Source organism: bacterium (assembly GCA_013360215.1).
Classification (GTDB): domain Bacteria; phylum CLD3; class CLD3; order SB21; family SB21; genus JABWCP01.
This window is the reverse complement of sequence record JABWCP010000021.1, coordinates 1-56117: the sequence shown is the minus strand read 5'-3', so window position 1 is coordinate 56117 and position 56117 is coordinate 1. Positions and strand designations below refer to the sequence as shown.

Below are 56117 nucleotides of genomic sequence, written 5' to 3'. Positions count from 1 at the left end.
CCCATCCCCGGCAAATACGGTCGTCCGGAGCAGCAACAAACAAACTATTAGAATTATTTTTCTCATCGTTTTTTAATATAACGTCTTGGAACCAACTATGCTATCGCAAAAAACTACATCCGGTTATCGCGTTGCACCGTACGATAAAGTAACTCAAGCTCGCGTTCGGTTTTCTCCATTTTCAGGCGTTTATTCAATAGATACACAAAAAGCAGAGTAAATGCGGCAAGGCAAAACATCAACACCAAACGCATTTCCGGTGCCAAACCCGAACCTTCGCTAAATTTGACATTGACGTGATCCGCCATGCACAAAAAAATTATAATCAAAAAAACGTATGTCCGACGGGTCCACATACGTCTCCGTTTTTTTAACAGCAATATTTAGTATTTTCGTTCAAATAATTCAGCCGATGATTCAATGGGTTTTTATTGCCATACTGATCACCGCTTCCGCCCTATTTGAGGCGCTCAATCGCAAAACAATAGGACACCGTTTTCCCGCTTGTCTGCGCAGACACGGTATTATTTAACAACAAAATCAAAGCTAGATCATGCGATAGTGCGCTTCCACAAATACGCCAGTGAACCCACTCCATTTTCGACATGCTATTCGGATCAACATGTATCATCCCCACAATGCCGGACATGATTTTATCTTGTAGTATTGATGTTTTTAAATTGTATCATTTTTGCCCATTAATCATCAAAAAATATCCCCATTTTTTGGATAATTTTTTTCTTAATGAAAAGGGCATCAATTTACCAAAAGGATGAAAGGGAAATTTTTCAAACTCAATGGGATTGCTAGTAACATCAATGTGCAGGTGTTTAAATTTTTCAAACAATTTGGCGCCTGTCGTTCGTGTATACGCTTTAGCCAGTGGTGAGCCGCCTCGATTTGAGTCATGGTTATCCGTATGATAATTCAACGCTTCTTGAATGCTACAAAATGTTTTTAATCCTTTTTGCCATCGAAAGAAGGAATGTTTAATGTGGTAGTCCCATCTTACTCGAATCGAATTCATATGATAAACCATAACAAGAAATTTACCGCCCGGCTTTAGCACTCTATAAATTTCATCACATACCTTTTCGGTCTGTGGCGTATGATGGATAACCCCATGTGAAAAAACAAAATCAAATTGATTATCCCCATAAGGCAAACTTTCTGCATTTCCTAATACAACATCGGCGTTAAGATTAAACATGGATTTTCGAAATTGAGCTGCAGCAAAATGAAAATCACTAAGATCAATTCCAAAATAATTAGCTCCATTTTCACAAAAACATTGCATCATAGTGCCCATTCCGTATCCAATTTCCAGAACACTCTTATTCTTGATCACCTCATTATAGTCAATATAATCGGAGTAGAGTTTTTTGCCATCACCATTATAACAATTGACAGCCTTTTTATAAAATTTTTGATCAATCTGCGCAAGCAAATCTTTCGAAAGGTTTTTAGTCGGAAAATTGTATGCCATTGGATGACTTGACCAAAATTGCTTTACGTCATTAACCAAGGTTTGTTCTTCCTTCATGAATCTATCCTTTTTTTGTTTTAATATAAGTAGTTTGAATTTTTTATTTTGAGTTAAAAAGATCAACTGAAAATTTCATCTTTGCTGATTGAGCAGTCGTAGCGCTCAATTTATACGCTGACAGTCGTTTGTATATCTGTAAATGTCAGATTGACCGTAACCGGGGCATTCCGCAGTTTATAATTTACGCCGGCTTGCAATGATAACGGCAGGCTTTCTTTATAGCTTGCTGCAAAAGTCCGCCCTTGTAGTGTTGCAAGGCCTGCCGGATTGTACATAAACGTTGTTGCGTCACCGGGTTGAGCGACAAACACATCGCCGAGTCCCGTCGCGCGGGCCGTCACGCCGACACGCAAAAATTGATACCCATCCCCGGCAAATACGGTCGTCCGGAGCAACAACAAACAAACTATTAGAATTATTTTTCTCATCGTTTTTTAATATAACGTCTTGGAACCAACTATGCTATCGCAAAAAACTACATCCGGTTGTCGCGTTGCACCGTACGATAAAGTAACTCAAGCTCTCGTTCGGTTTTCTCCATTTTCAGGCGTTTATTCAATAAATACACAAAAAGCAGAGTAAATGCGGCAAGGCAAAACATCAACACCAAACGCATTTCCGGTGCCAAACCCGAACCTTCGCCCCCCGCCATGACGGGTGCCGGATGCTGTGTGCGCCACCAGCGAATCGAAAAATAAACCAGCGGAACATCTACAAATCCCACGATGCCGACGACGGCTGAAAGGCGTCCCCGCTTGAGCGGATCGTCAATGTATGCCCGTAACATCGTGTATGCGAGGTATATAAGCCACAGTACCAACGTCAATGTCAGGCGCGCATCCCACGTCCACCAAATGCCCCACACCGGTTTAGCCCAAATCGGCCCGGTCACCAATACGATCGTACAAAAAAGCAAACCGATTTCTGCCGAACATACGGCCATGGCGTCCCATTTGTCATCCCGCTTGATCAGATACATGATGCTCGCGACAAAAACAAAACCAAACGCTAAAAATGAAACCCACGCGGCGGGCACATGAAAATAAAACACGCGTTGAATGATACCCATGGTCTTTTCATTGGGAACCCAAATAAATGTCAGATACAGCGCCGCCAGCATAACCACCAACATAGCCGCATCAAGAATTTTTTCACCGACACCATTTTTCATATTCTTCACCTTCTCAGTAACTTAAGGCATACATTACAATATTCGCCGCAAACCGAAGTGCCTCCGCTTGTTTTTCAGGATGGTCTTCGGGAAATACTTCCGGCCCTTCGAGGCCGTCGCTGATATCCGTATTTTTAGAATAAAAACAAATTAATCGCCCTTTCCAAAACAATCCGTAACCTTGCGGAGGGCCCCCATCGTGTTCGTGTATTTTCGGCATACCATTGGGGAACCGTGATCCGATCGAATAAATCGGATGTGAAAAAGGAATCAGTGTAAAATCAAGTTCCGGAAACACACGCTTCATCTCACGCCGAAAATACGGATCAATACCATAATCATCATCGCACCAAAGAAAGCCGCCGCCGGTCAGAAAACGACGCAATTGGCGAACATCATCATCGCTGAATTTGACGTTGCCGTGACCGGCCATATACAAAAAGGTATAATCAAAAAGCCGGATATCCGACGGATCCACGTAGGTTTCCGTTTTTTCAACGGCAATATTGGTATTATCACTCAAATAACGCAGCAGGTGATTCAATGCGTTTTTATTGCCATACCAATCCCCGCCACCGCCGTATTTGAGACGCGCGATCGTAAAACGAGATGACGCGATTTTCCCATTGGCCTGCGCCGATACGGTATCGTTTAACACTAAGATCAAAAATAAAACATAAACAAACCGTATCATGCCGTTGCACGCTTCCACAAATAAGCCAGCGAACCCGCACCGGCTGTAATCATCACCACACTGATCAATTGCGCGCCGCTCAGGCCAAACGCCACTTTAGGATTGAGACGCATAAATTCGATAAAAAAACGCTCCATACCGGCAAGCATGAGATAAAGCGAAATGATGGAACCCGCAGGCAATTTACGTTTACTCATATGCCACAGGATCAAAAAAATTCCCGTTGAAATCAACGTTTCATACAACGGCGTCGGGTGGCAAAGCGTATTATCCGGAACGATCCCGTTCGGATATTGACGAGCGATCTCCGAGCCGTGAAAGGCCTGAGAAGGCGGAACGACACCGCGCGAATAATTTGTAGCCCAAGGCCCGTCCCACGGCAAACCGTAATCGCCGTCGCCCGAAAGATGGCATCCGATACGGCCGATACCATAACCAAGCGGTAGCGGGATCGCTATAAGATCCACGCCGCGCAAGACGGGGATTTTATTTTTCTTTAACAAATAGATAATGCTTATCGTCGCTAAAACAAAACCGCCATACCAGGTAAGTCCCGCGCCGCTAAACAACATCTCCATCGGATATTTTTTAAAACGTTCAAACGCTTCAAAAAAAAGATAATACAATTTGGAACCGGCTAAACCGGCAATCGCCGCGACAAGAATGATTTTTTCCGACAATTCTTCGGAATATCCGGCATTTTTGAACAACCGCCGCAGCACAAAACTGGAAGTAAGGAAAGCCGCCGCCATCATAAGCCCGAAGCTGTGAATGGGAATGCCACCGAAGATCGGTATTTCAAATAATGTAGGAATCATGGGCTATAACTTTTTTTTATAAATTATTTTTTGATACAATCAATACTATACATCGCGCATCACAACGACGTATCGGCAAATCGTTTTTTACGTTCAGTCGCCGCCTCTTTGATGTGTTTGGCCAGTTCAAAATCGCGTTTTTCCTCATCCGTTTCCACGATCAACGGCGGTATCATCGTCGGCGCACCGTCTTCATCCAGCGCGACCATATTAAAATAGGCCGTCGTACAATGTTTACGTTTTCCGGATAACGGATTTTCGGCATAGGCGTCAATACGAACGACCATCGAAGTTTTACCGACATATACCACCCGCGCAATTGTTTCCAACCGGTCTCCGACTTTGACCGGATTGCGAAAATCCACGGCTTCGGTGGACGCCGTCACCACCATGCGATGGCAATATTGTGTCGCAACAATGCCGGCCTGAATATCCATGATCGCCATGACCTTACCGCCAAACATCGTTCCGTGCGGATTGGTATCATTGGGAAATACAATATGCCAACTGCTGAGCGGCAATGAACGTTGGGCTTGCAAACGGTTATCCTTCATTAGAATTTTTGACTTTGTTCGTTGAGTTTATCCAAATCACGCTTGAGGCGCTCAAGGAATTCGCCATACTTAGCCCAATCACCGCGTTTGAGCGCATCTTGTGCGTTATTATAATTTTGCATCGCCGAGCGTGAAAGTTCACGCAGAGCCCGCGATTGATCCGACGACAAGCTGCTTGATACGTTATCGGTCGTTGCTTTATTCTCAGACATCGGTGCCACGGTACTCGAAGTTCCGAAGTCGCCGTAATTGCCACCGAAAATTTTTTCCAATCCGATTTCCAGATTGTCTTCCATAAAAATACTGTTGCCGTAGGCCACGATGACTTTTTTCAGTTCCGGCAGACGGCTTTGATTGGACTGCAGATACAGCGGTTCGACGTAGAGCAGCGAATTATTGATCGGAACAACGAGCATATTGCCGCGCGTCACCCGTGAACCTTGCTGATTCCACAGCGTAAGTTTTTCTGAAATCTCAGGCGTTTGATCTATACGGCTTTCGACCTGCATAGGACCGTACACCAGTTCCGTTTTGGGAAAACGGTACACCAGAAGTTTTCCGTAATTGTCCCCGTCACTGCGTACACAAAACCAGGCGATCATATTGGATTTGTTATTGGGCGTAAAAGGCAACAACGTGATAAACTCTTCTTTAGTTTCGCCCGGCAGGCGCATGATCATGTAATAACTCTCCATGGTCTGCACATCATCGCCGTATTTTTCCTGAGCGACATGCCACACGTCTTCTTTATTAAAAAACACATTGGCATCCGACACGTGATACGATGCGAAATGGGACGCCTGAATGTCAAACAAATCCTGCGGATAACGCACGTGTTTTTTGAGTTCGTCCGGCATGGTAGCGTACTCTTTGAACACCCCTTTGAACATTTTTCCGTAAACACGGATCAGCGGATCGCTGTCGGGTTGAAATGCATACAGATCGGTTTTGCCGTTGTACGCATCAATCACGACTTTGACGGAATTGCGGATATAATTGAAATAGCGTTTGCGTGCAAAAGCCCCGGAACCCACTCTTTCTTCCGACATAGCTGAGTACGGGTATTGATCCGTGATCGTATATCCATCCATCATCCAGTAAAGTCGTCCGTTCTCCGCCACGAGGTACGGATCGCGATCCCACCGGATATACGGCGCGATTTTTTCGACGCGATCGCGGATATTACGATAGTATAATACTTTACTTTGCGCCTGAATATAGTCGTTCAGCAGGAGATTAAATTTGTTAAAACGAATCGCAAAAAGCATCTTACGGGCAAAGCTGCCGATACTTACACCGGATTCTTCCTTGTACATCGTATGCTGATTGGATTCGCCCAAAGGATAGTCAAATTCTTCTTTCGAAGTTTTGACGATCACGTAATCCGATTCGTTCATCAGTTCACCGAAATAAATTTCCGGGCGATCTATTTTGATATTCACCGCTAATTCCGGCGGAATATTTTTGATGAAAAACTCCGGCTGACCTTCTTGTGTAACGACGTTGACCGGACTCATGACGATACCGTGGCCGTGGGTGTAGATAAAGGTCTTATTGATCCAATTTTCACTGGAACCGATTTTGTCGAGATTCATTTCACGTCCGGCCAACATGACCTGACGGTATTCGCCGTTGATCATGTAGCGATCAATGTCCACGTCATAAAAATTGTAATACGGACGTATCTCCTGAAGCTGCGAATACGAATCTTTGATCGGACGATAATCCCACAACGTGATATTTTTGATCGTGGAGGAATTGGCTTTCAAATCGGACGCTTTGAGCGATAATTCGTAGTTAAAATCCTGTTCGGTAATTTTATCCAATTCGTAGGCGCGACGCGTTTGGCGAATATTTTCTTCGATATAAGGTTTTTCTTTTTCGAGCGCGTTGGGGGTGACCACAAAACGATGAATCAGCCCGGGATACACGTTGAGCATGACAAAGCCGACGGCAAATTGGGCAACGCCGCCGATCACCGCAAACCGCCACGTCGCTTTGACAGCGCCCCATAATGCGGCGATCGCACCAAGTATGGCGACGGCAATCATCACACGGTAACCAAGCAGAACGGCATGCACATCCGTATACGATGCGCCGACTACCGTTCCGTTATCTTTGTAAAGGATATTGTACGCCGAAAAATAATTATCCACGGCGTAGATCAAAAGCAACATGGCGCCCAGTATCATCAGATGGCGTTTCACGACATCCGCGAGGCGAATTCCTTGCGGTTCGATATAAATCGCTTTACGGTAAAGATACGTAGCCAGCACAGCGATCATCGCGACGATCACCACGCCATACAACCATGATACGATACTCTGATAAAATGGCAGTTGGTAAATATAATAACCGATGTCTTTTTGAAACACACTGTCCGCCGTACCGAAGCTTTCACTATGCATGTATTGCAAAATGCGCATCCACTTGGCGGCCGGCGCACTGGACATGATATAACTTACAAAGATCAAAATGCCGAAAAATATTGTTTTGGCAGGTTTCGCAACAAGATTGAAGGGTTGTTGATACACACCGCCGGTCGGTGAAACGTACACGGCCTCCATTCGGGAAGCGATCCATATATTGACGCCGATCACAAGCCAAAATATCGCGAAGTATACCGCACCGACAATATATTCAGTCATATACATTCGCCAAAAGGCTTCTTCATACCCCATGGACTGAAACCACAACAGCTCGCTGTAAAAACTGACGTAACTGGATACGGCATAGTAGCCGAGTATCAATACGAAAAGGATAGTGGACAAACGACGCATATGCGTTGATTAGCTCCTTGTTAGGTTAGCAATACTTAGCTTCAAATTCCTTTGGTGTACTTACGATCATTGATGATATTAAGCAATGTAAACGCGGCCCGCACTCGGACCATCATTTCCGGATCAAACTTCATGGTATTATACAAAACCGGATATACGGTTTTTTCGACCATGACGGGATCGCGCAGGGAACCTAATCCGGCGAGCGCGACGGAACGCATGGAGTACTGATCGTCTTTTGCCCAGGCTTTGAGCCGATCCACCATTGTTTCGCCTTTCATCTGAGCCAAAACCCCGACGGCAATTTCGCGGACTTCGTCCACCGGATCTTCCAGCGCCGCTTCGATGAGCGGCAGTGTAGTCGTATCTTTGATCAATCCCAAAGCACCGATGGCACCGACCCGCACCCAATCGCCTTTACCGGTAACGGCCGATTTTACCAACGGCAAAATTTTAGCGCGGGATTCAGGTAATTTAGCTTCGCCGAGAGCAAGTAAGATATTACTCTGCGTATCTTCATCATAGGTATCCATTGCCTGTATCAAAACTTCGACGGCGCGCACTTCGTCGGCCGGCATCAAAGCGATCGCCGCGTTGACAACGACTTCTTCACGTCGTTGCGTTCGCAACATACCCCGCAGCATATCATAGGCTTGCGGTGAGGCGATTTTTCCTAATGCCTCGGCTGTTTTGGAACGTACGTAGGTGGAAGAATCCATCATAAATGGGCTCAGCCATGTCAGTGCATTGGGTGGCTTGACGGCGCCGATAAAATTAACCAATGCGACACGCGCCGCCAAGGGTGCATCGCGGTAGGCAAGCGCAATCTGAGGATCAGGGAATCGCGGATCAACCGATGAAATAGCAATGGCCAGTTTGGTTTTGATTTCACGCCGCTCTTGCTGAATCTCGGATTTTTCGTAGAACATCGTATCGCTTTCGATCGAATCCACGTATAGATGCATACGCTTGAGTACGCGGGCCACTAAGGTGTCACCGTACAAATCCCGCATGCGTACCATACCCATCGCGACATTTTCGCGCACAAAAAAATCAGAATGACCACGGAACCGAAGCAAGGCTTGAAATGCCGCACTGTCGTGCATCTGCGCCAGCGTTGCAACGGCTGTGCGCGTCACTTGCGGTTTCACACCGAGATCTGCCGATGCGATGGTTTCCGCCGCTGATGCCGAGCCGATGCGTCCCAAAGTCGTCAGCGTGGACGTTTTGACAAAATCATTTTTGTCTTTAAGACCAAGCTCAAATGTTTCCCAACAGTATTTTATAATAATATGGCGTGGCGGCAACTTGAGTTCACCGTACTGCGGCACGCATCCGTTTAACAACAAAATGAGGCTCAAAAATATATATATGGACGATCGTTTGTACACGTTTTTACTCCCTCCGTCTGCGCATAAAAAAGGCTTGCGCATGGGTAATTTTCTGTAGTATGTTGTCCTGCCCCATAGGGCGCACAATTGAAAATCAAAGTATAAACAATTTCCTCAAAAGTCAATTTTATCGGGCTTGCATGAACTCTGAAGGTACTAAGGGATCACCTTTTCCGCGCAGTAACCGGATATTGATCGTCGAAGACGACCCCGATACGATAAAAATCCTTCGTTTGTATTTTATCAAAGAAAAATTTGAAGTTGATGTAGCGGGCGATGGCGAAGAAGGTTTGTCTATTTTACGGCAACATCACCATGATATCGTGTTGAGCGACGTCATGATGCCCAAAATGGACGGCTACAAACTGTGCGAAGCCATTCGCAGCGATGATACGATCAAAATGACACCGATCGTGCTTGTTACGGCCAAAGTCGAATTGAGTGATAAACTCACCGGCCTGGAAAAAGGCGCGGATGCGTATCTGACCAAACCGTACAACCTTACCGAACTCCGCGCTCAAATCGCGTCTCTGCTCAAACTTCGCGAACTTCGTCTGGCTCTGACCAACCGTGAAAAAGAAATCGAACGCATTCGTACCTTGGAACAAACATTGATCGCGATTTCCCATCATATCAATAATGCCATCGCGCCGATTTCAGGACGTGCGCAGCTCACCGATCCCGCCGACGTCGAACAAGTACGCAAACTGATCGATGTGGCCTCCATAGGATGCCGTCGCATTTCCCGTACGATCAATCTTCTGAGCGACGTGGTCTCCGCGATGAAGCAAGCCTCCAACGATCAAGCGTTTGATCTCAATAAAACGACGATCAACGAGCTGCTCGAAAAATTCAAATCAAACGGCGATACGGACTTGCAATAGTCCATTTTTTGATTAACTTCATTCCCCGCAAAACTAAGATTTAGACTGAGTTTTGCTGTTATTAATTGAGTCATCTAACCATTTTTTATAAAAAACATGTCCGTACAGGAAGACCAAATCAACGGTAAAATTCTCGACTACCCCGGGCGCGTACCACCGCAGGCCACGGAAGTCGAAGAAGCTATTCTCGGCGCCATTTTGATTGATGAAACGGCATTTACCTCGATCATGGATTTTTTGGATGAATCCTGTTTCTACAAAGAATCCCACCGCATCATCTACGGCGTGATGAAAACATTGTATCTGCGGAGCGAGCCGATCGATGCGCTTACCGTAACCGAGGAACTTCGACGCTCCAACCAACTGGAACGCATCGGCGGAGCATACTTTATTACAGGTTTGACCAATAAAGTGCCCAGCGCCTCCAATATTGCTACCTACACCAAAATCGTTCTTGATAAATCCCGTTTACGTAAACTGATTACTGTCGGCGGACAAATCGTCAATATGGCGTTTCAGGAAACCGAAGACGTGGATACACTGATTGACACCGTCGAAAAACAAATTTTTGATATCGCTCAGGATAAGGCCAGCCAACAGTTTCGCCCGCTCAATGCGATCTTACACGATGCTTTTGAGCAAATGGATAATTATTACAATCGCCCGGGGGGACTGACCGGCGTTCCGTCAGGTTTTCAAAGTATTGACCATATCACCAACGGTTTTCAAGCTTCCAATCTGATCATCGTTGCCGCGCGGCCCGGTATGGGAAAAACGGCCCTGGTACTCAATGTCGCCCGCCATGCGGCGGTTTTGCATCAAAAAGCCGTAGGTATTTTTTCGCTCGAAATGTCTTCGACCGATCTTGTGACGCGTTTGCTTTGCGCGGAAGCAGAAGTGGACGCTCAACGCTTGCGTAGCGGCAATTTGCCGGATAAGGACTACCGCAAACTGCATACGAGTGTCAATAATCTGCATAAGGCGAATATCTTTATTGACGAAACGGCCGGTCTCAACATTCTTGATTTGCGTGCGCGGGCACGACGTCTCAAAGCAGAACATAATGTCGAACTTCTTATTATCGATTATCTCCAGCTGATCAATGCGTCGGTGCGTTCGGGTGCCAATCGTCAGGAAGAGGTGGCCTTGATCTCCCGTTCGCTGAAAGCGTTGGCAAAAGAATTATCCATACCCGTGATTGCCCTTTCACAGCTTTCGCGCGCTGTCGAGCAACGCGGAGGGGACAAGCGCCCGCAACTTTCCGATTTGCGCGATTCGGGTTCTATCGAACAGGATGCGGACGTCGTTATGTTCATCCATCGTGAAGATTATTACAATACGGCACAAGATTCCTTCAATCAATCCATGGTTACGGAAGCCGAGATTATCATCGCCAAACACCGCAACGGTCCGACCGACACGGCCAAACTCGGATGGGCGCGCAAGTTTACCAAATTTGTTCCGATGGATACGGCGCATGCGGGCATCGTACCGCCGCCATCTTCTCACGACGTTGAACCGGCATTCTGATCCATGTTACCCGCATCTCCGCTTGTCTCCGTCGTTATCCTCAACTATAATGGCCGTCGCTTCACCGACACGCTTTTCGAATCGCTCCGGCGTACTACATATCCCCATGTCGAATGGATCATGGTGGATAATGCATCCAGCGACGACAGCGTATCTTACACACGCGAAAAATTTCCCTGGGTTCGCATCATAGAAACAGGTGCCAATCTCGGCTATACGGGCGGCAATAACGTCGGGATCCTTCAAAGTAAAGGCGCCTACGTGGTACTCCTCAATAACGACGTCGAAGCCGATCCGGATTGGCTCACGCATTTGGTCAACGCTGCCGAGGCCGATGCATCGATTGCCGCACTCCAGCCCAAATTGCAATCCATGATCAACAAAGGTTTTTTTGAATACGCCGGGGCCAGCGGTGGTTTTATTGATCCCTGGGGATATCCCTTTTTACGCGGCCGGATATTTGATACCATCGAAAAGGATCACGGACAATACGATGACGTGCGGGATATTTTCTGGGCCAGTGGTGCGGCTTTGTTTTTACGCCGTTCGGCGCTGGATGAAATCGGCTTACTGGATGAAGACTTTTTTATGCACTTTGAAGAGATTGATTTATGCTGGCGATTGCATTGGGCGGGTTATCGCATACAGGTTATCCCTCAAAGCCGGATATATCATTACGTCAGCGCTTCTCTGCCTGCGGCCAATCTGCGCAAGTTGTATTGGAATCACCGCAACAGCCTTGTCGTATTGATCAAAAATTTACCTCGGCGCGGTTTCTGGCGAACCCTACTTTTTCGTTTTGTTCTGGACGGTATCGCGGCCATCCAAAGCCTTTTTCGCGGTGAGCCGCTCCGTATGTGGGCTGTTCTCAAAGCGCATTTTTGGATTTACGCGCATTGTATTTCATTGTCCAGTAAACGTAAGTTCGCCAAAAATCTTCATAAAACCGACGAAACCTCTTTCGCTCATCTCATATACCCTCGCAGCATCGTAGCGGATTACTTCTTGAAGAAGAAACGCGAATTTCATACTATGGGTTTTTGATTAAGGATTATGGTTTTTTCATGACGATATTGCTTTGGGGCGGAAGCGGCCAGCTGGGTAAAGACATTCAACGTGTATTAGCCGATCAACATCACGTTATAGCGATTAGCCGTTCGGAATGTGATATTTCCGATTCCGCACAGGTTCTAAGCACCACAGAAAAACATCGCCCGGATGCGGTCGTTAATTGCGCCGCCATGACGGATGTTCCCGGTTGCGAACTACATACGGAGGAAGCTTTTACCGTCAACGCGCTTGCCGCAAGACATATTGCGGATGCCAGCCGAATAGTGAATGCGTATTTGATACACATCAGCACCGATTATGTTTTCGACGGTAATAAAAAAACTCCGTACATCGAATCCGATCTTACGGCTCCGGTTAACACGTATGGCATCACCAAACTCGCCGGCGATCATTTTGTGAATGCATATCATCCGGCCGCAGCGGTGGTGCGCACATCGGGATTGTACGGGATATTCGAATGCCGCGGAAAAAAGACAAATTTTGTTGAGACCATGCTTCGGCTTGGCCGTGAACGCGCGATCGTAAAAGTCGTGGATGACGAAGTGCTGACGCCGACCTACACACGCGACTTGGCTGGGCAAATCGCACTGATGTTAAACGGCAAACCGGCGGGGATTTTTCATGCGACCAATGCCGGCGCTTGTTCGTGGTACGATTTTACGCAAACTATTTTTTCAATAGCCGGTTATACGACGCGCTTGGAGCGCACGACAGTCGCGGCCTTCGGCAGTCCTGTTCGCCGCCCGGCGTATTCGGTTTTAGAAAATGCCGCATTACAAAAACTCGGCATAGATCGTATGCGCCCCTGGCAAGATGCCTTGCGTGCTTATATGGCCGAACGATCCGACAAATAATATTTATTCATTTATAGGAGCGCTAACACAGAATGAACCGCTTTGCTTTTATCAACCGCATAACTGCCGCGATCGTATTTGCGGTGGCTTTCCTCGGCTATCTTTTTACGATTTCGCCGACACTTTCATATTGGGATTGTGGCGAATTTGCCGCAACGGCATACACTATGGCTATTCCCCACCCGCCCGGCTCGCCTCTGTTTCTTTTACTGGGTCGAATTTTTTCCATTCTGCCGACCTCCGGTATCGGTCACGCATTGGGTTTAGCCGTTACCGATTACGACATTGCTTTTCGTATCAATCTGATTTCAACATTTACCAGTGCTTTCGCCGTATTGTTTTTGTATCTGACGACAGTACGCCTGATCCTGCAGTGGAAAGAACGTCCGGAATCAACGTTTGGTTCGCTGAAAATCGTCATCGCTTCGGCCATCAGTGCACTTACGTTTGCATTCACCTATAGCCAATGGTTTAATGCGGTCGAATCGGAAGTCTATGCGGCTTCGATTTTTTGTACGGCGATCGTGACATGGCTGATCACGGTGTGGCTGGAAAAGCCGGATGATATCCACAGCGATGTATATCTTCTTCTGATCGCTTATATCCTCGGGCTCGCTATAGGTATTCACCTTTTGGTGATTCTTGCGTTGCCGTTTATTTTCTTCCTGATTTATACCAAAAAATTTGAAATCACTTTTTCCGGTTTTTTCAAATTTTTACTGATCGGTCTCATCGCGATGGGCGTGATTTACAAAGTATTTCTTTTCTATTCTATTCAAATTCCTTTTATGCTGGATCGTTTTGGTCTGAGCACGGTTTCCGTGTTCCTGATGTTTGCCGTGCTGATTTATCTTTCGTTTATTATGATCCGCAATAATAACCATAATGGCGCACTGATCGTCATTTCATCACTATTGATTTTTCTCGGATATTCGACGTATGCGACGATCATGATTCGCTCAGGACTCAACCCCAATGTGGATCAAAACGACCCTGATACGTGGAGCAAATTCATCAGCTACCTCAACCGTGAGCAATACGGCGAACTTGTGCTGTGGCCGCGTAACGCACCGATCTGGGAATATCAGATCAAAAAGATGTTTGTCCGTTATTTTAACTGGCAATTCATAGGTCGCCCGGACGAATACGCGTTGTCCCTTATTGATCACCTGCGCAATGCCATCGGTTGGAGTGTGGATAAATTGCAAGACACGCAAGAAGACCGCTACAGCTATATGTACACCGTGTTGAGCTTCCGCGGATTGTACGCGTTACCGTTCCTCGTCGGTATTTTCGGCATGATTCATCATTTCAGCAAAGACTGGAAACGTGCACTTTCGACGTTGGGACTTTTTATCATGACCGGCATCATGATCATTGTGTATGTCAATCAACCGGATCCTCAGCCACGCGAACGAGACTATTCGTATGTCGGCGCCTTCTTTGCATTTTCGATTTGGATCGGCATTGGTATTTATGCGATCTTTGAATTTATCGAAGAAAAATTTAAAGACAGCGACATGACGCGCATGCTGACATACGGCGTAACAGGTGTTGCCTTTGTACTGCTGCCGCTCAACATGTTTGTATACAACAAATTTTCTTCCAGCCGTCAGGGCAACTATGTGGCCTGGGATTATTCGTACAACTTGTTGGTGACCTGCGAACCGAATGCCATTCTCTACACGAACGGCGATAACGATACCTTCCCGCTCTGGTATTTACAGGAAGTCGAAAAAGTGCGCCCTGATGTACGTATCGTCAATCTGAGCCTCGTCAATACGGAATGGTATATCAATCAGATGAAAAACCTTGAACCCTTGTACCACATGCCGGACGGTACGACATTCAAAGCGCTCAAAGTACCTGTCGGATTTAGTGATCGCGAAATTTTGGGCGACCCCAAAATTCCCAATTCATCCATCCAGCCCATGCGCTGGGACCGCCGTGACTTTGCGCTCGATGTTCCCAAAGACGTGTACTGGAAAGATTGGGTCGAATCCGGCCGCAAGCTTCCCGCCGGTTACGATACGATGACCGTTCCTAAAATGAAATTCACCGTCGAACCGACCATCCAAGGTCGCGGGTTACGTGTACAGGATCTGATGGTGCTGGATATTCTTTTTGCTAATAAATTTGAACGCCCGATTTATTTTGCTATCACTGTTAGCAATGACAATATGTGCGGTCTGGATAAATACCTGCGCATGGACGGTCTGGCGATGAAACTTGTCGGTGTGCCAGGCACCGATATGTCTATTGATCACATGTATGAAAACACATTCAAGAAATACAAATACCGTAATATGAACAATCCGAACGTGGCGTATGACGATAACGTTCGGCGATTGACACAAAACTACCGCACGCTGTACCTGCGTATGGCCGAATATTATCGTACACAAAAAAACATGTCCTCCGGATTGCATACACAGATTGATGACGCGTATCCGGCCGAATTTACGACCAATCAGAAAATTGTTGCGATTTTAGATTCGATGGAAAAAACGATTCCACAAAACGTCATTCCTGTACGCGACTACCGTCTGAAACTGGCGATCGGTCAGTTTTATTCGGATGCGGGCAAACCCGAAAAATTGCGTGAGGCCGCAGAAGATATTCTCGCTAACGAGAAAGCCGTGCGTCTAGACCCGCCCGGTAAACTGCGTGTGGCCGCCATGTTTCTTTTCAATCTGAAAGACGCGGAACGCGCTAAAAAAATACTCGAGCCGATGTCGCAGGCCGATCCGACCAACCCCGAAATTCTCGGGTATTATACGATGGCGCTCGAACAGCTTGGCGAATACGCGCAAGCGGCTCAGGTTTTGGAACAGTGGATAGCTTTCAATCCGAAAGATGTACAGGCACAGGCTAAGCTCAATGAACTGAAATCCAAAATCAAACCGTAAGACCATGCCCGTGACATGGCGAAAATACATATGGACGGTTTTAAAAATCGCCGTAAGCTTGGGCTTGATGTATTGGGCTGTACGGAGTATTGATTTAACGGCGATGATAACGATTTGGCAATCCATCAACGTTAATTGGATATTAGCATCATTTATACTTCTTACATTGAGTTATCTGCTTGGTGCATGGCAGTGGCAGAGCATATTAGCGATCGGTGATATCCGATTGAAATACCCGACGGTCGTTGGGTATTATTATGTGGGACTTTTTTTTAATAATTTTCTCATAAGCGGTATGGGGGGTGATGTGTTGCGAGTGTATGATATTCATCGCCATACCGCTGATCCGCAACGCCTTTCACCGGCTTTGGCCGTCGTTTTTTTTGATCGTTTCGTGGGTTTATTGATCCTTATTTTATATGCGTGCATTTCCGGTATTTTTTTAATTGGTCAAGGTGAATCTTTGCGAATGTTTTTTGCCATCACCGGGCTTTTACTCCTGTGGATATTCGGTTTGATTCTTCTTTTTCACCGCCCTTTGGCCGTATTTCTCCTAACACCGCTGGCATGGCTCGTACCTAAACGGTTAAGAATGCGGGTTGATCATCTTTACAGTGAATTGAATCGTTTTCGTACAGCACCGCGACTTTTGATGCGCGTTTTTCTGATTGCAGGCGGAGTGCAAATGCTTCGCATCATCGCTATAGCGGCCATCGGCCGTGCGCTGGGCGATACATCTTCGTTGATGTTTTACATCCTGTTTGTACCCATGATTTCACTGGCAGCCAGTTTGCCCATTTCCATCGGCGGCACGGGCCCCCGCGAACAAACCACAGTATTTCTTTTTCGCAAAATCGGTGTTTCTTCAGAGATCGCTTTTTCGATCGGTTTCGTAACGTATCTTTTATCTGCCGTTTCAACTTTGCCCGGTGGTTTTATTTTTATGCTGAGAAAAAATAAAGCGGAACATGCCGTCGTATCGTAAACTGCTTTTCGTTGTATTATTTTTAGGAAGTTGTAAACCGACACAAACAGAGGCCATCGGAGGAACGGACACGCTTATTCTTTTTTGTGACAGTACGTTATCCCCGGTCATTACGGCTTCGCTTCATAAAACATGGTTCATGCCGAGAGCTGAGACGGCTTTTGATGTACAGCATCAAACTATGGATCAATTCACCGTTTACCGTCATTTCCGATACCTGCTCTTTGCCGGATCGCTCGACGCTCATGATGCTGTTTCAAAATGGATACGTTCCACCCTTTCGCCCGATGATGAAAAAGCCGTCCGCGAAGGTCAATTATGGATTCTGGAAAAAGAATCACCCTGGGCGCAAGGACAAATGATATGGGTTTTATGCACTCCGGATTACGAAACTATGGCCCGTCGCTGCGCAACTGAAGGAGTAATGCTGCATCGGCGTTTGGAAGAAAAACGACGTGAACAGGAAATGGCCATGACGCAACATGATCATTTTAGCACTTTGCCTGTCCCCAACGCGGACGCCGATACTTTTTATCTATATGACGGCTTCTCACAACAGCCTGCGCCGCTGCCGAAAACTTTTTTTTGGTACCGATCAACTGAACGCTTTCAAGAATGGATTTTGTTTAGTACATTTACAGGCGATTCGGATAACACATCAACATCGCTCGGCGGACATACTCAGAAGTTACTTAATGCACTGCCGGATTCTTTGCAATACCGCGATGACTTTATTACGAGCGATACCTTGTACACAACATCCGGTCCTTTGTTACGAATGTGTGCCGTTTGGACTACAAAAAATCGCACTAATGCATTTGGCGGGCCACTTTGGTTATATGCGTCATTGACACCGACGAATAAACCAAAAAAAATAGGCGTCGCATTGGCTTTCGGACCTCAGAATGAAAGAAAACATCCGGCTATGCGCCGATTGGAAAATTTAATAATTTATAATCTTACTCGTTCGTATGAATAACCGCATCTTTACCATCTCCAATATTCTCAGCATGCTGCGAATCGTATTCGCCGTACCGATACTTTATTTTTTACATCAGGGTATCGAAGATCCGACGGCCAACATCTACGCACTGATCACTATATTGATCGCCGGTTTTACGGATTTATTTGATGGCTATTTGGCGCGCCGATTGGATCAAGTCACGGAATTGGGGAAAATCATTGACCCCCTTGCCGACAAAATCGTTTCGGCGATTATTTTGGTTTATCTTGCTCTGATCAGGCCCGATTTTCCCTTGTGGTTGCTGATCGTGGCAATCGTACGCGATGTGGTAATTTTTACGGCGGCAATGTACGTCAAACAAAAATACAACTATCTTTTTACTTCCAATATGCTCGGAAAATGGGCGTTTACAGTGCTGGGGCTTACATTTGCTATTTTCGTAGTGCGAAACAATTTTAGTATCGAATGGCTTTTCCAGTCGTTCCTCTGGCTTACGTTTATTATGTTAATTTTATCTTTTTACGTTTACGCGCAGCGGTTATGGGTATTCATGCAAAACCAACGGAAAAAAGCATGAAATATTTTATTATCACATTACTTTGTTTGCTGACGATTACCGAACTGTCCTACACACAGGTTCGCGGCGGAAGTCGAAATCGTATCGATAAAAAAAATAACGCCTCCGATGATCCGCAAGTAGCTTTTCGAATGGCTTTTAAAGCTTACAAAGAAAAAGATATTCCCAAAGCTCAAAAATTATTAAAAAATACATTAGACAAACATCCAACGCATGTATTGAGTCTTATTCTGATTTCTAAAATTTTGATGGAACAGGATGATCTGAAATCAGCAAAAAAATTCATTAAGACCATCCCTGAATCCGAATACCACCGTCCTGCGGTTGCACGTACACTGGCTGAAATCGCTTATCGCAACGGTAAACCGCTTAAGGCTTTACAAATAATCAATCGGGCTCAATCGGATAACGCATCGTCCGACGATGCGGAGTTTTTTGATAACCCCCATCAAGATATCGCATCGTTTAAGAAGCAACTCCTGGCCTCTACACGACAAAGCCAGCGCAAGGAAATGCCATACGCAAAAGAAAAACCGGCAACGGAAACACATCTTACGATCCCCGACGACTTGCCTACGGTTGCGTCCGAACGTCGTTTACGACTGGCGATTTTTTCTTTATCCGTTGCACCTTCTTTGAATGACACAACACTCGGATCTTCGACGGCGTCGTACCTCACTACAGCCGCCGTGCAAACGCAATGTTTCAGAGTGGTCGAACGTGAAAATTTAGAAAAAATTATGACCGAACAGGATTTTCAAATGACGGACGCCGTCGATGCGGAAACAGCGGTTGAAACCGGTTATATCATGGGTGTGGATGCAATCCTTGTAGGAAACATACGCCCGATGGCGCAAGGTTACGAAGTAGATGGACGCTTGATCCGGGTAGAAACCGGTGAAATAATTGCTGCGACGAATCAAAGTATTTCATCCGTATCGCAGGTACGACAATCCGCTGCCAATCTTATGTTTGACTTGACCCGTGCGGCGTATAAATAATTTGTTGCTTGTATCGGGTAAATTAATTATATAATAAATGTCACACCACAAACGGTTCTGCGTTTGCGAATACATTTAACCTTTCACAAAAAAAATATATGATCGTTGAAAAAATCCGGGAATTGGCGGAGGATTTGCGTCGTACGCATCAGGATCTGCGCGTTATGCAATCGGATATGCGAATGCAGGATGGCGCGTACGCGCGCGAAGCCGACATTGACCGTGTCATCTCCGACCTCACCACATTCAAGTTGAATGTGACGTATCTGCGCCTTAAAGCCGGCGAACTCGTTCAGCGGAATAATCTTGAGTTCTCAGAAGTGCGCGAAGAAGTTCGTTACTTTGCAACCTACCTCAAACATGCCTCTGACACATTTGATGAAATCTGTAACAGTATGGCCTACGGAGGTCGTTCCGGCGATGATGCCGCCATGCAAAAAACCGGCGAAGAATTACTCATCCTACAACGCCACCTTCAGGAAATGAACGAGCACCTTTTAGTCATTAATTCGAAATTAGGAAAGACTTCATAACTTTTATGTACGAAAAACCCATGAAACAGAGCAAAAAAGTACAAATCGCAAGCGAAAGCGCCGTCAAAGTGACCACCCATCGTATAACGGACGACTTAGCCAGCGTGGAAATTGACGACAAGATGATGACGGAAGAACACATGAAAATGCTCGAAAAGGCCGTCCATGAATTGCTTGCCGAAAATTATCACTCGATCATATTGGATCTTACCAAACTCAAACGGATCAATAGCACCGGACTTGGTAAATTTATTAACCTCTACAAAGCCGCAGCAGATAAAGACGGCATCATGAAAATCGGCGGTGTTTCTGACTTTGTTCGCAATGTACTCACCAGTACTAAACTTAACGAGATTTTCGAAATTCATAATACACTGGACGATGCCATCAAAAGTTTTCAGACATCCGGCGCATAAGATGCTCTTAAATTATTTTTAAAATAAAAACGCGGGGTTTATGCTCCGCGTTTTTTATTCGAAATATTTTCAGAAAAACCTTCGCTATCGCTTCCAAAAAATATTATTTGAATTTGTATCTTCATTTTATATCTTTGCACCGCTTTTTATATATGTTCAACGGGCCGTTAGCTCAGCGGTTAGAGCAGGGGACTCATAATCCCTTGGTCCGGGGTTCAAATCCCTGACGGCCCACCATAAAACCTTAAGTTGTATGCTTAAGGTTTTGTTATTTGCACAACTGGTTTAACAATTCCCCTCCCATAAAAAATATTACAAAACCGCATTAACATGTAGGCCATTTTTACTTTAATATTCTATTATTTTAGAATTGATAAAATCAAACCGGAGAAAATATGCGTTTTAGTCAAATTGTATCGTTGTTTTTAATTGTTAGTTTTGTCAGTTTTACCGCATGCGACTCTAGTAGTGAGTCAACGGTCGACAATTCCGAACAAAAACCTGTTCTTTCGCTCACCCAACACGATTCCACGATTTTAACTAATGCTTTTGTCAACAGCTCATGGTATGAATTTGGTCCACGCCTTCGTTTTTTAAAAGATGGAGCGATCACAGGGCTTGGCATGATGATGCCCGATTCCGGATCATACGAAGTTACGCTTTGGGATTTATCGGATACGAGCATTGTCACTACAGTGACGATCGCTGCGGACTCCGGAGAGTTAAAATACGTTGCAATTGATCCTGTCCAAGTGCAGACAGACGACCGTTATTCGGTTACCATTTTATCTAATGATTGGTATTGGTTTGAAGACATTTCAGGCAAAAACAACTTTTTACCTCAGACATTCGATAACGTAATGATTGAAGATTACGCTTACATATCCGGCTCGACGCACCAGTTCCCTACCGACGTGTTTACCGATTATTTGGCTGGAATTCAGGATATTATTTTTGTTCCGGAGAAATAGTCAAAATTTATTTGCCTTCCTGCGTACTACAGTTTACAGATCAGATTCAAATTCGAATGAAAATATATAGGCATGAATAAGAAAACCCCTTAAGCCGATCGGACTTAAGGGGTTTTTAATAAAATTTAGATGCTATTAAATAACAGCGATTACCTTATAAAAGGTTCTTCTTGCTAAACGTGATCGGCAGTGTTACGGCTACTTTCACCGGCTTATTTTTAAACGTAGCCGGTTCAAATTTGCACTTTAGCACAAAATCGATGGCCGCTTGACCGAAACCAACATTACCGTCTTCTTTTACTACTTCGGCTTTGACCACGTTTCCTTTTTCATCCACGACAGCACGAACTAACGCCACGCCTTCGATACCCGCTTGTTGTGCGGCCTCCGGGTACTTTAGGTTACGTTTAAGAAAATCAGCTCCGCCTTTGAGAAGCGGGCGCGTATCATAAACTGTAAATACGTCGTCGTCGCCTTTTTCTACCTTTTTAAACGGCGGCGGCGGCGGCGGTGGCGTTTCATCAAGATCAATATCCGTGTCATCTATTGTCTCATCGCCGAGGAGCGTTTCCTGGTCCGTAGCAACCGGCACGACCGGGCGGCGCGGCGGCGGCGCATGATGCGAAGCCGTAAGGTCCACGCGTGTTAATTCAATCTGTGTCGGCGTACGTATCTCAGCTTTTGCATATTCGGTAATCGTAACGGTATGCAAAATAATATAAGCAAGAACGATGGTTATGATGACAGAAATATCCATCATCAACGTATAACGATTATTTCGTGATTGATACTGCATAGCTTAATAAATTGCGTTAGAACGCGAATCGGTCCCGTAGTAAATCCGAAGTGCTCCGGCACGACGCAACTGTTCTTGTACGTCCGCCAAAGCGCCCATCGTCAACGATTCGTCCACACGTAGAAAGATAAGCATTTTGTGATCGGCTTCGATTTTCGCGCGGGCCACCGAATATAGCTCTTCCATCGAATTAATCGGATAATCATCAAATACGATACGTTGTTGTTTGTCAATCCAAAGGTAAGATGTATGCGTTTTCGTAGATAATTTTTCGATATTAAATGCAGCCGGAACCTGCACAGGCAGACCGCTGTATTTTTTGATCACGGTAGATACCATAAAGAATAATAAAAGCGAAAAAACAATATCAGACATCGAGGCGCTCGATACCGGCAAAGATTCTATAGGGCGACGTCGAAACTTCATATCAGCGATCAGGCTCCAAAACTGAAATTTTACGAACACCGGCTTCTTTGAGTTGATCCATCACGGCGATAAAATTGCGATACGGCGTTTTGCGTGTCGTTTTTACGGTGACCACCAAACGGTCGTTGGATTCGGCGATGCTTTTGACGAGCGACTGAACCTGCCCCAGAATTACTACTTTCCCATCCAAAACAACCGCACCGGCATCATCCATCGTAATGCTCATGATATTGTTTTTTGGAATTTCTTTAATAGAACCTTCCGGAGGCAATGTCAGGTCAATACCTTTGTCGGTGCCAAACTTTGTAATCACGATAAAAAAAATGATCAAAAGAAAAGCGATATCCGCCATCGAAGCGGTTGAAATTTCAGGAGTATATTTACGTCGTTTTTCGACAAACATAATTTTATAAAATTATTATTACCGTACTTCGTTTTCGAGCAGGTAGTCCACCAGTTCCGACGAACTTTCTTCCATATCAGCCACGATACGATTGATTTTCGCAGTAAAATAATTGAAGAAAAATTGTAAAAGAATCGCCACCATAAGACCGAATAACGTCGTATATAGCGCCGTACGGATACCGTCGGCCACAATCGTAGGTGAAATGTCATTAGCCTTGGCGATCGCATCAAACGCTTCGATCATACCTTGGACCGTACCTGTAAAACCCAAAAGAGGTGCCGCGCCGACAAAAAAACCAAGCCATACCATACCGCGTTCAAGAAACGCCATTTCCACAGCGCCGGCATTAACAATCGCTTTTTCGACATGCTCCACACCTTTACGAGCGCGTAAAAGACCCGCATGAAAAATCAACGCCACGGATCCGCGCTGGCTCGCGCATACTTCCGTCGCACGCTCGACACCGCCTTCATCCAGCGATTGTTTGATTTTGACGAGGAATTGTTTGGTATTGGTCGCCGCGCGCGTCAGCGTTATAAGGCGTTCGATACAAATGGCAAGGCCGCCGATAAAGCATATCAAAATCGGCCACATAAAAAAACCACCATCCGTAAAATAGCCGACCAACGTTTTTTCTTCCATACTCCAAATTCCTCCGGCGATATGTTATATTATCATTTTAGCTTGTGTATTGCGAATGCAGATAAGCGGCTCAATATACCCCGTACCGTCAAAAAGAGCAAAGGTTTTTTCCGATGCCACGGCGTTTTATAATTTGTAATCTACTGATAATGTAACCCGCCGTGTCATACGACCGTACCCCGAAATATCACTGCGTGCCATTTGCCAGTATTTGAAGCCGATATCCATTCGATTTAATCCGTGATACTGTGTGAAAACATACCAGCGCAATCCTTTTCCGGAAAATCGCGTATTGGCAAATGCACCTTCGACATCGTTCTCGTATTCGTACACCGCGGATTTGGAATCCGCGTCAAAGACGCTCACACGACCATACAACGTCCATCGGCGATCGGGTTGAAAACGAACATCTTCATAAATCAAAAGACCCATCTCTGAAGTGCCCGATATGGAAGGTATGGCGTAGTAGGATGTTTCAATCCGTGAACGAAACCGAAACTGCGGCGTTGCAAGCATTTCTATCTGTATGCGCAGACGCTGCACACGTGACGGTTCGACGATGGTAATATCACGTCCTAAAATATCCGTGCTCTGAATCGCATCGTCTTTTTCTTCCCTTTTGTAGAGCATTGTGATGGTCATTGCGCGGGTCAAAGCAAAATCCGCTTGCGTCAGGAAATCGCGCCCGGTTACGGCTGTCGGCACATCGTAGGTGCGCCACGGAAAACGATACAAATCGTAATACGCTTGTATGGTCAGGCGACGACGCCATTCGTATTTCCATCCCGTATAAATGCCTTCTTCATTACGCGTGCGGCCGTTTTGTTCGCCGAAAGCATATCCACGAAGGGAATGAAAGTTTTTGGCGTAATTACGATAAAAAAATACAAACTCCATGTGCGGCCAAAAAAATTGTACGCCGGTATTCCCGGCCTTATCCGCACCGCCGTCCATCGCCCACTCGCCGAAAAAATTGACATGTTCATAGTAATAATCATACGATATACTGCCGACACGATTGCGATGCCCTTCAAAATCATAACGATTGCGTACCGGGTCATTGGGAACAAACCGGCGATTAAACTGATGCGCATAATACGTCGTTCCCAATCGTGTAGCGCTGTTGATTTGATAATCGGCATGGAACCCGCCCAATGTTTCTAAAAGATAATCCCTGCGCCGATTTTCCGATGTCTGGCGATGCAATCCGCTTTCATCCAAACCGCCTGTCGTTCCGTCGGGGTTGCGCGATGCATCAAAGTGTGCATACGAATAAAAACCCGTCAGTTTGAGTGCGCGTAAGAAATCCACATTTTCAAATTGCAATTCGGCGGCCATACCTTGCAAAGCCTGATTCTCTGTTGCTGAAGCAAATGGTTTGATCCCCCCACTTCGGCGTTTTACGCTTTGAATGACTTCGGTACTTTTGGACATCCCGCTCCCGCTCCACAGCGCGACACCCTGGCCAAATTCTAAACGATAATTACCGACCACCGCGCGACGGACTACACCGGCATTTTTTATCTCGGCATAACCGGCCTGATGGTCATTCCATCGTGTTTCGCCGGGATCTTTTTCCATAACCCAAGCGCCGCGTATTTGTGCGTCAGGTAACGCCGCCCATCCCGGTGCATACACGGCAACGGCACGTTCGTACATTTGTAGCGGACCACCTTCATAGCTGCCGTCGCTAAACTCCGGCGCCTTTTCAATTTGGCGTTCGGTACGTTGACGCAATGCAACATCAAGCGGTCTGACCGCGGTATGGCTGTACACGATGAGAAACGGTTGAATTCGTACAAACAATTCCCGTGAAAACCCATCGATCTGCAAAAGTTGCCGGACGGATGTAAAAGGTTGCGCGCGCCGACGATCAACGATCGCTTTGGCCAAGATCGGTGATAATCCGGGTAGTTGTTGCAATTCTTCAATATCCGCGCGGTTAATATCCAAAGGATCACGCCGCCAGTTTTCCAACGCCTCTGAAAATTCGACACCTTCATTCGCCGTCTCCGTCATTGACTCCAAAGCGGATTCGGTACTGCGATCCTGATCGGTATCAATCCACAGCGTATCCTGGCCGACGACGGCGGACGAATAAAAAACTAACGCGATAAAAAAAGAAATACGTTGGAGCAGAACAACCATAGATGATTACCGCAATGACGGTTGAAGCGAGCGCGAGGGTTTTCGGTCAATATGAAAACTGAGAGACAGAGCGTGTGTCATTCCAAGTTCCTGATGCGTATTAAAACCATAATCCAAAACGGCCAATCCTAAATCCAAGCCAAAACCTCCGCAAAAACGGGAAGGATCGGAACCTAAGCCGCTGCGTATGATAAATTTTTCCATAAACGTGTATTCCCCGCCGACACGAATATCGGTGGGATAACGAACATCTTTATACGCATCGGCCATGAGGCGAAAATGATCCATGATTTGAAAACAAGCACCGACTGTAAATGTCTGCGGCAAAACATCTTTTTTTATCGAAGGATGGTTGATATTGCGAACCATCGCACCGACGGTAAGCATGCGCAGCGGGCGAACTAAAATACCAAAATCCAATCCGACGGCTGCCGCCGAGCCTGCATTTTTGATGGCAAGATGGTTATAGTTTATCACAACACCCATCGCCACACGTTCTTTATACACGTTGGCATAAGCCAGACTCAACGTCGTTTCACGATATAAATCGTAACCATATGACTCGGCATTGGCGCTCACATTGCCAAAAAAGTACGGATACGTGAAGTTAAACGTAACGGTTTGAAGTTCGGTAAGGTTGAAAGGGCGTGAAAAAAAGGCTTGTCCCATCGGATTGGCGTTATACCAAAGCCCGGCGGGATTATAATAAAACGCATCTCCACCGAACGCCGCTGCCGTATACGCTCCGCCCATGGCCAAAGGCCGCGCACCTTTTTTGGTGTCAAAGGATGCCAGCGACGGTCTGTACAGAAGCACAAAAACAGTTGTAAGAAAAATTACAAAACGCATAGGTATTTATTTTGGAGGCTTGTGGAAATTAAATGATTCGTTTTGCATTAGCAAGCCGTATAAAATTGCTTGCTTGCAAAACATGGTTTATGCAGATTGCAAACGTGAATAAATTTCCCTACACCGCGATTTTGATCACCGGCGCTTCCAGCGGAATCGGTGAAGCGATAGCCCGAGCGCTGGCAAAACCCGGCTTTCGTTTGATTTTGGTTGCACGTTCGGCCAATGCACTCGAAGCCCATGCGTACGAATTTCGCTCATCCGGTGCAACGGTAGATGTGATCGCGATGGATCTGACATCGGAAAACGCACCGCAACGTTTATTTGACCAAATAAACAAACTTAACATCTGCGTTGATTTGCTGGTAAATAATGCCGGATTCGGCTCATACGGATATTTTCACGAATCCGATATTGCTAAGCAGATGAACATGATTGACCTAAATATCAAAACGCTCGTCCAGCTCACGCATCTTTTTTTACCCGGCATGCTCGTCCAAAATAAAGGCGCCATCCTCAACGTAAGTTCCACGGCAAGTTTCCAACCCGTCCCTTTTATGGCAACGTATGGTGCAACGAAAGCATTTGTCACCCACTTCAGCGTAGCCGTTGCATCGGAATTACGTGACACGCCGATACGAATCATCAGCCTGTGTCCCGGACGAACAAAAACTAATTTTCAACTCTCGGCAGGATCAAACAAAATTCGCATCCGCTCACGCAGTGCTTCCAAAGAATCGGTAGCCGAAGTCGCTTTGGATGCCGTAGTGAATTATAAAAAAATCGCCATCGAAGGACTGGGTAATAAATGTATGACACACTTGCAGCGCCTCTTTCCACGCTTTGTCATTCTTAGTCTTGCACGACGCATTTTTGAACCAAAAAATCCCGCCACATAAGGAGCCGTTTATGCCTGATAAAAAGACAACACGCCGTAAATTTTTGGAAACAACTGGTTTAGTTGCAACAGCCGCGGCGGTAAGCCCCTTTATCCGTTCCGCCGAAGCCGCGATTTCTGCTGTAAGCATAACGGATGCGCCGTTTACATTGCCGACGCTGAGCTATGATTACAAAGCGCTTGAACCGCATATAGATGCCCAGACTATGGAGATCCATCATTCCCGCCATCATAAAGCCTATGTGGATAAGCTCAATGATGCAATTATTCAGGCCAAATTAGATAAACCGGATCTAGATACTTTGATGCGCCATATTTCAAAATATTCGACAGCCATACGAAACAACGGTGGCGGGCATTGGAATCACTCCATGTTTTGGCAAATCATGAAACCGGGGGGTGGCGGTGCACCGAGCGGCGACCTGGCAACTGCGATTAATACCGCCTTTGGAAGCTTTGATGAATTTAAAACTAAATTTAACGCCGCTGCGATGAGTCGATTTGGCTCCGGGTGGGCATGGCTCGTTGTACGCGACGGAAAACTCGAAATCGGCTCGACGCCTAATCAGGATAATCCATTGATGGATGTTTCCGATTTTAAAGGCACGCCGCTCTTGGCTTTGGACGTATGGGAGCACGCTTATTATCTGAAATACCAAAACAAACGCGCCGACTACGTACAAGCCTGGTGGAATCTCATTCACTGGTATGAAGTAACTCGCCGATTCAAAAAAGCGTAACTATGAGCCGAAAAAAAATTGAAACCTCTGAAATTGAGAATCGTCTGAAAGCACTTCTGGATTGGAAGCTTCGCGACGGCAAATTGTATAGAGAATTTATTTTCACAGATTTTGTCGAAGCGTTTCGTTTTATGACGGCAGCGGCTCTTATCGCTGAAAAATTAAATCATCATCCGGACTGGTCCAACGTATATAACCGCGTTCATATTTCACTCTATACGCATGATGCCGGCGGAATTACGGAATTGGATTTTATTTTAGCTGATAAATTAAATACCCTGTTATGATTTTTGCCTTGCGAACGCCCGATTTTATGATAAATTAGTTGATTAGTAATCGGGTATCTCACACCTAAATAAACGTATCTAAATAGTCTATGTCTATTGCACCGCTTCAGGAAGAGCGCCGATCTAACGGCGAAATTCGGAGTCTTGTAAATATTCTCGCGCAACTGGCGGTAGAATCCAATAAATCATCATGGCACTGCATACGTGAAACCTATGCCGATCTTTTGCATTTGTTTCATCAAAACCATGAGGTTCGTGTTTCCGCCCCGTTATTGCGTACGTTTGAAAAAAATCGTCGTACCTTAGAAACCGTATATAATCCTACCTCCGTCACCGGCACACACAAGCAAGGCCCATTGCGCGAGTACTGGAATAAAATAATCCAGATGCGGCCTAAAACGAATGAAAAACCGGTACGCAAAGAAACCGATGAAACGGTTCGCGCAAACTACGCTCAATTTTTAAGACAAAATGTCATTTCTTTGATCGAAGATCAACGCATTCTGGTGTTGCTTTTGGTAGGTCTTTTGAGTCGCCGTCTTCATCATCGCTCCACTTCCGACATCCGCAAAACCATTCAACAATTTGAATCCGATTTGAAGTCGCACCACGCGCGTTCGGATCGGGCTATGAGTATTTTGATCTATTCCTTATGCCAGACCGCGATGCACACCTCGCTGGCGGCTGATTTTGCACAGGGCAGTTTATTGTGCGAGCGCGCTATTGAGCTGTTCCGGTTACTACCGGATTATCCGCGCCTGCGCAACGAACTGCACCTACAACTTCAGGAGGCACTGCGCGTTTCGACAGAACGTGTCGTCAATCGCCTTCAGGAAAAAGTGTTGGATGAGGAAATCGAAATCATTGAAGATTTGGCTTCCAAACTTTCCAATCCTGAGTTGGTTGCTTATGTCATGCCTCAGTTAGTATTTTTTCTGCTTCGCGGCCAGCGCTACGAAGAATGTTTATCCCGCATGGATGGTGTTCTGCAAACAGTTACTGAAAACAAGGAATTTGTAGATTATATATCGGCCATTACGATCGGTCATTACTGGTGCGATGCTTTACTCAAGGCCGAACGTTATTCACGCGGCGAAGTCAATTTTAGTTTTATTGAACGCGAAAAAGACAATTTTGCTCGCGTGCTTGACGTCGTAAAAACAGCGCGCGTCCCGGACCTGGGCGATGAAACGCTGTATAATGTTGAAATCGAAAAGCTGGCGGTATCCTTAAGTCACCTGGGCACGCTCTATTTTCAAACAGGAAATATACCTCAAGCATCCGCATGCTACACACTTAGTTTTGAAAATATCCTGCTTAAAAAGTGCAGCCGAAACAGGGACTCCGTGGATGAAATCATGGACCGTTACAAAGATACCTTGTTTCACCCTCTTAATACGGCCCCGCCGGAAGCTCATCCCCTTATTGCCATGCTTGCGGCAGAAAAGGGATTTGATTTTTTAAGGGATACGCAAGTTGAAAAAATGAAAAACGAAGGTAAGGATGCGGGCGAGCCTATTTATTACGATGACCTTATCAACGCACAAAAAGAATTGATAGCCGATTTGATGGATGCTACAAAAAATAAAATCAAACATCCGTTTTCTGCTAAGTTCTCGTCGTACAAACCTTTCGTCGAAAGCGAATTTGCCCGCATTGTCGGCAAAATGAAGATTAATTTAGAAGCGATATAACATCAGGTAGATAACAACTCCGCTCACCGATACGAATATCCACACCGGCCAGACCCACCGCATTAGTCTTTTGTGTTTCGAAAACTCTCCGATCCATGCATAATGAACGGCGCTGATAATAAAAGGCGACATAATTGCGGCCAGTATAATGTGTGGCACTAAAATGACGAAATATACCGGCCTTGTCCAATCGTAATACGGATAAGGAACCGAACCAACCTGATAATGATAAATCAGATAGCACGTGAGAAAAAGCGCTGACGAAATAAGCGCCGTGACCATATAGCGTTTATGCTGAACACGATCTTTTTTTCGGATAGCTATGTATCCCAACGTAAGAAACACGGTGCTCACGGAATTGAGTATGGCATTGATAAATGGTAAATCAGCGGCGTTCATGATGGCATCTCTCTCACAAGTTCACGGATATGTGTTTTGAGTATAGTCAGACTTGCAGGTTCTTCGCTGCTATAGTAACCTCTTATTCGACCCAAGTGATCCACTAAAATCAGTTTCGTGCTATGGAGTGTCGGTGCTCCGCTTCCCACCATGAAAACATTTTCCGACAGATGCTCTACACTTTTCAGATCGCCACGCAAAAAAGACCAGCGATTGTCGTTTACGTTGAATGACGATGCATAATTACGAAGTGCCGCCAGCGAATCCCGATCCGGATCTATCGTGACCGACACGAACCGTACGGGGTTATTCCCCGCAAAAGCGCGATACAGCTCGGCTACACGGGCATTCATCGCCGGGCACGGCCCCGCACACGTTGCGAAGAAAAAATTGACAACGGTGATGTGCCCCTTGAACTGTTCGTTTGTAAAAGCTTCACCGCTTCGTTCGGTCATGGCAAACGGCGTCACTTCGGCATACACCGGCAAATCGCTCTGCGATTCTTTGGCTTTATAAATAACGATGGCCGAAATAAGCATGAGCACAAAAAAACCGATGCTTAAACGCATAATCAGATTCGTATTCATACCGTTTTCCTCTCAGAAGATTGATTATCGCGGCGCCATGCGGCATAAAAGATCACCAATAACCCGATCTGAAAACTGGATATCCAAAGATGCACGATTTGCAAAAGCGGCGGACGATCCATCGTTACCAGAAGCACACCGATGAACAACTGGGTGATCATCAGCAAGAGGCCGATATTTGAAATCGTAACGATATAGGCCGGGATCTGCGTGCGCACGCGCTGTATTTGTTCGTGAAAAAGCCAGGTCGCTCCTACGATGATCACACCGACGACACCGTGAATATAGCTGACATAATTCGATTGGCGCATAAGTTCGGCTTCGTTCATCAACGGAAATGCATTTGCCAATACTTCCAATGCACCTCGTACTTCCGTTCCAAGTAAAATTTGTAGGAGATTGACAACCCACATAATCTTTATCCAACCGAAAACAGAACGATATACGGTATCGCTGATGTTCTTTATTTCTTGTTCAGGTTTATATGCGCGGAAAGTGACGTAAACCATCAGACTGATGATCAAAAGCGCCAAAGCAAAATGGATGGAGATGATATGCGGATTGAGTTGGGACTTGACGACACGACTCCCCTGCCATCCTTGGAAAGCCACCAAAATCGCTGCCGCAACCGACGCTGTCAAAATACGTTTGTCATGCCGGTAATGTTTTATCGCAAGCCAAGCCGTGCCGGCAATAAGAAAGCCTATCGTAACACCGACAACACGATTGCCGTATTCGATCCATGCCAATGTCATATTAAAAAGACTGGGGTCAATATGGGAAGGGATTTGATCTACACTGGTCGGTGGAAACCAATGACCAAAACATTGAGGCCAGTCCGGACATCCCAGACCGGCCCCTGAAACTCGTACCAAACCGCCAACGAAAATCAGTACGTACGTGGCGATGGTTGAAAATAAGGCAAATTGCCGAAATCGGTTCAAATCAAATCGCTTTCACGGATCCTATTAATGTCCGCTATGCGCCGTAGAATCTTTCTTGACGGGCATATTATCATAGATGATCGCTTTGGACTTGATGGGTTTACCTACTTGTTCATAGATATCATCACGTCGCAACGTATCATACATGGTGAATACAATAAATATGGCTAAAAATACAATCGAGCCTGCAAACACCGTAGCATACAATTTATTATCGTACAAAAGATGCATGAAAATAAAAGCCACTAAAAGTGCTTTTACTACTGCGACGGACATCGCCACGATCAAATTCCATTCGCCAAAGTGAAACTGGGCGATCCATACCGTCAATGCCGTGAGTGCTATCAGCGCGCTAAAAACGCCAAGATACGTACTCAGTGGTATAATATGTTCTTTATGTTGTTCGTTGCTCATGACCTCATCCTATCAAATAAAAGAGTGGGAAAAGGAAAATCCAAATCAAATCCACAAGGTGCCAGAAAAGACCCGTCATTTCGATCGGCGTGTAATATTCCGATGAAAACGCACCTTTACTGGTTTTATACATAAGCCAGGCAATCAAAATCATACCAATCATTACGTGAATACCGTGCAACCCGGTCATCGCAAAATAAATGCTGAAGAAAATATGCGGATTGGATGCATTGATACCGTCAAACGTATAAAACTTTCCGGGTAATTGGCCGAGGTGAATTTTATGCGTGTACTCAAAGTACTTGATCACCATAAATGTTCCTGCGAACAAAAATGTCAGCAGAAGCATGGTGATCGTACCTTTTTTGTCATTGAGTTGCATATTGCGAATGGCCAACGCCATCGTGAGAGAACTCGTGATCAGAACGATCGTATTGATCGTGCCCATCGTGACATTGAGCTGCTGATGAGCAATAGAAAACATTTCCGGATACCATGCGCGATAAATCGCGTACGCACAAAAAAGGCCTCCGAAGGTCAAAACTTCCGTCAGCAGAAAGAACCACATGCCGAGTTTGGCGGATTCCTTTTGCTGCTCCACATCACTAAAGTGATGCGCCAGATGCGCCGGATGAGCGGCTGAATGTTGACTTGACATAGTTACCTGTTATCGTTAAAAAAAATTATACTTTCGCTTTTGGGATATTCGGTTCATATGTGATTTCCGCCTTGACCTTGTCATAGTCGTACGGGCCATTGACAGCGATCGGCGTCTGATCAAAATTATGATGCGGCGGCGGTGAACTCGTGGTCCATTCCAATGTCAGAGCGCCCCAAGGATTATTACCCGACGGTTTGCCTTTGAATATGGAGTGAATTAAATAAAACGCCATGATCAAAAATCCTGCTCCGATCACAAACGCACCGATGGACGAAAAACCGTGCAACGAAGTGAATTGATCTTGGTATGTCCAGTAACGACGCGGCATACCGCGGGAACCCATAACAAATTGAGTAAAGAAGGTCAAATTGAAGCCGATGAAAACCAACAATACGGAAATGCGTGCCCAGAATTCATTGTACATGCGACCCCAGATTTTGGGCCACCAGTAGTGCAAGCCGCCCATCAGCGCCATCACCGTACCGCCCATCATCACGTAGTGAAAGTGCGCCACGACGAAGTACGTATCATGTAAATGGATATCCACAGACAGCGTTCCCAAGAAAATACCGGTAAGGCCGCCGATCGTAAATAAGAATAAAAATGAAAATGTCCACAGCATCGGCGCTGAAAAACTGATTGAGCCTTTATACATCGTCGTAAGCCAATTGAATATCTTAATACCCGACGGCACACCGACGAAGAACGTAAGGAACGAGAAAATCACGGCCGACAATTCCGATTGCCCGCTGACAAACATGTGGTGTCCCCATACGAGGAAAGACAACAGCGCTATCGCCAATGACGAAAACGCTACGAAACGATAACCGAACATGTTTTTATGCGAGAACGCAGCCACCAGTTCCGAAATGATCGCCATACCCGGCAAGATCATAATGTATACGGCAGGATGCGAATAGAACCAGAAGAAGTGCTGAAATAACACCGGATCACCGCCCATAGCCGGATCAAAAATACCGATATGCCACATTTTTTCCAACATGAGGAGAACGACCGTGATCGCAAGCACCGGCGTAGCCAATACCTGAATCAATGCCGTCGCATAAATACCCCATACCATCAAAGGCATTTTGAACCATGTCATGCCCGGCGCACGCAGTTTGTGTACCGTGACGATAAAATTAAGACCGGTAAAAATGGACGAGAAACCAAGGATCAATACGGCGGTCGTCATAGAAATAACAGACGTATTACTGGTATTGCTATACGGTGTATAAAATGTCCAACCTGTATCCACGCCGCCGGTAATCATCGAATAAATAGCAAACATCGAACCGGCAAGATATACGTACCAACTTGCTAAATTGAGACGCGGGAACGCTACGTCTTTTGCACCAATCTGCAACGGCAGAATGATATTACCGATAATTGCGGGAATTGACGGCACGATAAAAAGAAACACCATCACGGCACCGTGCAGTGTAAACATTTTATTGTAAGCGTCTTTGCCCATGATGTCTTCGCCCGGACTCATCAGTTCGAGGCGTACAAGCAATGCGAATACACCGCCGATAAAGAACATCGTCATGATACCAAAAAGGTACATCACCCCGATGCGCTTGTGATCCAGCGTCAACAACCAAGACTTCAACCCTTTCGGGCTGTTTAAAAAGTGATGCTCAGGCATCCCTGTAGACGCTGAACTCACATTTTTTTCCGTCACTGTCGCAGACATATTAATTACCTTCTATTTAAGAGTTTTGATATAAGCGATGATCGCGTCAATCTCACGGTCTTTCAGAATGCCTTGGTACGTCGGCATCACCGGTTGATAACCGGCCACGATTTTGGCTTGCGGGTTTAGTATGGATTCACGCAAATAATTTTCATCAACCGTCACGCTCGAGCCGTCGGTCATTTTTTCGGGTTTACCAAAGATCGCTTTCCAACTGGGACCTGAACCGGGTTTACCGTCCAAGCTATGGCATGTAATACATGCTTTGGTTGTATACAGTTTTTCACCGTAGGCTTCGGGAGTCAAGCCTTCGCCCGGATTGCTATTGGCTTCGAGCCATTTATTGTAATCTGTTTCACTTACCGCAATTACTTTGCCAATCATTTCCGAATGGCTCGTACCGCAATATTCGGTACACTGAATCAAGAATGTATCGGCTTGCGTCGCTTCAAACCATATGATGGAATAGCGGTTGGGCAATACGTCGCGTTTGGTACGAAATTCTGCAACATAAAAACTATGGATTACATCTTTGGAGGACATCAGAAGTTTGACCGGTTTTCCGACCGGGATGACAATGTCGTTTACCGTCGTAGCACCGGAAGGATAATCAAAAGACCAAAACCATTTTTGTCCGGTCGCTTTGATTTCAAGCGCATCCTTCGGAACCACATTCATCTTCATGTAGCCGCGAAAACCCAACACGAAAACCACGAGGCACAAAATCGTCGGAATCACGGTCCACGTGATTTCCAGCGTATTATTATGCGCTGCAGGTTCGGTCATTTCATGCGCTTTACGTTTGTATTTAAACGCAAAGTAAGTCATCGCGCCGACGACAGCCACAAAGAAAAAGACAGAACAGTAATAAATGAAATAGAAGAGACTGTCAATCTCATGCGCAACCGTCGAATGCGCGGGTGGCATCCAAAAATCATTCATACGATCGTTTTCCTTTAATTATAGGATTTATATTAAAATTTATTGAATACTTCGTGTTTTATCGCGACGCCACATCACCGTTAAAAAAACACCCAACACGACCAGCGTGACCAACCCGCCTAACTTCATCACATTTGTTGCCATGACCACATAACCTTTGGCATTTGGGTCATAATGGAAACAGTACATGATGATGCGGTCAATCGTACTTCCTATTTTTCCTTCGGACGCTTCCATCAGCGCCAATCGCATATCGCGCTCAGCGAATCGTATCCCATACAAATAACGGGAAACTATGCCTTTTTCGGTGATCACAAAGACTACCGCCGGATGTGCATATTCTTTCCGATTTTCATCGTAAAAATATTTGAACCCCAGTGCATCCGCCAATGCTTTGGACTGCGACGAATCGCCGACCAAAAAATGCCAGCCATCCTGAATGCCGGGCTTATCAAGAAACTTCAGGTAGGTGTCTTTTTTATTCGACGCCAGTACCGGTGTTTCATTGGGATCTATGCTTACGGTTAGCATTTGAAATTCACGCCCGGGTAACCATGCTAATTGTTTGACGGCCTCGGCTTTCGCGTTGAGCACCATCGTACATAACATCGGACAGCGATAATAAGCCATCGTAAGAACGATCGGTTTACCTTTTTCGAAGTAGTCCGACAATTGCACTATCGTTCCGTGCTCATCTTTAAATTGCAAATTCATCGGGACGGTATCCCCCAGATGTTCGATCACATCTATTTTTTGCAATTCGGGATCCTGATTCTTTTCCAGAATCACCTGCGCGTCCAGCGTAGAACATACATATTGTAAAAGAACAGTTATACAAAGTAGCGATCGTAATCGCATGAAAATTCTTTCAGATCAGACTTTATTTTTTGGAAGTTTTACCGTCTTTTTTGGTCTGCGTTTTCTCGAAAGCTTCCGCGGCCAAACGTTCCATTGCGACGGTTATCGGTATTTGATAAACACCTTTTTTGGCATCAATCACTGCATATCCGTTGAGAAATTCCGCTTCTTTGGTACGTAGGTCACGCAGAGGAGCCGATTCCGGTTTGAGAACCGCTTCGGTATAAAACTGTTCGCGTCCTTGAATAAAATATTCATCAACCAGCACCAGCGACGCGACGATCAAAATGATGCCGACCAATGTAGATACCAAAATAGCACGCGCATTGACATCGGACTTCTCATAGCCATCTTCGGGATGGATTTGTTCTTGTGTATTTTCACTCATCGCCCGTATCCTCAGATTAAAGATTAACGTGATGCATAGATTTTTCGAAACTCGGATCTTTGTGAGCGGCTAATGCTTGTTTGCCCAGCAGCATCCAAAAGTACCAAAGGAATATACCGCCGATACCCAAAATTGTCGCCGCATCTACCCATAAACCGGACATTACTACACCGTGATGGGCATCATGCCACGTCGGGAAAATATTCCAATACAGATCCACCCAGTGCATAAATAAAAACCAAATCGCAACAAACTTCATAATCGTAAGATTGCGTTTATTCGCACGCGGAATGAGTAAAATGAATGGAATCATCAAGTGGCAAACCAGTAATCCGATACTGACGTACATCCAGGAGCCTTCCCAACGCTTGAGGAAGAAAATCGTTTCTTCAGGTACATTGGCATACCAAATCAGGAAAAACTGAGAAAATGCGATGTAAGCCCAGAAAATAGTAAAAGCGAATTGAAGTTTTCCGAGATCGTGGAAGTGATCTATCGAAATCACATTATCAAGCACACCACGTTTGCGCAGATAAATGGCGATCAATACCAGCATGGCAAGAAAATTGAGCAAGCTGCCGGCAAAATACCACACGCCAAAAATCGTTGAAAACCAATGCGGTTGCAATGACATGATCCAGTCAAATGATGCATACGTAATCGAGAAGGCAAACAATATCATACCGGGCGCGCTGAGTTGGCGCATGCGGTTATTTTTTGATTGATCGCCGCCATCCTGTCCGATTGACATCTTGTAGAGCATACGGCCAAAAATCGTCCATATTGCAAAATACAGCACCGTACGGATCGTAAAAAACGTCATATTCAAATAACCGGATTTGGCACTCAGAATCGGATCTTTAGCGACCACTTCGGTATGTGTCCATTCATACAAATGATGACTGCCGAATAAAATGGGGAGAAAAAATACAAACATGATCGGCAAAGTGATCATGAAGTTTTCGGCCAGGCGCCTTAACACCACACTCCACTCCGCACCGGCCAAATGCTTGACCAATACGAAGAACATGCCGCCAAGACCGATGGATGCCCAGAAAGTAAAAGCCGTGAGGTAGGAACGCCAGAATTGATCGGCATTCACAAAATATCCGGCAACGCTGATCAAAAGACCGACAATACCGGCCATAAGCGCTTTTTTACCGAATGAACCGGCGTCTTCCAGACGAAAGGTTTCAGTATTCAGTTTCATAAGTTTACTTCAAGTCCTTACGTTTTTCTTGTGGAACATCTTCCAGAGACGCCGTATGCGTACGCTGGAGGGCACGGATATAGGCCGTGATAGCCCAGCGATCCGCTACCGGTACTTGGCTTTTGTAGGAAGACATGTTACGGATACCGTTGGTCATGACATCAAAAAAATGACCGTCTTCGACTTTGAGTAACCGTTCATCGTGAAAATTAGGCGGCGGTAACATACCCCGCTGTACGACGATCCCGTTGCCCAATCCGGTCTGACCATGACACGGCGAACAATAAATATTAAAACGTTCTTGACCGCGATGAAGCAACGCCATCGTCACCGGCACCGGATTTTCTTTGACAAGGTTTCCTTTTTCGTCGCGCCCCATATAGTAAGCGGCGTCTTCACGCAGTTGCCCGCGAGCGACCGTTCCTTCCGGCGGCGTACGCATAGACATGCCGTCGGCAAAAAAATCACTCTTAGACTGCGCCTTGTATTTAGGCTGACTGTCCATGTTGGGGTTCAAGTGAATAGGCGGTTCTTCCGAGGGACGACCCTGGCAAGCACTCAGCGCCATCACCGCTACAATCACCGTCGTGGACCAAATTTTTGAAGATTTCATAGACACTATAGTTAAGATGTTTGAATTATCCTTTGACAACTTCCACATTGGTGCCGCCAAGCGACGCCAGAAGGGATTTGACTTTGGCCTCGTCATACTGCGGATCGGTGGATTCCACGCTTACAAAGAACCCATCTTGCGTAACGCGAGCAAAATTATCCGAATTAAACAGCGGATGGTACGGCTGCGGAAGACCATTGAGTACCATCATGCCGACTACCGCCGTCAATGCGCATGTCAAAATGCCGACCGCATATACCGGAGGGACGTACGCAACATAGCTGAATAGCGGTTTGCCGGAAATAACCAATTTGTAATCAAAGCTGAGCCAATATGTGAAGTACGCCATACCGAGTACGGCGCTCATCGCGATGACGAAACATATTTTAGCCAAAGGGGAACGCGCTAAACCCATCGCCTGATCCATGCCGTGCACCGGGAACGGTGAATGGCAGTCAAACGCTTTATATCCGGCGTCCCGCATTTTTTTGGCAGCTTCGATCAATGTCGCCGGGCCGTCAAATTCGGCCAAAACGATTGCGACTTCATCTGTTTGTTTTTCTTTTGATGCACTCATATTCGTATCCCGATTAATGTTTTCCGTTGTGATGATGCGGATCCGCCTGCGGCAGTACACCCTTGACTTCAGCCATGGCGATCATCGGCACAAAGCGCAAGAAAAGCAGGAAGAGCGTAAAGAATAACCCGAAGGATCCTAGGAATGTAAACCAATCCCACATCGTGGGCGAATAATAATCCCAGCTGGAAGGCAGATAGTCACGTGACAAAGTCACGATGATCACAAAACGCTCAAACCACATACCGATATTGATGAAGATCGAAGCTATAAACATCACCGTGATATTGCGACGTAATTTCTTTGACCAGAAAATCTGCGGTACGACGACGTTACAGAAAATCATACTGAAATACGACCACCAATACGGTCCGAAAGCGCGATTGATAAATGCAAATCGTTCATACATATTACCGCTGTACCATGCGATGAAAAATTCGCAACTGTACGCATAGCCGACCATCATACCCGTGAGGAGCATGATCTTATTCATGTTCTCCAAGTGGTATAACGTGATGATGTTTTCGAGCTTATATGCCTTACGCGCTACGATCGCAAGTGTCATTACCATGGCGAAGCCGGAGAAAATAGCGCCGGCGACGAAGTACGGAGGAAATATCGTCGTATGCCATCCGGGAATGATCGACGTCGCGAAGTCGGTAGAAACGATACTGTGCACAGAGAGTACCAGCGGTGTGGAAATACCGGCGAGAATCAAATACGCCATTTCATAATGTTTCCACTGTTTATTACCGCCGCGCCAGCCGAGCGACAGGAAACCGAGCACAACCTGACGAACGCGCGTTTTGGCGCGATCACGCAAACTGGCCAAATCCGGTATCAAGCCGACATACCAGAAAATCAGGGACACGGTAAAATACGTACCGACGGCGAAAAAGTCCCACAACAGCGGGCTGCGGAAGTTAGGCCACATCCCCATCTGATTAGGAACCGGTGCGAACCAATACGTCGCCCACATACGCCCGACGTGAATACCCGGGAATAAGAGCGCGCAGATAACGGCGAAAATCGTCATCGCCTCCGCAAAACGGTTGATGGACGTACGCCATTTTTGACGAAAAAGGAAAAGAATCGCAGAGATCAGCGTACCGGCGTGACCGATACCGACCCAAAACACGAAGTTTACGATCGCAAGACCCCAACCGACAGGATTGGTGATACCCCAGATACCCGTACCTTCAAAAAGCAGGTACGTGATCGCGATCAGCAGGAGCAGAAAGCCGGAGCTGGCCATGGCAAAAAATACATACCATGGACGCGGCGGTTTGTTTTCAACGACGGCACTGACTTGATTCGTTATACCCGAGAACGTGGCGTTACTCGTGATAAGCGGTTCGTCGGCCGTATGATGTTCTTGAATTGCTACACTCACAGCGGTACTCGTTTTATAGTTAAGCGTTTTTTGTTAATTCCGGATTCGGATTTTTCAGCTTCGCCAGGAAGCTCGTGCGCGGACGAACATTGAGTTCGGCCAACACTTCATATTTGCGGTTCATGGCTTTCATCTTAGACACCTTGCTTTCGGGATCGTTGATATTGCCAAAAACGATGGCTCCCGTCGGGCAGCTTTGCTGGCATGCCGTAACGACTTCGCCGTCGCGGATATCGCGGTCTTCTTTCTTCGCCGCGATACGGGCACCGCTGATACGCTGCACGCAATACGTACATTTTTCCATCACACCGCGCATACGCACCGTCACATCGGGGTTTTTGCCCAATTTGAGGGATTCGATCGGTTTCGATTCCATAAATCCGGACGTACCGGCATGAAATTCGAGGAAATTGAAACGACGTACTTTGTAGGGACAGTTATTGGCGCAATATCGGGTTCCGACACAACGGTTGTACACCATTACGTTGAGACCTTCGCTATCGTGTACTGTCGCAGCGACAGGGCATACCTGTTCGCACGGCGCGGTTTCGCAGTGCTGGCAAGCGATCGGCTGGAACTGCATTTCCGGTTCGTTCACATCTTTACCGATATAGTAACGATCCAATCGAATCCAGTGCATTTCGCGGCCCTTGGCCACTTCTTCCTTACCGACAACGGGAATATTGTTTTCGCTTTGGCAAGCGATCATACACGCGTTACAACCCGTGCAGGCATTGAGGTCAATGGACATACCCCATTGATATTTTTTATTCCACTCGCCTTTTTCAAATCGTTCCGGGCCATATTCGTGCATATTCATGATCGAAATCGGCTTGCCGTCTTTTCCGTACAATTCTTTTTCACCGGGCGTACGACCGCTGGTAATAAAATTCGGATCTTTTTTGTACTCTTCGATCGTCGCTTCCCGGATAATGGTCGGGATACGACGTTGAATTTCATTATCAGCAAGCGCGTCCGTATCAAATCCACCGTGATCCTGCACGGTTGCGATCAAATACGTTTTGGACAGTTTCTCCGCTGTCAAGCCGAGATCAAAATCCATGGCGGCGGATGTGCGCAGTGCATACGTATCGGCGCCTACGCCATTACCTACGCGGCCGGCCGATTGGCGTCCGTATCCTAAAGCGACAGCGATAGAATAATCCGCATGACCGGGTTGAACCCATACGGGAAGTTCCAACGTCTGCCCTTGATATTTCAATCGAATCATCGGCTGGTGATTTTTACCTTCGCCGAGAATATTTTTGACTTTGAGCGCTTCTGCTGTTTTGTGGCTCATGATGGCCGCATTATCCCACGTGATTTTCGTCACCGGATCCGGCAATTCTTGCAGCCAACCGTTGTTAGCAAAACGACCGTCGAAAGTAGCGGACGATGCATAGAAAACGATTTCTAAGTTATTGGCATCCGCAGATCCTGACGGCAACGCATTTTTTGCAACAAATGCGCTCGCGGCTTTAGCGTCCATTTTGACGGTTACAGGGGCCGTAGCCGTATCACCGACAACGCCATCATGCAATGCCAAACGCCATGCTTTCTCAAAATCCAAGCCTTTGGCAAAGAGTGTTTTCCATGTTTCGCGTACGATATCATACCCGCGCGCTTCTTTACCCGTGGTAAGTAAGTATAACACTTCAATGTCAGAATGTGTTGCATACAACGGATCAATCAAAGGCTGAATCGCGCTGACCGTACCGTTAGCAGAACGCACATCACCCCATGCTTCGAGGAAGTGGCTTGCGGGGATATGCCATTCGACACCGTTGGAACCGGTTTCATCCACGTAGCCGTTGAAGTGAATGGTATGCTCTGCTTTTTTCATCGCCTCCGCAAACTTGAGATCGGCCGGAGCATTGTACACCGGATTACCGCCCAACATGACGAGGGTGGATACTTTGCCATCGCTCAAGGATTTGGTCAGTTCGGCTAAACCGGAACGGTTTGACATCATCATATCTTTTGCAGCATGATACTGCACGGTCGTTCCGACATTGCCCAGTGCACTATTGATCGCGAAAACCAGGGCATGCACGGCAGCCGGCTGACGACGACCTGCGACAATAAGCGACTTCGATTTATTATTTGTCAGATCTTTAGCGACCGCAGCAATCCACGCATTGGCTTTTTCATCCAATACGGAAGTGTCGGCATTGATACCCATAGTATCTACGCCCAAAGCTTTAGCTAATGCAACGGTGAAAGCACCGATCTGACGGCTCTGAAGACGCAGACGATGATCCGCCATACCACCCGTGAGGGTAAACATGCTTTCGACGACATACAAACGATTCATCGTATCGTTTTCGTCTTTCATGCGACGGCCATCGGCAAATCCCCGTGATGCGGTGATATTATCCGATTCCATATGCAGGAAGTCGGCATCCAGCGAAAGAATCACACCGGCCTTACCGTAATTGTACACCGGTTGGAGTTTGTTACCTGTAACACCTTCAATACCGGCATAGATATTTTCATCGCTGACGGCTTCGTAAGAAGTCCAGGTCGCTTTAGGAAATGCCTTCGTAAATTCGGCCTGCAAGCGCGCCATCGTCGGCGAGGCAAACGATTCGGATACGATCGCGAGACCTTCGCCCTTATTGGCCGTGTACTTCGCAAAAAGTTCACGCCATGCGGCTACGAAATCATTCCATAATTTCTGATTGCCTTTATTCAGCACATATGCTGAACGGTCGGGATCATAGAGATTGAGTACGGAAGCCGTAGCATAGGCATTGGTCGCGCCGAGGGACGAAGGATGTTTTTCATTACCTTCGACCTTGGTCGGACGCCCTTCATGGCTTTTGGCCACAACACCGTAGGCGCCGGTACCGAAAGGCATGACCGTGGCGAAATATTCAGCTACGCCGGGAATGATCTCTTCGGGTTTAATAACATAAGGAATAATTTTTTCGACCGGACGGCGGCAACCCGCGAGACCGGCAAGGGCGATCGAAGCGCCCATGAGGCTTAAGAAAGTACGGCGCGTAACCGGATTACTCATTTCCGAAGCTTGCTCCGGAAATTCACGCTGCACGAATTCTTTAAATTCGGGCGTGTCGGCGAGCTGATCCAGGCTGCGCCAGTATTCTTTACCGTTTTGTGTAAGTGTAGTCTTTTGGCTCATCGGTGACATCCTGAACAATCTTCTGGGGGTGCAATTTTTTTCTCTTGTTTGATACGTGCAGCAAACTTGGCTTGATCGGCCGGCGGGGTCCAATTCATATCCGTTACTTTGACTCCGCTTTGAAGATCGCGGAGATGCTGATCGGGATTACGATGGCAGTCCAGACACCAGCTCATACTGAGGGGTTGACGCTGCTGGACCACTTCTTCCTGCGCGATATTGCCGTGACAGGATTCGCAGCCCACGCCGCGATTGACGTGAATGCTGTGATTGAAGTACGCATAATCAGGGATCTTGTGAACTTTGACCCATTGAATCGGCGTATTGTTGGCAAAACTCTCTCGCACGGGCAAAAGTTTTTCACTTTGCGGCAGAACAAGTTTGTGACAGTTCATACACGTAGCCGTCGGCGGCACCATGGCAGCCGCGGCGGTTTCAACACCTACGTGGCAATACCGGCAGTCCATGCCGAGATCACCTGCATGCAATTTGTGACTGTACGGAACAGGTTGTACAGGCCTGTAGCCTACATCGGTAAATTTAGGCGAACCGTAGTACCAGAAAAAACCGGTCACGGCCATACCCAAAAATCCCAAAGCGGCGGCAGCTAAAATCGGAGTCTTGTTTGCCCTTTTTGGGAATATCTGAGCCACTGAGGTCTCCTCATTAATGAATAATTAAACGGTGGATAATCTTAAAAACTTCTAACAGTCAAACTCGGGGGACATCAATTAAGGTTCACGGGACAGCAATTTAGACGGCCATGTCTAAACTTGCAAGCCAATTTTACAAATTCTTTACAAATGCAAAGAATTACCTAGATTGTTCGTCACTTAAGCGACGAGACTGTCCACTATCATGGCCAAAAAAAGCGCAAAAAGATACACAATGGAATAACCAAAAAGACCGCGAATGATTTTTTCAGTTTTATATTTCATAGCGTCGTACGCTTTTTTTACAAAGAAGAAACCGAGGATAATCGCCGTAACGGCATAAATCCAACCGGATTTGAAGAAAATAAGAGCCAGTGTGGTAACTACCAGCACGAGAGAATAATAAAACATTTGACGGAGTGTACTGTCATCGCCTTTGACGACGGGCATCATCGGTAATTTGGCTTTGATATAATCGTTTTTACAAAACAGTGCCAACGCCCAAAAATGCGGCGGCGTCCAAAAAAACACGATCAGAAACATGATCCACGGCGCCGGTGCCATTGTATTGGTCGCAGCGGCCCATGCACCGACCGGGGCCATCGCCCCTGCCGCACCGCCGATAACGATATTCTGTGACGTATTGGGCTTGAGATAAAGGGTATAAAAGAAACTGTAAAATAAAATAGTCGCTAAAGATAAGATGGCCGTGAGCCAGTTGAAAACCACGGCGAAGAGAATCACGCCGGAGATACCGATAATCGAGCAAAAAATCAGCGCGTGCATCGGGCTCAGGATTCCGCCCGGCAACGGGCGGCGGCTTTTGGTACGCTCCATTTTTGCATCAATATCGCGTTCAAAAAACTGATTCAGTCCGTTGGCGCAACCGCCGGTTAAATACAAACCCACCAGTACGAGAATAAATTTCACCGGCTCATGTAAGAAACTGCCTTCAACGATTAATGCCGTCGCGCCCGTAAAAACAACCAGCAACATAATCGTCGGTTTGGTCAGTGTCAGATAAGATTTCAGGATTTCTTTCATCCCGTGGCGAACTTTCTCTAAATGTGGAATTAAACAGTTATTAATCCATAATTTCCGAATGGCGGCTAAGATAGAATAGTAGCCTGTGATTGTCAAAGAATATTTATAAAAAAATTTTTTCACTTTTTCATCTCTTACCTTCAGTCTAGTTTCACAACATCGCCAAGACTGAAAAGAGTTCAAACAATCCTCTAAACTCGCTCTATACTAAACTTTTGAGTTGCATTGAAATAACGCGCTTATTGTATTTTGAGATACAGCTATTTGATAACGCATGTCGTTTTTTTCAAAGTGACCCGTCTTTACTCTTGTTTTTAAATCATACCTAAATTAACCTTACCATGCTTTTATCAAATCTCATTCTGTTTTTGACTTTATCTGAGGGAAAATCCATGTCATTATTACATTTTCTTCGTGCAGCATTTTTCAGTGCTGTTTTTTCATCGGCGGCCTTCGCCGGGGACTTTGGAGAATTGATCGTCCACCTGCGAACCCCCCAAGGTGATCCTTTCCGTCACGCGCTGATCGAACTTCTTCAAACGCCGTATGCCAGTCAAAGCAATGAGGAAGGCGTAGTTCATTTTTATTTGTTGCCGACAGGTGTATATGAACTCAAGATCACAACGGAAACTCTGACCGTTGACGAACCTTTTGAAGTTTTTGTTGGCCGATATCCGGCAACGTCTATCGAAATCGTCTTGGACGAAACGCAAGCTTCGCTGGCATCGCAAACTATGCAGCTTTCGTCGACCGTACAAAACGCCTTTCCTTATACCGTACGATTGCAAACATCACGATCTCAAAACAAACTCACCGGTCGTCATGCGGAAGGTTTTCTACTCAATATGCCGGGTGCAATTTATACCAGTCGTACACCGCGCGAAGACTTTGAAAGCACGGAAATAGCTGCTCGCATAAATGTGGTTAATCCTCTTCAGACCTACCGCGATTATATTCATGTCCGTTCTAATATTGATGAGGCTTTAGGATTCAGAGTCAACGGCCAATGGATAAACGATCTTTTTGACGGACAAAAACATCTCCAAGTTCCGCACCGCGCCATTATGTCCGTACTTCTCCAAGAAGGGGCCGCCGACATCCGTTCAGGTAATTTTTCTCAGGTTGCCGACATTCAAACCAAACAAGGTTCGGATCGATTAACTTTTGGAGGTTCTTTTCGTTCGGATAAACCGGTAGCTTGGTTGGGCGGCACTTCCTATGGATACCGTCAGTTCGACGGTGAAATTTCAGGCGCTATTATACCAAAAAAACTTTATTTCTACAGCGCGGCAGAATATGAAAACACCGACGACAATGACCCGAGTGTTGTTGGCGTTCCAGATTACAAGATCAAGCATGGGTCAGGAGGTAAAGACACCGTCATTTGGAAATCTTCCCAATACGGACCGCGTCCAGGGCGCAGTAATGCACGCAAGACGATCAATGCGTACACCCGTTTTACGGTGCCGCTAACTCGGAATATTATCTTTGATGTATCGGGATTGTATTCACACTATGCACGTAATTGGTTTACCATGCCTCAATTGCTTTCACCCGAAGGAGCGCCACGAACAGAAAATACGGCGTTTGCAATACAATCATCTGCAACATGGCATATTAACGAACAGTGGCAAGTTAGTGGTAAAACGCAGTATATATCAACCCATAAAAAAAACGCGGACCGACGACTTTTTAAGTCAACATCCTACGCTTTAAATAATATAGAGAATTTGATAATTGGCAGTACCGGGCATCGTATTTATTTTAACGACAACCTTTTTTACGATATCGGCGCCACCGGGCATGCCATGTTTGAGCAAAACGAGTCTACAGTCCATACCGAATCTATCACAGCTAATTACCGGGCAACGGAGTCGCTGAGCATAGAATCAGGAATTAGTCGAACAGCGGGAACATATCGCTCCGCCATGATCTACGATTATGAAAATCCCATAAATGGGGCTAATGACATTTATGGATATACTGTTACGACAAACTTTGATCTCAAAGAAAAAAATAGCGGAAAAGATGGCGCAAAGCAACCCGTCATTTGGGATGCGTATTCGGAAGCCACGTTTAAAAATCACAAGCTAACGGCTTCGTTTGGCTTTGCCTACCGCCGAATACAATTTGGAACAGATCAAATCAAAGATTACCACTATCCTGCAGGCCATGATCAAATTATCACTGATGATGATTATAAAAAAACAGAATCCACGTATTATAAAATATTACCACGGATCGGTATCACTGCCGATGTGTCAGAAGGTATAGTTGTTTTCAGTCATTATGGATGGTATTACTTTGCAGACCAGATCAAGTACCGCTATCATAGTACGTCTTTTTTGGAACGCCAATCTCTTGCTCCTCCGTTTGCAACAATCCTAGGTAACTCAACGCTTCAACCCTCAAAAGTTGGAACGTTTGATATCGGCGGGCGTATGCAGATAAACTCCGATTTCAATGTCGGCGGTAGTTGGTACCGACAAAAAACAAAGGACCGAATCAATCAAAGCAGTATTGTTTCATTTCCGAACAGTTTAATGATGTATGGAGCCGTTTCAAACTTTAATACAACAGGATTTATTTTAGATGCCTCGCTCGAAGTGCAAGATCATATCACGTTGATCGGTTACTCCGGAGTGCAGGAAGCGGAAGAGAGTTATTTTTATAACGCAGGGGGATTTCGCGCAGCTTGGCTGGGTTTTTCAAGCCCTTCAAGCCCTGCAAAACTAAAACAATCTGCCAATCACGAAAAGGAATGGCACATGGGTGGGATGGGTACGATTCATTTTGACGATACCGCTCCCGTTTGGTGGTTAAAACACAGTTATGGAAGTCTCCGTGTAACTAAGAAGGACGGCGCGTTATATACACCAACTACCGTGGCCCCCATTGTCGTACTAGGAATACCATCAAGCCATTCTACGGCAAAGCAAAATAGCCGACGATCCGATGATATGTTTACCATAGATCTTAAACTTGGTAAATCGTTTCACTATAGAAAGTTCCAAGCAATTATTTTCTTAGAATGTACGAACTTATTTAATACCCAAAACCCCGTATCTGTTTTCACCGCTACTGGAAAGCCGGATGATAACGGATTTCTACAAACTACGGAATTCTACTCTTATTCCAGTGATCAACAAAATCGCCGCCGCCCTCAGTATAAGGCACATTTTCGAAATGGTCTGATGTATGAACCGGGGCGGGAGTTATTGATCGGACTTGAGGTGACTTATTAGTAGATTGGCATACGATAGAAAAGCTTCTCTTTTGAAATACATAGTGATTTATTAAAAAATAATTTTGTAATTTTTTATGATTTTACCGTACTACTGTATATAAAATTACTTTTTTTAGGGGGGAACATGCAATATAGAATCTACCGTGCGTATGCATTCGCATTTATGCTTTATGCATTTTCTATCAATGCAGGCGAAATTCAAATAACCGTGGTTGATATTAATAATGCTCCCATAGCGGACATCGATATTCAAACGAACATCACCCATCAAACATTAAGAACGGATGGAAACGGTTATGTTTCCATTTCCATTCAAACTGATGGTGTTTACGATATCCAATTGTCTCATCATAAAACTTCGATAGGGGCATTACCTGATGTTTTTGCTAGACGGCACGAAACTCTAAGCATCCACATAAAACTCTTAAAAACTGAACGTAATGGTTACGGTATTTATTCGACCAATTACAGTCATGTGTCTTTCGATGGATACGGCATACAGACAATAAGTAGCAAACAACAGAGCGTAATGACAGGAAAGCATGTTGAAAATTATCTTCTCCATTTACCCGCTGCAGTATCCACGAGCAATGGTAAAAGTGAAAGAACACGGCGTTATCATGTTCGGTCTGATTTTGATTATGCGACAGGTTATTCGGTTAACGGAAATCTCATCTCAGATATTACGGATGGACTTCCGCATTTGCGCATACCGCATCGCGCCATACGATCTGTTACTATACATGAAGGCGGAACGAATACCTCTATTGGGATGTATAATCACCAGATTGACATTCAAACCAAAGAAGGTACTGACCGATGGTCGCTTTCAACGTCAGGCATGACGGATGCTTTTTCTGAAAAAATCGGATTCTCAAGTTACGGTAAACGTAGCTTTGATGCAGATATTTCGGGCCCGGTAATCCCAGGCTTATTTTATCTGTACGCTGCCGCTGAAAGTGAATCCTTCGATGATAGCGATCCCAGTGTCGTCGGGATACCTCAATATCAGATTAAACAAGGTAATAGTGAGTACTATTGGGATCAGCAGGGCGTGTTCAAACCTAAGGATACGGTCGTTTGGCGTGGTTACAAAAACGGCGCACGTGACTATGAAGTCAACAGCGACCACGGACTTTATACATATATGCAAGGAACTCTTCTTTTTAGTAAAAATTACACGATTAAGATTGCGCATACATATAACGAACAAAAAAGTAACCTGTTCGACTCAAGATATCTTTTAAGTAAACGTGGCGGATATAGAAAAACCTCAAGTTCTAGTGATTTTACAGCGCAGACTTTTTGGAAATGCAATAAATCAATCGAAGTACTTGCTGGTTTTTGGAACTACTCTTACAAAGATCGGATGGCCGACCGACGTTTGTTCCGGTCCGATAATTATGCAATTCGAAATTTGCAGACTTATGGAACCGGTACGACGGGCGGACGAACCTATTTCAATGACAATTTGTTTTTTGATATAGGCGCGGGACCATATTTGTTTTCGAAACGAGAAACCCAAACAACGCGTTATTTTACACAAGCTTCATTTAAAATTCCGGAACGCAATGATCTGCTGGTCGGCGGGGTTTCTTATACAATTCATGAGATCCGACATGCCAATATTATTGATTATTTAAATCAACCAAACGATCTGATCGGTTATACTTTAACGGATAATCTGGAGCTGATAAAAACAGTATCAGGGATGAATGGCGCTCGCAAACCAGTGGAAAAAAATGCTTTTGCAGAATATCATCTACATGAAAATAATATTAATGCATCCATTGGATTACATGCACTTTGGTTGAAAACCGATGCGCGAATGTTTAAAAACCCTATCAACCCCACAGGTAGTGATGGATTCATTCACACAAACGATTTTGCGGACGTTAATTCGATTACGGCCCTGATGCCACGCTTCTCTATCCAAACATTACTATCCGAGCGTTTAACGGCAAGTTCGCATATCGGTTGGTACCGTCAAAACCCAGGATTAAAAAATTGGTATGTTAATTCAGAGCTGTTGGCTCAAATGATAAACCTAGGACCGTATGCATTAACCTTAGGCAATCCGTCACTACAGTTGCCCAAGGTTTTTTCAATGGATGCAGGCGCTCAGATGAAAACCCATAACGGCGGGACAATTGATTTCCGAGTCTTTTTAATCGATGTACAAAAGAGCATGAGTATCAATTCACAGCTTACGCAACCCCATTCAACTATCGTCATTGATAACCAAAGAAGTTTCTCTATTCAGGGATTGTCCGTCGGCGCTAAAATACCACTAACGCTTTTTTGGGACGTACGGCTATTTGGACAGTTTATTAACTCAAAAGCGGAAGGCAATAGTTTTGACACCGAGGGTTTTCGCGCGGTTTGGTTAGGTTGGCAACGCAATGTTTCTATGCCGCTGATACATACACGTCCACTTAGCTTCAATATTCAAAGTATCATCCATTTCGACCAATCGGCTCCAACAACGGTATTGTCGCATTCTACATTGTTTGTTGAATATACTTCCGCTAGCGGATTTCCGTATTCAAGAACCGAAGTAAATCCATCCGATATAACCGGCATCCCACCATCAATAAGCTCGGATCCGCTCTCCGAAACGGCCCCTTCGTCCAGAAAAGTTAATCTAAAACTCACAAAGTCCTTTAAGTTAGATAATACTGAGTTTAGTATATTTATTGAATGCACTAACCTTCTAAACAATAAAAACCCGGTTACTGTTTTTCCCGCCACTGGTCAAGCCAATGATAATGGCTACCTTGCAACATCCGATTTTCAATCACTTCCAACCCACATACGAGATCGTAGATACAGTCAATACAAGGTACGGTTTCGTGATGGAACAATGTATGAGCCCGGACGCGAAATATGGATGGGTATATCAATTCATTTGTGGATGCCAAACTTTGGTCAACGTTAAAAATACATGCTATTAAGAGCTTCGAATTGGCCTTGATGAATTTTTGACTTTTGCTTATGATGGAATGATCATTATTTATGGGCATGACGGCTTTTCATGTTAAAACGATACCCTAGTGTTTTTTTTATTGGAGCCATTTTAGTTTCGTTTGTAGCGCTTCTGACTCTACACGTATATACGCTAGCGCCCACAGTGACGTTTGAAGACAGCGGCGAACTAATCGCCGCCGCCGCACACCTAGGTATTCCCCATCAGCCCGGTTATCCACTCTGGACGCTACTTTCACATCTTTTTACGTGGCTCCCTTTTGGCCATATCGCTTACCGCGTTAATATGGCTTCTGCTTTTTTTTCTGCCAGCGGTGCCGCTTTGATTGCGTGGGCATTTTTTCTTTGGTTGCGTCTTACATATATCGATATTTTAAAAAACCCATTGCTCGGATTTCTATTCTCGGTGCTAACCGCGGTTCTTACCGCGACATCCTCTGAAGCTTGGGAGCAATCGGTTATCGCCGAAGTATATGGTCTTCACATTTTTTTTACAGGGTTAATCCTACTTTTAACCACGTTATGGTTGTGCGAAACAAGCAACAATGAACGCTCGCGATATTTTTATCTTTTAAGTTTTGTTTTGGGACTGTCCCTGAGCAACCATACCACCACACTTGTACTTTTGCCACCGCTCGTAATGTTGGCATTCATTACAGATCGTAATTTTATATTAAACCTGAAAAGAATAGCTATCGCAACAGGTTTGATGATCCTCGGGCTTACTTGTTTTATTTATTTACCATTAGCGTCGGCACGAAATCCGATGATGGATTGGGGTAATCCCGAGACATGGACCAATTTTTGGCGCGTTATTGCTCGCCATCAATACCAACTTAACGAAACACAAACGCTAGTTAAGTTTATCTCTCAGCTTAAGGCATATTTTTCGCTGCTCGGCGAACAGTGGTTTTCTCCGATTCTTGTCTTGGTACTTCCGGCTTTAGTTTTTTTATGGAAGCGTCATCGTTCTCTTTTGCTATTTGTTTTAGTATTTTGGTTTTTCACCGCACCGGTGACGACCTATCTTACCAATTTTGACGTGACTACCGGCAATCCCTTAGTCAGCGCTGAAAACAAAGCGCTGGTGTCCGTATTCTATATTCCTTCGTATATGATCGTCGCCGTTTTAGTTGTCTTAGGAATTATATCCTTGGCTGCACAATGGCCTTCGCGAGTGACTTATATTGCAGCAGGATTGCTGGCAATAGCATGCTTGTGGCATCTTCCTGAAAACTACAAACGAAACGATATGCATCAGTATCGTTTTACGGAATGCTTCGCCGAAAATATCTTTTCAGTCACAGACTCTAATGCGCTCGTGATCGGAAATTGGGATCCATTGGTTTTTCCTTTTTTCTATTATCAGCAGGTCGAAAAAAGAAGACCGGATCTTTTTATGATAGATCAGGAATTACTCCGGCGAAGTTGGTATATCCAGATGCTCCGTGATCACCACCCTGAATCGACCGAACTGATAAAAAAAGAAATTGATGATTTTTTAGATGCCGTGAAACCGTTTGAAGCCGGCGAAAAATTTGATGGCCATTATATTCAACGGCGATACGAGCGCATGATCAACGCTTTGATTGATAACTGGATGCAATCGGGTCGTTCTGTTTACCTCACGTACGATCCGCCCAAAGGCATTGCTGAAAAATATTATAAAGAATCGGTATTAACCGCGATTCGTTTACGCACGGATATGATTCGTCCCACATCTTTAGATTATACGAATATCCGAACCGAAATTTTTACCGATGAGGCGATCAACAAAGATCGCATGGCGCGTTTTTTTGTGACTTATTACGGTCGTTTATTTTATGCCCGAGCTGCGATAATGGAATCTCTCAATCAAAAAGAAAACGCGCTCACTTTATATGAACGCGCTGCACAATTGCTCAAAAATCAATCCTCGTATACTCCGACGCTTGAAAACGCTATTCGTCGCTTGCAAGCCAAACCCGCTACACCTTAATCTTTACTGTAAAAACCGGTGCTGTCGTCGTAGAACGGGGGAATTTCTTCCTGCGCCATCGCGACGGCATCAATTTCATTCCAGCTGATTACTTTCGGTGAATTAATGGCGATACGAATTACTGAAACATTAAATGGGGTTTTCGCAAAGCTGGCAATAAAAATTCGACTCGAATCACCACGGTCATGTGCGCTATCACTCCAGACAATTTCCCAAAGATTGTTATTGGGGTTCATGACATACAGTGTGTCAATCGCACCCGGATTATAAGTTTCGAAAATTGCAATAGAAGCTACAGGTTGCGGATTGGAAAAAAAACCGAGCTCCAAATATTCACGTTGACCGTCTTGCGTTTGTGAAGTCCATGCGTACGGAATATCACCGTAATCCGGATATACATTAGGTTCTCCCAATGCTTCGACGGCATTCCATGAAGCTACGGCCGGATAATATTCTGAACTCATTCCGACAACGGAATCCGCCCATCGTGCACCATTAAAAGGAATCTTCGATGAGTTTTCTTTATCATCAGTCGGATCACATGATGAAAACATAACCGCGAATATAATAGCAAAGATTAAAAACGTACGCATGTCCGCCTCCTGTTTTTATGAAAATTAGTCATTAGACCTTGAGGCTTCAATCCCATAAGCATGGGATAACGCGTATCGGATTAAACTAATTTTTCCTGAATTGCTTTAGCTACAACTTCACCGCGGGAGCTTACTTGCAGTTTGGCGTAAATTTTTTTGACGTGTGTGCCTACGGTCATGGCCGAGATCGAAAGTTTATCGGCGATCATTTTGATGGTAAGTCCGGATACGAGGTTCTGGAGAATTTCTTTTTCACGAACTGTGAGATTATAATCCGCACCGGATGGGCGCATTTCCTGAGCAAACATGGTTAGCACTTTGCGCGCGATTTGGGCGTTGATAGGAGCACCGCCGGTATGTGCTTCGTAGATACTTTCGATCATCTTTTCAGCCGGCGTGCGTTTGAGCATATATCCCGTAGCGCCTGCACAGATGGATTGAAAAATTTTCTCATTATCTTCATAAACCGTTTGCATGATGATATTAATTGCCGGCGCCTTTTCTTTGATACGGCGTACCGCTTCGATGCCGTTGATACCCGGCAATTCGATATCCATCATGATCACATCCGGATGTTCTTGCGCCGACAATGCTTCGATCGCTTCTTCGGCCGCGTCAAAATTTCCGATGCACCGCATATTGGATGCCGAATTGATAAGCTCTGCATACGTAGTTCGCATGGCATCATTATCTTCAACTACCCAAACTGTGATTTTTTTATTTTTCATTTTCTGCGTATCCACTCAGTCACTATCGTATTACATGAATATAGTGCAAATAATATCTAATAACACATCATTGTATAGTATTTACATAGATCTGTTTGTTAAATGCTCTTATGACCGATTTTCAACAATATTTTAAGCCAATTGTTTATTCTAAGATAGAAATGTACTTATGCTCTTTAAACTATTGCATCAATAAATCTTTCGACTCATTGATGCCCGTTACTGGCATTCGCACGTTGATTTTTTCAATATTATCACTCTGCAAATGATTTATTATCTAACGTAATTAAAAAACGAATCGTAGAAAAATGCGATCATAGTATTCCAGCAACAATTGCAACATACGATTGCTTTCTGTTTTGCCTCAGACAAAAGCACACAACCCCGTCTCATCAACGGGGTTGTGTGTAGTGGAAAGGTTTTGTGTAAAGCGATCAGTAGAGTTTAGCCAAGGCCTCCAGCTTATTGAGCAAGAGGGTCGCTATACCGGGCTGATTGGACGCCGCCGTAAAGGATGGATCCAAAGC

Annotated in this window: 52 protein-coding genes and 1 tRNA gene; 20 read left to right on the top strand and 33 right to left on the bottom strand. The window is 45.4% G+C overall.

Going from position 1 to position 56117, the window contains the following annotated elements; translation table 11 throughout:
- Nucleotides 1–113: 113 nt before the first annotated feature.
- The 9 genes from HUU58_12160 to HUU58_12120 all read right to left on the bottom strand — a co-directional run bounded on the left by HUU58_12160 (nucleotide 114) and on the right by HUU58_12120 (nucleotide 8894).
- Entirely contained in the window at nucleotides 114–329 is a 216-nt protein-coding gene (locus HUU58_12160; GenBank protein NUN46424.1) for a hypothetical protein, read from the bottom strand.
- A 356-nt stretch (nucleotides 330–685) separates the two neighbouring features.
- Complete coding sequence (locus tag HUU58_12155) at nucleotides 686–1543, bottom strand: class I SAM-dependent methyltransferase (GenBank protein ID NUN46423.1); 858 nt, start codon at nucleotides 1541–1543, stop codon at nucleotides 686–688.
- A 110-nt stretch (nucleotides 1544–1653) separates the two neighbouring features.
- Nucleotides 1654–1974 (bottom strand): hypothetical protein, encoded by a 321-nt coding sequence (locus HUU58_12150; protein NUN46422.1) that lies wholly within the window; start codon nucleotides 1972–1974, stop codon nucleotides 1654–1656.
- A gap of 47 nt (nucleotides 1975–2021) precedes the next feature.
- Nucleotides 2022–2717, bottom strand: coding sequence for a cytochrome c biogenesis protein CcsA (gene ccsA, locus HUU58_12145; protein NUN46421.1), 696 nt, complete (start codon nucleotides 2715–2717; stop codon nucleotides 2022–2024).
- Between the two features lie 13 nt (nucleotides 2718–2730).
- Nucleotides 2731–3411, bottom strand: coding sequence for a DUF4159 domain-containing protein (locus HUU58_12140; GenBank protein NUN46420.1), 681 nt, complete (start codon nucleotides 3409–3411; stop codon nucleotides 2731–2733).
- A complete protein-coding gene (lgt, locus tag HUU58_12135) occupies nucleotides 3408–4229 on the bottom strand; it encodes a prolipoprotein diacylglyceryl transferase (GenBank protein ID NUN46419.1) in 822 nt (273 codons plus the stop codon). Before lgt ends, HUU58_12140 begins: the two co-directional genes overlap by 4 nt.
- 59 nt (nucleotides 4230–4288) lie before the next feature.
- A complete protein-coding gene (locus tag HUU58_12130) occupies nucleotides 4289–4768 on the bottom strand; it encodes an acyl-CoA thioesterase (GenBank protein NUN46418.1) in 480 nt (159 codons plus the stop codon).
- A gap of 14 nt (nucleotides 4769–4782) precedes the next feature.
- Nucleotides 4783–7563: a UPF0182 family protein gene (locus tag HUU58_12125; protein ID NUN46417.1), complete on the bottom strand. Its 2781-nt coding sequence runs from the start codon at nucleotides 7561–7563 to the stop codon at nucleotides 4783–4785.
- Between the two features lie 41 nt (nucleotides 7564–7604).
- Nucleotides 7605–8894, bottom strand: a complete 1290-nt coding sequence (locus HUU58_12120) for a HEAT repeat domain-containing protein (GenBank protein ID NUN46416.1) — start codon at nucleotides 8892–8894, stop codon at nucleotides 7605–7607.
- Nucleotides 8895–9094: 200 nt separating this feature from the next.
- On the opposite strand from HUU58_12120, the gene HUU58_12115 reads away from it, so the two are divergent.
- The 13 genes from HUU58_12115 (at nucleotide 9095) to HUU58_12055 (ending at nucleotide 21649) form a co-directional block, all read left to right on the top strand.
- Nucleotides 9095–9838 (top strand): response regulator, encoded by a 744-nt coding sequence (locus HUU58_12115; protein NUN46415.1) that lies wholly within the window; start codon nucleotides 9095–9097, stop codon nucleotides 9836–9838.
- A gap of 129 nt (nucleotides 9839–9967) precedes the next feature.
- Complete coding sequence (gene dnaB / locus HUU58_12110) at nucleotides 9968–11368, top strand: replicative DNA helicase (protein ID NUN46414.1); 1401 nt, start codon at nucleotides 9968–9970, stop codon at nucleotides 11366–11368.
- Nucleotides 11369–11371: 3 nt separating this feature from the next.
- Nucleotides 11372–12412: a glycosyltransferase family 2 protein gene (locus HUU58_12105; protein NUN46413.1), complete on the top strand. Its 1041-nt coding sequence runs from the start codon at nucleotides 11372–11374 to the stop codon at nucleotides 12410–12412.
- Nucleotides 12413–12432: 20 nt separating this feature from the next.
- Nucleotides 12433–13293, top strand: coding sequence for a dTDP-4-dehydrorhamnose reductase (rfbD, locus tag HUU58_12100; protein ID NUN46412.1), 861 nt, complete (start codon nucleotides 12433–12435; stop codon nucleotides 13291–13293).
- A gap of 32 nt (nucleotides 13294–13325) precedes the next feature.
- Nucleotides 13326–16202, top strand: coding sequence for a DUF2723 domain-containing protein (locus HUU58_12095; protein ID NUN46411.1), 2877 nt, complete (start codon nucleotides 13326–13328; stop codon nucleotides 16200–16202).
- A gap of 4 nt (nucleotides 16203–16206) precedes the next feature.
- On the top strand, nucleotides 16207–17187 hold the full coding sequence (locus HUU58_12090; GenBank protein ID NUN46410.1) for a flippase-like domain-containing protein: 981 nt from the start codon (nucleotides 16207–16209) through the stop codon (nucleotides 17185–17187).
- Nucleotides 17171–18166: a hypothetical protein gene (locus HUU58_12085; GenBank protein ID NUN46409.1), complete on the top strand. Its 996-nt coding sequence runs from the start codon at nucleotides 17171–17173 to the stop codon at nucleotides 18164–18166. Before HUU58_12090 ends, HUU58_12085 begins: the two co-directional genes overlap by 17 nt.
- Nucleotides 18159–18728, top strand: a complete 570-nt coding sequence (locus tag HUU58_12080) for a CDP-alcohol phosphatidyltransferase family protein (GenBank protein NUN46408.1) — start codon at nucleotides 18159–18161, stop codon at nucleotides 18726–18728. Before HUU58_12085 ends, HUU58_12080 begins: the two co-directional genes overlap by 8 nt.
- Entirely contained in the window at nucleotides 18725–19729 is a 1005-nt protein-coding gene (locus HUU58_12075) for a tetratricopeptide repeat protein (GenBank protein ID NUN46407.1), read from the top strand. Before HUU58_12080 ends, HUU58_12075 begins: the two co-directional genes overlap by 4 nt.
- A gap of 98 nt (nucleotides 19730–19827) precedes the next feature.
- Nucleotides 19828–20262 (top strand): hypothetical protein, encoded by a 435-nt coding sequence (locus tag HUU58_12070; protein NUN46406.1) that lies wholly within the window; start codon nucleotides 19828–19830, stop codon nucleotides 20260–20262.
- 20 nt (nucleotides 20263–20282) lie between these two features.
- Nucleotides 20283–20678, top strand: a complete 396-nt coding sequence (locus HUU58_12065; protein NUN46405.1) for an STAS domain-containing protein — start codon at nucleotides 20283–20285, stop codon at nucleotides 20676–20678.
- A 161-nt stretch (nucleotides 20679–20839) separates the two neighbouring features.
- Nucleotides 20840–20915: transfer RNA gene (locus HUU58_12060), tRNA-Ile, on the top strand.
- A gap of 158 nt (nucleotides 20916–21073) precedes the next feature.
- Nucleotides 21074–21649, top strand: a complete 576-nt coding sequence (locus HUU58_12055) for a DUF4082 domain-containing protein (protein ID NUN46404.1) — start codon at nucleotides 21074–21076, stop codon at nucleotides 21647–21649.
- Between the two features lie 154 nt (nucleotides 21650–21803).
- On the opposite strand, the gene HUU58_12050 is transcribed toward HUU58_12055, so the two are convergent.
- From HUU58_12050 to HUU58_12025, 6 genes are all read right to left on the bottom strand, one after another.
- Nucleotides 21804–22445 carry an energy transducer TonB gene (locus tag HUU58_12050; protein ID NUN46403.1) on the bottom strand — a complete coding sequence of 214 codons (642 nt, stop codon included), beginning with the start codon at nucleotides 22443–22445 and terminating at the stop codon, nucleotides 21804–21806.
- Between the two features lie 3 nt (nucleotides 22446–22448).
- Complete coding sequence (locus HUU58_12045; GenBank protein NUN46402.1) at nucleotides 22449–22871, bottom strand: biopolymer transporter ExbD; 423 nt, start codon at nucleotides 22869–22871, stop codon at nucleotides 22449–22451.
- A gap of 1 nt (nucleotide 22872) precedes the next feature.
- The gene (locus HUU58_12040) at nucleotides 22873–23274 is read right to left on the bottom strand and encodes a biopolymer transporter ExbD (protein NUN46401.1); all 402 of its coding nucleotides are present in this window, start codon (nucleotides 23272–23274) and stop codon (nucleotides 22873–22875) included.
- Between the two features lie 18 nt (nucleotides 23275–23292).
- Nucleotides 23293–23919 carry a MotA/TolQ/ExbB proton channel family protein gene (locus tag HUU58_12035; protein NUN46400.1) on the bottom strand — a complete coding sequence of 209 codons (627 nt, stop codon included), beginning with the start codon at nucleotides 23917–23919 and terminating at the stop codon, nucleotides 23293–23295.
- Between the two features lie 126 nt (nucleotides 23920–24045).
- On the bottom strand, nucleotides 24046–26067 hold the full coding sequence (locus HUU58_12030; protein ID NUN46399.1) for a helix-hairpin-helix domain-containing protein: 2022 nt from the start codon (nucleotides 26065–26067) through the stop codon (nucleotides 24046–24048).
- Nucleotides 26068–26073: 6 nt separating this feature from the next.
- Entirely contained in the window at nucleotides 26074–26916 is an 843-nt protein-coding gene (locus HUU58_12025) for a hypothetical protein (GenBank protein NUN46398.1), read from the bottom strand.
- A 104-nt stretch (nucleotides 26917–27020) separates the two neighbouring features.
- Between HUU58_12025 and HUU58_12020 the strand changes: the two genes are divergently transcribed.
- The 4 genes from HUU58_12020 (at nucleotide 27021) to HUU58_12005 (ending at nucleotide 30535) form a co-directional block, all read left to right on the top strand.
- Entirely contained in the window at nucleotides 27021–27815 is a 795-nt protein-coding gene (locus HUU58_12020; protein NUN46397.1) for an SDR family oxidoreductase, read from the top strand.
- Between the two features lie 10 nt (nucleotides 27816–27825).
- Nucleotides 27826–28554 carry a superoxide dismutase gene (locus tag HUU58_12015; GenBank protein NUN46396.1) on the top strand — a complete coding sequence of 243 codons (729 nt, stop codon included), beginning with the start codon at nucleotides 27826–27828 and terminating at the stop codon, nucleotides 28552–28554.
- A gap of 2 nt (nucleotides 28555–28556) precedes the next feature.
- Nucleotides 28557–28841: a 4a-hydroxytetrahydrobiopterin dehydratase gene (locus HUU58_12010; GenBank protein ID NUN46395.1), complete on the top strand. Its 285-nt coding sequence runs from the start codon at nucleotides 28557–28559 to the stop codon at nucleotides 28839–28841.
- An 89-nt stretch (nucleotides 28842–28930) separates the two neighbouring features.
- Complete coding sequence (locus HUU58_12005; protein ID NUN46394.1) at nucleotides 28931–30535, top strand: hypothetical protein; 1605 nt, start codon at nucleotides 28931–28933, stop codon at nucleotides 30533–30535.
- On the opposite strand, the gene HUU58_12000 is transcribed toward HUU58_12005, so the two are convergent.
- The 16 genes from HUU58_12000 to HUU58_11925 all read right to left on the bottom strand — a co-directional run bounded on the left by HUU58_12000 (nucleotide 30521) and on the right by HUU58_11925 (nucleotide 46059).
- Nucleotides 30521–30934 carry a DUF420 domain-containing protein gene (locus HUU58_12000; GenBank protein ID NUN46393.1) on the bottom strand — a complete coding sequence of 138 codons (414 nt, stop codon included), beginning with the start codon at nucleotides 30932–30934 and terminating at the stop codon, nucleotides 30521–30523. The genes HUU58_12005 and HUU58_12000 overlap by 15 nt on opposite strands.
- Nucleotides 30931–31521 (bottom strand): SCO family protein, encoded by a 591-nt coding sequence (locus HUU58_11995; protein ID NUN46392.1) that lies wholly within the window; start codon nucleotides 31519–31521, stop codon nucleotides 30931–30933. Before HUU58_11995 ends, HUU58_12000 begins: the two co-directional genes overlap by 4 nt.
- Nucleotides 31518–32465 carry a COX15/CtaA family protein gene (locus HUU58_11990; protein NUN46391.1) on the bottom strand — a complete coding sequence of 316 codons (948 nt, stop codon included), beginning with the start codon at nucleotides 32463–32465 and terminating at the stop codon, nucleotides 31518–31520. Before HUU58_11990 ends, HUU58_11995 begins: the two co-directional genes overlap by 4 nt.
- A gap of 24 nt (nucleotides 32466–32489) precedes the next feature.
- Entirely contained in the window at nucleotides 32490–32879 is a 390-nt protein-coding gene (locus HUU58_11985) for a cytochrome C oxidase subunit IV family protein (GenBank protein NUN46390.1), read from the bottom strand.
- 4 nt (nucleotides 32880–32883) lie between these two features.
- Nucleotides 32884–33537: a cytochrome c oxidase subunit 3 family protein gene (locus tag HUU58_11980; GenBank protein ID NUN46389.1), complete on the bottom strand. Its 654-nt coding sequence runs from the start codon at nucleotides 33535–33537 to the stop codon at nucleotides 32884–32886.
- A 25-nt stretch (nucleotides 33538–33562) separates the two neighbouring features.
- Entirely contained in the window at nucleotides 33563–35236 is a 1674-nt protein-coding gene (gene ctaD, locus HUU58_11975) for a cytochrome c oxidase subunit I (GenBank protein ID NUN46388.1), read from the bottom strand.
- Between the two features lie 12 nt (nucleotides 35237–35248).
- Nucleotides 35249–36178, bottom strand: coding sequence for a cytochrome c oxidase subunit II (coxB, locus tag HUU58_11970; protein ID NUN46387.1), 930 nt, complete (start codon nucleotides 36176–36178; stop codon nucleotides 35249–35251).
- A gap of 39 nt (nucleotides 36179–36217) precedes the next feature.
- Entirely contained in the window at nucleotides 36218–37036 is an 819-nt protein-coding gene (locus HUU58_11965) for an SCO family protein (GenBank protein ID NUN46386.1), read from the bottom strand.
- A gap of 22 nt (nucleotides 37037–37058) precedes the next feature.
- Entirely contained in the window at nucleotides 37059–37424 is a 366-nt protein-coding gene (locus tag HUU58_11960) for a hypothetical protein (GenBank protein NUN46385.1), read from the bottom strand.
- 16 nt (nucleotides 37425–37440) lie between these two features.
- Nucleotides 37441–38634, bottom strand: a complete 1194-nt coding sequence (locus HUU58_11955; GenBank protein NUN46384.1) for a hypothetical protein — start codon at nucleotides 38632–38634, stop codon at nucleotides 37441–37443.
- Between the two features lie 4 nt (nucleotides 38635–38638).
- Complete coding sequence (locus tag HUU58_11950; protein ID NUN46383.1) at nucleotides 38639–39247, bottom strand: cytochrome c; 609 nt, start codon at nucleotides 39245–39247, stop codon at nucleotides 38639–38641.
- Nucleotides 39248–39272: 25 nt separating this feature from the next.
- On the bottom strand, nucleotides 39273–39824 hold the full coding sequence (locus HUU58_11945; protein ID NUN46382.1) for a DUF3341 domain-containing protein: 552 nt from the start codon (nucleotides 39822–39824) through the stop codon (nucleotides 39273–39275).
- Nucleotides 39825–39837: 13 nt separating this feature from the next.
- Nucleotides 39838–41079, bottom strand: coding sequence for a polysulfide reductase NrfD (gene nrfD / locus HUU58_11940; protein NUN46381.1), 1242 nt, complete (start codon nucleotides 41077–41079; stop codon nucleotides 39838–39840).
- Nucleotides 41080–41236: 157 nt separating this feature from the next.
- Complete coding sequence (locus HUU58_11935) at nucleotides 41237–44362, bottom strand: TAT-variant-translocated molybdopterin oxidoreductase (GenBank protein ID NUN46380.1); 3126 nt, start codon at nucleotides 44360–44362, stop codon at nucleotides 41237–41239.
- A complete protein-coding gene (locus tag HUU58_11930; GenBank protein ID NUN46379.1) occupies nucleotides 44359–45015 on the bottom strand; it encodes an ammonia-forming cytochrome c nitrite reductase subunit c552 in 657 nt (218 codons plus the stop codon). The genes HUU58_11935 and HUU58_11930 overlap by 4 nt, the downstream gene beginning before the upstream one ends.
- A 180-nt stretch (nucleotides 45016–45195) precedes the next feature.
- A complete protein-coding gene (locus tag HUU58_11925; GenBank protein ID NUN46378.1) occupies nucleotides 45196–46059 on the bottom strand; it encodes a protoheme IX farnesyltransferase in 864 nt (287 codons plus the stop codon).
- Nucleotides 46060–46451: 392 nt separating this feature from the next.
- On the opposite strand from HUU58_11925, the gene HUU58_11920 reads away from it, so the two are divergent.
- The 3 genes from HUU58_11920 (at nucleotide 46452) to HUU58_11910 (ending at nucleotide 54269) form a co-directional block, all read left to right on the top strand.
- Complete coding sequence (locus HUU58_11920) at nucleotides 46452–49304, top strand: hypothetical protein (GenBank protein NUN46377.1); 2853 nt, start codon at nucleotides 46452–46454, stop codon at nucleotides 49302–49304.
- A gap of 126 nt (nucleotides 49305–49430) precedes the next feature.
- Complete coding sequence (locus tag HUU58_11915) at nucleotides 49431–52244, top strand: Ig-like domain-containing protein (GenBank protein NUN46376.1); 2814 nt, start codon at nucleotides 49431–49433, stop codon at nucleotides 52242–52244.
- 96 nt (nucleotides 52245–52340) lie between these two features.
- On the top strand, nucleotides 52341–54269 hold the full coding sequence (locus HUU58_11910) for a DUF2723 domain-containing protein (protein NUN46375.1): 1929 nt from the start codon (nucleotides 52341–52343) through the stop codon (nucleotides 54267–54269).
- Here HUU58_11910 and HUU58_11905 read toward each other — a convergent pair.
- Nucleotides 54266–54862, bottom strand: coding sequence for a hypothetical protein (locus tag HUU58_11905; protein ID NUN46374.1), 597 nt, complete (start codon nucleotides 54860–54862; stop codon nucleotides 54266–54268). The two genes, HUU58_11910 and HUU58_11905, sit on opposite strands and share 4 nt — an antisense overlap.
- 80 nt (nucleotides 54863–54942) lie before the next feature.
- Nucleotides 54943–55590: a response regulator transcription factor gene (locus tag HUU58_11900; protein NUN46373.1), complete on the bottom strand. Its 648-nt coding sequence runs from the start codon at nucleotides 55588–55590 to the stop codon at nucleotides 54943–54945.
- Nucleotides 55591–56117 lie beyond the last annotated feature (527 nt).

What these genes read in the sequence shown, in the direction of transcription:
- HUU58_12155 (NUN46423.1), bottom strand. Translation starts at nt 1,543, where the DNA reads ATGAAGGAAGAACAAACCTTGGTTAATGACGTAAAGCAATTTTGGTCA.
- HUU58_12150 (NUN46422.1), bottom strand. Translation starts at nt 1,974, where the DNA reads ATGAGAAAAATAATTCTAATAGTTTGTTTGTTGTTGCTCCGGACGACC.
- ccsA (NUN46421.1), bottom strand. Translation starts at nt 2,717, where the DNA reads ATGAAAAATGGTGTCGGTGAAAAAATTCTTGATGCGGCTATGTTGGTG.
- HUU58_12140 (NUN46420.1), bottom strand. Translation starts at nt 3,411, where the DNA reads ATGATACGGTTTGTTTATGTTTTATTTTTGATCTTAGTGTTAAACGAT.
- lgt (NUN46419.1), bottom strand. Translation starts at nt 4,229, where the DNA reads ATGATTCCTACATTATTTGAAATACCGATCTTCGGTGGCATTCCCATT.
- HUU58_12125 (NUN46417.1), bottom strand. Translation starts at nt 7,563, where the DNA reads ATGCGTCGTTTGTCCACTATCCTTTTCGTATTGATACTCGGCTACTAT.
- HUU58_12115 (NUN46415.1), top strand. Translation starts at nt 9,095, where the DNA reads ATGAACTCTGAAGGTACTAAGGGATCACCTTTTCCGCGCAGTAACCGG.
- HUU58_12105 (NUN46413.1), top strand. Translation starts at nt 11,372, where the DNA reads ATGTTACCCGCATCTCCGCTTGTCTCCGTCGTTATCCTCAACTATAAT.
- rfbD (NUN46412.1), top strand. Translation starts at nt 12,433, where the DNA reads ATGACGATATTGCTTTGGGGCGGAAGCGGCCAGCTGGGTAAAGACATT.
- HUU58_12095 (NUN46411.1), top strand. Translation starts at nt 13,326, where the DNA reads ATGAACCGCTTTGCTTTTATCAACCGCATAACTGCCGCGATCGTATTT.
- HUU58_12090 (NUN46410.1), top strand. Translation starts at nt 16,207, where the DNA reads ATGCCCGTGACATGGCGAAAATACATATGGACGGTTTTAAAAATCGCC.
- HUU58_12085 (NUN46409.1), top strand. Translation starts at nt 17,171, where the DNA reads ATGCCGTCGTATCGTAAACTGCTTTTCGTTGTATTATTTTTAGGAAGT.
- HUU58_12080 (NUN46408.1), top strand. Translation starts at nt 18,159, where the DNA reads ATGAATAACCGCATCTTTACCATCTCCAATATTCTCAGCATGCTGCGA.
- HUU58_12075 (NUN46407.1), top strand. Translation starts at nt 18,725, where the DNA reads ATGAAATATTTTATTATCACATTACTTTGTTTGCTGACGATTACCGAA.
- HUU58_12070 (NUN46406.1), top strand. Translation starts at nt 19,828, where the DNA reads ATGATCGTTGAAAAAATCCGGGAATTGGCGGAGGATTTGCGTCGTACG.
- HUU58_12065 (NUN46405.1), top strand. Translation starts at nt 20,283, where the DNA reads ATGAAACAGAGCAAAAAAGTACAAATCGCAAGCGAAAGCGCCGTCAAA.
- HUU58_12055 (NUN46404.1), top strand. Translation starts at nt 21,074, where the DNA reads ATGCGTTTTAGTCAAATTGTATCGTTGTTTTTAATTGTTAGTTTTGTC.
- HUU58_12050 (NUN46403.1), bottom strand. Translation starts at nt 22,445, where the DNA reads ATGCAGTATCAATCACGAAATAATCGTTATACGTTGATGATGGATATT.
- HUU58_12045 (NUN46402.1), bottom strand. Translation starts at nt 22,871, where the DNA reads ATGAAGTTTCGACGTCGCCCTATAGAATCTTTGCCGGTATCGAGCGCC.
- HUU58_12040 (NUN46401.1), bottom strand. Translation starts at nt 23,274, where the DNA reads ATGTTTGTCGAAAAACGACGTAAATATACTCCTGAAATTTCAACCGCT.
- HUU58_12035 (NUN46400.1), bottom strand. Translation starts at nt 23,919, where the DNA reads ATGGAAGAAAAAACGTTGGTCGGCTATTTTACGGATGGTGGTTTTTTT.
- HUU58_12030 (NUN46399.1), bottom strand. Translation starts at nt 26,067, where the DNA reads ATGGTTGTTCTGCTCCAACGTATTTCTTTTTTTATCGCGTTAGTTTTT.
- HUU58_12025 (NUN46398.1), bottom strand. Translation starts at nt 26,916, where the DNA reads ATGCGTTTTGTAATTTTTCTTACAACTGTTTTTGTGCTTCTGTACAGA.
- HUU58_12015 (NUN46396.1), top strand. Translation starts at nt 27,826, where the DNA reads ATGCCTGATAAAAAGACAACACGCCGTAAATTTTTGGAAACAACTGGT.
- HUU58_12010 (NUN46395.1), top strand. Translation starts at nt 28,557, where the DNA reads ATGAGCCGAAAAAAAATTGAAACCTCTGAAATTGAGAATCGTCTGAAA.
- HUU58_12005 (NUN46394.1), top strand. Translation starts at nt 28,931, where the DNA reads ATGTCTATTGCACCGCTTCAGGAAGAGCGCCGATCTAACGGCGAAATT.
- HUU58_12000 (NUN46393.1), bottom strand. Translation starts at nt 30,934, where the DNA reads ATGAACGCCGCTGATTTACCATTTATCAATGCCATACTCAATTCCGTG.
- HUU58_11995 (NUN46392.1), bottom strand. Translation starts at nt 31,521, where the DNA reads ATGAATACGAATCTGATTATGCGTTTAAGCATCGGTTTTTTTGTGCTC.
- HUU58_11985 (NUN46390.1), bottom strand. Translation starts at nt 32,879, where the DNA reads ATGAGCAACGAACAACATAAAGAACATATTATACCACTGAGTACGTAT.
- HUU58_11980 (NUN46389.1), bottom strand. Translation starts at nt 33,537, where the DNA reads ATGTCAAGTCAACATTCAGCCGCTCATCCGGCGCATCTGGCGCATCAC.
- ctaD (NUN46388.1), bottom strand. Translation starts at nt 35,236, where the DNA reads ATGTCTGCGACAGTGACGGAAAAAAATGTGAGTTCAGCGTCTACAGGG.
- coxB (NUN46387.1), bottom strand. Translation starts at nt 36,178, where the DNA reads ATGAATGATTTTTGGATGCCACCCGCGCATTCGACGGTTGCGCATGAG.
- HUU58_11965 (NUN46386.1), bottom strand. Translation starts at nt 37,036, where the DNA reads ATGCGATTACGATCGCTACTTTGTATAACTGTTCTTTTACAATATGTA.
- HUU58_11960 (NUN46385.1), bottom strand. Translation starts at nt 37,424, where the DNA reads ATGAGTGAAAATACACAAGAACAAATCCATCCCGAAGATGGCTATGAG.
- HUU58_11955 (NUN46384.1), bottom strand. Translation starts at nt 38,634, where the DNA reads ATGAAACTGAATACTGAAACCTTTCGTCTGGAAGACGCCGGTTCATTC.
- HUU58_11950 (NUN46383.1), bottom strand. Translation starts at nt 39,247, where the DNA reads ATGAAATCTTCAAAAATTTGGTCCACGACGGTGATTGTAGCGGTGATG.
- HUU58_11945 (NUN46382.1), bottom strand. Translation starts at nt 39,824, where the DNA reads ATGAGTGCATCAAAAGAAAAACAAACAGATGAAGTCGCAATCGTTTTG.
- nrfD (NUN46381.1), bottom strand. Translation starts at nt 41,079, where the DNA reads ATGGCCAGCTCCGGCTTTCTGCTCCTGCTGATCGCGATCACGTACCTG.
- HUU58_11935 (NUN46380.1), bottom strand. Translation starts at nt 44,362, where the DNA reads ATGAGCCAAAAGACTACACTTACACAAAACGGTAAAGAATACTGGCGC.
- HUU58_11925 (NUN46378.1), bottom strand. Translation starts at nt 46,059, where the DNA reads ATGAAAGAAATCCTGAAATCTTATCTGACACTGACCAAACCGACGATT.
- HUU58_11920 (NUN46377.1), top strand. Translation starts at nt 46,452, where the DNA reads ATGTCATTATTACATTTTCTTCGTGCAGCATTTTTCAGTGCTGTTTTT.
- HUU58_11915 (NUN46376.1), top strand. Translation starts at nt 49,431, where the DNA reads ATGCAATATAGAATCTACCGTGCGTATGCATTCGCATTTATGCTTTAT.
- HUU58_11910 (NUN46375.1), top strand. Translation starts at nt 52,341, where the DNA reads ATGTTAAAACGATACCCTAGTGTTTTTTTTATTGGAGCCATTTTAGTT.
- HUU58_11905 (NUN46374.1), bottom strand. Translation starts at nt 54,862, where the DNA reads ATGCGTACGTTTTTAATCTTTGCTATTATATTCGCGGTTATGTTTTCA.
- HUU58_11900 (NUN46373.1), bottom strand. Translation starts at nt 55,590, where the DNA reads ATGAAAAATAAAAAAATCACAGTTTGGGTAGTTGAAGATAATGATGCC.